This is a genomic window from Rhodococcus sp. MALMAid1271 (assembly GCF_049195265.1).
Taxonomy (GTDB): Bacteria; Actinomycetota; Actinomycetes; order Mycobacteriales; family Mycobacteriaceae; genus Rhodococcoides.
This window is the reverse complement of record NZ_JBMIRQ010000128.1, coordinates 1-53,646: the sequence shown is the minus strand read 5'-3', so window position 1 is coordinate 53,646 and position 53,646 is coordinate 1. Positions and strand designations below refer to the sequence as shown.

Annotated in this window: 65 protein-coding genes (1 of these 65 only partly in view); 36 read left to right on the top strand and 29 right to left on the bottom strand. The window is 63.0% G+C overall.

Going from position 1 to position 53,646, the window contains the following annotated elements:
* The 3 genes in view from ACOQFP_RS25630 to ACOQFP_RS25620 are tightly spaced (each overlapping or abutting the next) and all read left to right on the top strand, a layout consistent with a single transcriptional unit that may run on beyond the window.
* A protein-coding gene (locus ACOQFP_RS25630) for an amino acid adenylation domain-containing protein (protein ID WP_421585891.1) crosses the window boundary here: on the top strand, window positions 1-1,575 show its 3' end. 8,262 nt of this gene lie to the left of the window's left edge; the window shows 1,575 of its 9,837 coding nt (coding positions 8,263-9,837); the start codon falls outside the window, past its left edge; it ends in the stop codon at window positions 1,573-1,575.
* Window positions 1,575-2,450: a cyclopropane mycolic acid synthase family methyltransferase gene (locus ACOQFP_RS25625; RefSeq protein WP_421585890.1), complete on the top strand. Its 876-nt coding sequence runs from the start codon at window positions 1,575-1,577 to the stop codon at window positions 2,448-2,450. Before ACOQFP_RS25630 ends, ACOQFP_RS25625 begins: the two co-directional genes overlap by 1 nt.
* A complete protein-coding gene (locus ACOQFP_RS25620) occupies window positions 2,447-3,121 on the top strand; it encodes a S1 family peptidase (RefSeq protein WP_421585889.1) in 675 nt (224 codons plus the stop codon). The genes ACOQFP_RS25625 and ACOQFP_RS25620 overlap by 4 nt, the downstream gene beginning before the upstream one ends.
* A gap of 112 nt (window positions 3,122-3,233) precedes the next feature.
* Here the strand turns inward: ACOQFP_RS25620 and ACOQFP_RS25615 are convergent, their stop codons facing one another.
* Both ACOQFP_RS25615 and ACOQFP_RS25610 read right to left on the bottom strand, forming a co-directional pair.
* Entirely contained in the window at window positions 3,234-4,256 is a 1,023-nt protein-coding gene (locus tag ACOQFP_RS25615; RefSeq protein ID WP_421585888.1) for a hypothetical protein, read from the bottom strand.
* Window positions 4,257-4,408: 152 nt separating this feature from the next.
* Window positions 4,409-5,290, bottom strand: coding sequence for a sensor domain-containing diguanylate cyclase (locus ACOQFP_RS25610; RefSeq protein ID WP_421585887.1), 882 nt, complete (start codon window positions 5,288-5,290; stop codon window positions 4,409-4,411).
* Between the two features lie 88 nt (window positions 5,291-5,378).
* Here ACOQFP_RS25610 and ACOQFP_RS25605 point away from each other — a divergent pair, with 88 nt between their 5' ends.
* From ACOQFP_RS25605 to ACOQFP_RS25595, 3 genes are all read left to right on the top strand, one after another.
* Window positions 5,379-6,212 (top strand): phosphatase PAP2 family protein, encoded by an 834-nt coding sequence (locus ACOQFP_RS25605; protein ID WP_421585886.1) that lies wholly within the window; start codon window positions 5,379-5,381, stop codon window positions 6,210-6,212.
* Between the two features lie 165 nt (window positions 6,213-6,377).
* The gene (locus tag ACOQFP_RS25600) at window positions 6,378-6,791 is read left to right on the top strand and encodes a hypothetical protein (RefSeq protein WP_341245495.1); all 414 of its coding nucleotides are present in this window, start codon (window positions 6,378-6,380) and stop codon (window positions 6,789-6,791) included.
* 119 nt (window positions 6,792-6,910) lie between these two features.
* Window positions 6,911-7,879 carry an AurF N-oxygenase family protein gene (locus tag ACOQFP_RS25595; RefSeq protein WP_421585885.1) on the top strand — a complete coding sequence of 323 codons (969 nt, stop codon included), beginning with the start codon at window positions 6,911-6,913 and terminating at the stop codon, window positions 7,877-7,879.
* Here the strand turns inward: ACOQFP_RS25595 and ACOQFP_RS25590 are convergent.
* Genes ACOQFP_RS25590 through ACOQFP_RS25580 form a run of 3 tightly spaced genes read right to left on the bottom strand, consistent with a single transcriptional unit; the run spans window position 7,852 to window position 10,209 of the window.
* The gene (locus tag ACOQFP_RS25590; RefSeq protein WP_206492618.1) at window positions 7,852-8,583 is read right to left on the bottom strand and encodes a TetR/AcrR family transcriptional regulator; all 732 of its coding nucleotides are present in this window, start codon (window positions 8,581-8,583) and stop codon (window positions 7,852-7,854) included. The genes ACOQFP_RS25595 and ACOQFP_RS25590 overlap by 28 nt on opposite strands.
* Before the next feature lie 49 nt (window positions 8,584-8,632).
* A complete protein-coding gene (locus tag ACOQFP_RS25585; protein WP_206492617.1) occupies window positions 8,633-8,989 on the bottom strand; it encodes an ArsR/SmtB family transcription factor in 357 nt (118 codons plus the stop codon).
* 14 nt (window positions 8,990-9,003) lie between these two features.
* On the bottom strand, window positions 9,004-10,209 hold the full coding sequence (locus ACOQFP_RS25580) for an MFS transporter (protein WP_421585884.1): 1,206 nt from the start codon (window positions 10,207-10,209) through the stop codon (window positions 9,004-9,006).
* A gap of 127 nt (window positions 10,210-10,336) precedes the next feature.
* Here ACOQFP_RS25580 and ACOQFP_RS25575 point away from each other — a divergent pair, with 127 nt between their 5' ends.
* Window positions 10,337-11,563 carry a diguanylate cyclase domain-containing protein gene (locus tag ACOQFP_RS25575; protein ID WP_421585883.1) on the top strand — a complete coding sequence of 409 codons (1,227 nt, stop codon included), beginning with the start codon at window positions 10,337-10,339 and terminating at the stop codon, window positions 11,561-11,563.
* A 198-nt stretch (window positions 11,564-11,761) separates the two neighbouring features.
* Here ACOQFP_RS25575 and ACOQFP_RS25570 read toward each other — a convergent pair whose 3' ends face one another.
* A complete protein-coding gene (locus tag ACOQFP_RS25570) occupies window positions 11,762-12,013 on the bottom strand; it encodes a hypothetical protein (RefSeq protein ID WP_421585882.1) in 252 nt (83 codons plus the stop codon).
* 169 nt (window positions 12,014-12,182) lie between these two features.
* Between ACOQFP_RS25570 and ACOQFP_RS25565 the strand changes: the two genes are divergently transcribed.
* Window positions 12,183-12,653, top strand: coding sequence for a nuclear transport factor 2 family protein (locus ACOQFP_RS25565; RefSeq protein ID WP_421585881.1), 471 nt, complete (start codon window positions 12,183-12,185; stop codon window positions 12,651-12,653).
* 281 nt (window positions 12,654-12,934) lie between these two features.
* Window positions 12,935-14,533, top strand: a complete 1,599-nt coding sequence (locus tag ACOQFP_RS25560; protein ID WP_421585880.1) for an ABC-F family ATP-binding cassette domain-containing protein — start codon at window positions 12,935-12,937, stop codon at window positions 14,531-14,533.
* Between the two features lie 25 nt (window positions 14,534-14,558).
* Here ACOQFP_RS25560 and ACOQFP_RS25555 read toward each other — a convergent pair whose 3' ends face one another.
* Both ACOQFP_RS25555 and ACOQFP_RS25550 read right to left on the bottom strand, forming a co-directional pair.
* The gene (locus tag ACOQFP_RS25555; protein ID WP_421585879.1) at window positions 14,559-15,053 is read right to left on the bottom strand and encodes a hypothetical protein; all 495 of its coding nucleotides are present in this window, start codon (window positions 15,051-15,053) and stop codon (window positions 14,559-14,561) included.
* Window positions 15,050-15,400 (bottom strand): hypothetical protein, encoded by a 351-nt coding sequence (locus ACOQFP_RS25550; protein ID WP_421585878.1) that lies wholly within the window; start codon window positions 15,398-15,400, stop codon window positions 15,050-15,052. Before ACOQFP_RS25550 ends, ACOQFP_RS25555 begins: the two co-directional genes overlap by 4 nt.
* Window positions 15,401-15,423: 23 nt before the next feature.
* Between ACOQFP_RS25550 and lepB the strand changes: the two genes are divergently transcribed.
* Window positions 15,424-16,161 (top strand): signal peptidase I, encoded by a 738-nt coding sequence (gene lepB / locus ACOQFP_RS25545; RefSeq protein ID WP_421585877.1) that lies wholly within the window; start codon window positions 15,424-15,426, stop codon window positions 16,159-16,161.
* Window positions 16,162-16,182: 21 nt separating this feature from the next.
* Here lepB and ACOQFP_RS25540 read toward each other — a convergent pair whose 3' ends face one another.
* Window positions 16,183-16,560: a PLD nuclease N-terminal domain-containing protein gene (locus tag ACOQFP_RS25540; RefSeq protein ID WP_206492602.1), complete on the bottom strand. Its 378-nt coding sequence runs from the start codon at window positions 16,558-16,560 to the stop codon at window positions 16,183-16,185.
* 125 nt (window positions 16,561-16,685) lie between these two features.
* Between ACOQFP_RS25540 and ACOQFP_RS25535 the strand changes: the two genes are divergently transcribed.
* Window positions 16,686-17,567, top strand: coding sequence for a type IV toxin-antitoxin system AbiEi family antitoxin domain-containing protein (locus ACOQFP_RS25535; RefSeq protein ID WP_421585876.1), 882 nt, complete (start codon window positions 16,686-16,688; stop codon window positions 17,565-17,567).
* 149 nt (window positions 17,568-17,716) lie between these two features.
* Here ACOQFP_RS25535 and ACOQFP_RS25530 read toward each other — a convergent pair whose 3' ends face one another.
* From ACOQFP_RS25530 to ACOQFP_RS25520, 3 genes are all read right to left on the bottom strand, one after another.
* Window positions 17,717-17,863: a hypothetical protein gene (locus tag ACOQFP_RS25530; protein ID WP_421585875.1), complete on the bottom strand. Its 147-nt coding sequence runs from the start codon at window positions 17,861-17,863 to the stop codon at window positions 17,717-17,719.
* Between the two features lie 7 nt (window positions 17,864-17,870).
* Window positions 17,871-19,199 (bottom strand): glycosyltransferase 87 family protein, encoded by a 1,329-nt coding sequence (locus tag ACOQFP_RS25525; protein WP_421585874.1) that lies wholly within the window; start codon window positions 19,197-19,199, stop codon window positions 17,871-17,873.
* 226 nt (window positions 19,200-19,425) lie between these two features.
* Window positions 19,426-20,355, bottom strand: coding sequence for an EamA family transporter (locus ACOQFP_RS25520; RefSeq protein ID WP_421585873.1), 930 nt, complete (start codon window positions 20,353-20,355; stop codon window positions 19,426-19,428).
* Window positions 20,356-20,482: 127 nt separating this feature from the next.
* Between ACOQFP_RS25520 and ACOQFP_RS25515 the strand changes: the two genes are divergently transcribed.
* The 3 genes from ACOQFP_RS25515 (at window position 20,483) to ACOQFP_RS25505 (ending at window position 21,846) form a co-directional block, all read left to right on the top strand.
* Window positions 20,483-20,971 carry a MarR family winged helix-turn-helix transcriptional regulator gene (locus tag ACOQFP_RS25515; protein WP_421585872.1) on the top strand — a complete coding sequence of 163 codons (489 nt, stop codon included), beginning with the start codon at window positions 20,483-20,485 and terminating at the stop codon, window positions 20,969-20,971.
* Between the two features lie 120 nt (window positions 20,972-21,091).
* Complete coding sequence (locus tag ACOQFP_RS25510; protein WP_421585871.1) at window positions 21,092-21,514, top strand: hypothetical protein; 423 nt, start codon at window positions 21,092-21,094, stop codon at window positions 21,512-21,514.
* Entirely contained in the window at window positions 21,511-21,846 is a 336-nt protein-coding gene (locus tag ACOQFP_RS25505; RefSeq protein WP_421585870.1) for a hypothetical protein, read from the top strand. Before ACOQFP_RS25510 ends, ACOQFP_RS25505 begins: the two co-directional genes overlap by 4 nt.
* A 76-nt stretch (window positions 21,847-21,922) precedes the next feature.
* Here ACOQFP_RS25505 and ACOQFP_RS25500 read toward each other — a convergent pair whose 3' ends face one another.
* Complete coding sequence (locus ACOQFP_RS25500; RefSeq protein ID WP_341245518.1) at window positions 21,923-22,429, bottom strand: hypothetical protein; 507 nt, start codon at window positions 22,427-22,429, stop codon at window positions 21,923-21,925.
* 146 nt (window positions 22,430-22,575) lie between these two features.
* On the opposite strand from ACOQFP_RS25500, the gene ACOQFP_RS25495 reads away from it, so the two are divergent.
* Both ACOQFP_RS25495 and ACOQFP_RS25490 read left to right on the top strand, forming a co-directional pair.
* A complete protein-coding gene (locus tag ACOQFP_RS25495; RefSeq protein ID WP_421585869.1) occupies window positions 22,576-23,187 on the top strand; it encodes a putative glycolipid-binding domain-containing protein in 612 nt (203 codons plus the stop codon).
* 90 nt (window positions 23,188-23,277) lie between these two features.
* Window positions 23,278-23,754, top strand: coding sequence for a GNAT family N-acetyltransferase (locus ACOQFP_RS25490; RefSeq protein WP_421585868.1), 477 nt, complete (start codon window positions 23,278-23,280; stop codon window positions 23,752-23,754).
* A gap of 220 nt (window positions 23,755-23,974) precedes the next feature.
* Here ACOQFP_RS25490 and crcB read toward each other — a convergent pair whose 3' ends face one another.
* The 7 genes from crcB to ACOQFP_RS25455 form a co-directional block, all read right to left on the bottom strand.
* Window positions 23,975-24,343, bottom strand: coding sequence for a fluoride efflux transporter CrcB (crcB, locus tag ACOQFP_RS25485; protein ID WP_421585867.1), 369 nt, complete (start codon window positions 24,341-24,343; stop codon window positions 23,975-23,977).
* On the bottom strand, window positions 24,340-24,840 hold the full coding sequence (locus tag ACOQFP_RS25480) for a fluoride efflux transporter FluC (protein ID WP_421585866.1): 501 nt from the start codon (window positions 24,838-24,840) through the stop codon (window positions 24,340-24,342). Before ACOQFP_RS25480 ends, crcB begins: the two co-directional genes overlap by 4 nt.
* Before the next feature lie 250 nt (window positions 24,841-25,090).
* Window positions 25,091-25,729, bottom strand: a complete 639-nt coding sequence (locus ACOQFP_RS25475; protein ID WP_421585865.1) for a TetR/AcrR family transcriptional regulator — start codon at window positions 25,727-25,729, stop codon at window positions 25,091-25,093.
* A 117-nt stretch (window positions 25,730-25,846) separates the two neighbouring features.
* Complete coding sequence (locus ACOQFP_RS25470) at window positions 25,847-26,779, bottom strand: TIGR01777 family oxidoreductase (RefSeq protein WP_421585864.1); 933 nt, start codon at window positions 26,777-26,779, stop codon at window positions 25,847-25,849.
* Window positions 26,776-27,447: a TetR family transcriptional regulator gene (locus tag ACOQFP_RS25465; protein WP_421585863.1), complete on the bottom strand. Its 672-nt coding sequence runs from the start codon at window positions 27,445-27,447 to the stop codon at window positions 26,776-26,778. The genes ACOQFP_RS25470 and ACOQFP_RS25465 overlap by 4 nt, the downstream gene beginning before the upstream one ends.
* A gap of 88 nt (window positions 27,448-27,535) precedes the next feature.
* Window positions 27,536-28,471, bottom strand: a complete 936-nt coding sequence (locus tag ACOQFP_RS25460) for a phosphotransferase family protein (RefSeq protein WP_421585862.1) — start codon at window positions 28,469-28,471, stop codon at window positions 27,536-27,538.
* A 39-nt stretch (window positions 28,472-28,510) separates the two neighbouring features.
* On the bottom strand, window positions 28,511-28,891 hold the full coding sequence (locus ACOQFP_RS25455; protein WP_421585861.1) for a MerR family transcriptional regulator: 381 nt from the start codon (window positions 28,889-28,891) through the stop codon (window positions 28,511-28,513).
* 55 nt (window positions 28,892-28,946) lie between these two features.
* Here ACOQFP_RS25455 and ACOQFP_RS25450 point away from each other — a divergent pair, with 55 nt between their 5' ends.
* The 3 genes from ACOQFP_RS25450 (at window position 28,947) to ACOQFP_RS25440 (ending at window position 31,650) form a co-directional block, all read left to right on the top strand.
* A complete protein-coding gene (locus ACOQFP_RS25450) occupies window positions 28,947-29,804 on the top strand; it encodes an alpha/beta fold hydrolase (protein WP_421585860.1) in 858 nt (285 codons plus the stop codon).
* Between the two features lie 100 nt (window positions 29,805-29,904).
* Window positions 29,905-30,921, top strand: coding sequence for a zinc-binding dehydrogenase (locus ACOQFP_RS25445; protein ID WP_421585859.1), 1,017 nt, complete (start codon window positions 29,905-29,907; stop codon window positions 30,919-30,921).
* A 48-nt stretch (window positions 30,922-30,969) separates the two neighbouring features.
* The gene (locus tag ACOQFP_RS25440) at window positions 30,970-31,650 is read left to right on the top strand and encodes a class I SAM-dependent methyltransferase (protein ID WP_421585858.1); all 681 of its coding nucleotides are present in this window, start codon (window positions 30,970-30,972) and stop codon (window positions 31,648-31,650) included.
* A 507-nt stretch (window positions 31,651-32,157) separates the two neighbouring features.
* Here ACOQFP_RS25440 and ACOQFP_RS25435 read toward each other — a convergent pair.
* Window positions 32,158-32,631: a hypothetical protein gene (locus ACOQFP_RS25435; RefSeq protein ID WP_421585857.1), complete on the bottom strand. Its 474-nt coding sequence runs from the start codon at window positions 32,629-32,631 to the stop codon at window positions 32,158-32,160.
* A gap of 92 nt (window positions 32,632-32,723) precedes the next feature.
* Between ACOQFP_RS25435 and ACOQFP_RS25430 the strand changes: the two genes are divergently transcribed.
* Both ACOQFP_RS25430 and ACOQFP_RS25425 read left to right on the top strand, forming a co-directional pair.
* Window positions 32,724-33,161, top strand: a complete 438-nt coding sequence (locus ACOQFP_RS25430) for a protein-tyrosine phosphatase family protein (RefSeq protein WP_421585856.1) — start codon at window positions 32,724-32,726, stop codon at window positions 33,159-33,161.
* Between the two features lie 45 nt (window positions 33,162-33,206).
* Window positions 33,207-33,509, top strand: a complete 303-nt coding sequence (locus ACOQFP_RS25425) for a helix-turn-helix transcriptional regulator (RefSeq protein WP_341244092.1) — start codon at window positions 33,207-33,209, stop codon at window positions 33,507-33,509.
* Here the strand turns inward: ACOQFP_RS25425 and ACOQFP_RS25420 are convergent.
* Both ACOQFP_RS25420 and ACOQFP_RS25415 read right to left on the bottom strand, forming a co-directional pair.
* Window positions 33,467-34,093 carry a ClpP family protease gene (locus ACOQFP_RS25420; RefSeq protein WP_206492584.1) on the bottom strand — a complete coding sequence of 209 codons (627 nt, stop codon included), beginning with the start codon at window positions 34,091-34,093 and terminating at the stop codon, window positions 33,467-33,469. The genes ACOQFP_RS25425 and ACOQFP_RS25420 overlap by 43 nt on opposite strands.
* Window positions 34,090-34,698 carry a ClpP family protease gene (locus tag ACOQFP_RS25415; RefSeq protein ID WP_421585855.1) on the bottom strand — a complete coding sequence of 203 codons (609 nt, stop codon included), beginning with the start codon at window positions 34,696-34,698 and terminating at the stop codon, window positions 34,090-34,092. Before ACOQFP_RS25415 ends, ACOQFP_RS25420 begins: the two co-directional genes overlap by 4 nt.
* Window positions 34,699-34,797: 99 nt before the next feature.
* Here ACOQFP_RS25415 and ACOQFP_RS25410 point away from each other — a divergent pair, with 99 nt between their 5' ends.
* The 5 genes from ACOQFP_RS25410 to ACOQFP_RS25390 all read left to right on the top strand — a co-directional run bounded on the left by ACOQFP_RS25410 (window position 34,798) and on the right by ACOQFP_RS25390 (window position 38,841).
* Entirely contained in the window at window positions 34,798-35,265 is a 468-nt protein-coding gene (locus ACOQFP_RS25410) for an SRPBCC family protein (RefSeq protein WP_206492582.1), read from the top strand.
* A 405-nt stretch (window positions 35,266-35,670) separates the two neighbouring features.
* Complete coding sequence (locus tag ACOQFP_RS25405) at window positions 35,671-36,159, top strand: histidine kinase (RefSeq protein ID WP_341244090.1); 489 nt, start codon at window positions 35,671-35,673, stop codon at window positions 36,157-36,159.
* A gap of 78 nt (window positions 36,160-36,237) precedes the next feature.
* The gene (locus ACOQFP_RS25400; RefSeq protein ID WP_341244089.1) at window positions 36,238-37,089 is read left to right on the top strand and encodes a DUF4097 family beta strand repeat-containing protein; all 852 of its coding nucleotides are present in this window, start codon (window positions 36,238-36,240) and stop codon (window positions 37,087-37,089) included.
* 16 nt (window positions 37,090-37,105) lie between these two features.
* Window positions 37,106-38,044: an ATP-binding cassette domain-containing protein gene (locus ACOQFP_RS25395; protein ID WP_421585854.1), complete on the top strand. Its 939-nt coding sequence runs from the start codon at window positions 37,106-37,108 to the stop codon at window positions 38,042-38,044.
* Window positions 38,041-38,841: an ABC transporter permease gene (locus tag ACOQFP_RS25390; RefSeq protein ID WP_421585853.1), complete on the top strand. Its 801-nt coding sequence runs from the start codon at window positions 38,041-38,043 to the stop codon at window positions 38,839-38,841. The genes ACOQFP_RS25395 and ACOQFP_RS25390 overlap by 4 nt, the downstream gene beginning before the upstream one ends.
* A 330-nt stretch (window positions 38,842-39,171) precedes the next feature.
* Here the strand turns inward: ACOQFP_RS25390 and ACOQFP_RS25385 are convergent, their stop codons facing one another.
* The gene (locus ACOQFP_RS25385) at window positions 39,172-40,635 is read right to left on the bottom strand and encodes a PLP-dependent aminotransferase family protein (protein WP_421585852.1); all 1,464 of its coding nucleotides are present in this window, start codon (window positions 40,633-40,635) and stop codon (window positions 39,172-39,174) included.
* A 62-nt stretch (window positions 40,636-40,697) separates the two neighbouring features.
* On the opposite strand from ACOQFP_RS25385, the gene ACOQFP_RS25380 reads away from it, so the two are divergent.
* From ACOQFP_RS25380 to ACOQFP_RS25360, 5 genes are all read left to right on the top strand, one after another.
* Window positions 40,698-40,823, top strand: a complete 126-nt coding sequence (locus ACOQFP_RS25380) for a hypothetical protein (RefSeq protein WP_421585851.1) — start codon at window positions 40,698-40,700, stop codon at window positions 40,821-40,823.
* Window positions 40,824-40,947: 124 nt separating this feature from the next.
* The gene (locus ACOQFP_RS25375; RefSeq protein WP_421585850.1) at window positions 40,948-41,892 is read left to right on the top strand and encodes a helix-turn-helix domain-containing protein; all 945 of its coding nucleotides are present in this window, start codon (window positions 40,948-40,950) and stop codon (window positions 41,890-41,892) included.
* A 131-nt stretch (window positions 41,893-42,023) separates the two neighbouring features.
* Complete coding sequence (locus tag ACOQFP_RS25370; RefSeq protein ID WP_421585849.1) at window positions 42,024-43,811, top strand: FAD-dependent oxidoreductase; 1,788 nt, start codon at window positions 42,024-42,026, stop codon at window positions 43,809-43,811.
* On the top strand, window positions 43,808-44,884 hold the full coding sequence (locus ACOQFP_RS25365; RefSeq protein ID WP_421585848.1) for a maleylacetate reductase: 1,077 nt from the start codon (window positions 43,808-43,810) through the stop codon (window positions 44,882-44,884). The genes ACOQFP_RS25370 and ACOQFP_RS25365 overlap by 4 nt, the downstream gene beginning before the upstream one ends.
* An 8-nt stretch (window positions 44,885-44,892) precedes the next feature.
* Window positions 44,893-45,786, top strand: coding sequence for a dioxygenase (locus tag ACOQFP_RS25360; RefSeq protein WP_421585847.1), 894 nt, complete (start codon window positions 44,893-44,895; stop codon window positions 45,784-45,786).
* 75 nt (window positions 45,787-45,861) lie between these two features.
* Here ACOQFP_RS25360 and ACOQFP_RS25355 read toward each other — a convergent pair whose 3' ends face one another.
* The 5 genes from ACOQFP_RS25355 to ACOQFP_RS25335 are packed head-to-tail and all read right to left on the bottom strand — an operon-like array spanning window position 45,862 to window position 49,264.
* Complete coding sequence (locus ACOQFP_RS25355) at window positions 45,862-46,485, bottom strand: TetR family transcriptional regulator (RefSeq protein WP_421585846.1); 624 nt, start codon at window positions 46,483-46,485, stop codon at window positions 45,862-45,864.
* A 10-nt stretch (window positions 46,486-46,495) separates the two neighbouring features.
* Window positions 46,496-47,710, bottom strand: coding sequence for an NAD(P)/FAD-dependent oxidoreductase (locus ACOQFP_RS25350; RefSeq protein WP_421585845.1), 1,215 nt, complete (start codon window positions 47,708-47,710; stop codon window positions 46,496-46,498).
* Entirely contained in the window at window positions 47,707-47,880 is a 174-nt protein-coding gene (locus ACOQFP_RS25345; protein ID WP_206492040.1) for a rubredoxin, read from the bottom strand. The genes ACOQFP_RS25350 and ACOQFP_RS25345 overlap by 4 nt, the downstream gene beginning before the upstream one ends.
* Entirely contained in the window at window positions 47,877-48,041 is a 165-nt protein-coding gene (locus ACOQFP_RS25340; protein WP_206492041.1) for a rubredoxin, read from the bottom strand. The genes ACOQFP_RS25345 and ACOQFP_RS25340 overlap by 4 nt, the downstream gene beginning before the upstream one ends.
* The gene (locus ACOQFP_RS25335; protein ID WP_421585844.1) at window positions 48,041-49,264 is read right to left on the bottom strand and encodes a fatty acid desaturase; all 1,224 of its coding nucleotides are present in this window, start codon (window positions 49,262-49,264) and stop codon (window positions 48,041-48,043) included. The genes ACOQFP_RS25340 and ACOQFP_RS25335 overlap by 1 nt, the downstream gene beginning before the upstream one ends.
* Before the next feature lie 538 nt (window positions 49,265-49,802).
* On the opposite strand from ACOQFP_RS25335, the gene ACOQFP_RS25330 reads away from it, so the two are divergent.
* The 5 genes from ACOQFP_RS25330 to ACOQFP_RS25310 all read left to right on the top strand — a co-directional run bounded on the left by ACOQFP_RS25330 (window position 49,803) and on the right by ACOQFP_RS25310 (window position 53,606).
* Window positions 49,803-50,471 carry an SGNH/GDSL hydrolase family protein gene (locus ACOQFP_RS25330; protein ID WP_421585843.1) on the top strand — a complete coding sequence of 223 codons (669 nt, stop codon included), beginning with the start codon at window positions 49,803-49,805 and terminating at the stop codon, window positions 50,469-50,471.
* A 98-nt stretch (window positions 50,472-50,569) separates the two neighbouring features.
* The gene (locus ACOQFP_RS25325; RefSeq protein ID WP_421585842.1) at window positions 50,570-50,977 is read left to right on the top strand and encodes a hypothetical protein; all 408 of its coding nucleotides are present in this window, start codon (window positions 50,570-50,572) and stop codon (window positions 50,975-50,977) included.
* 154 nt (window positions 50,978-51,131) lie between these two features.
* Entirely contained in the window at window positions 51,132-52,001 is an 870-nt protein-coding gene (locus ACOQFP_RS25320) for a DUF559 domain-containing protein (RefSeq protein ID WP_421585936.1), read from the top strand.
* A gap of 180 nt (window positions 52,002-52,181) precedes the next feature.
* Window positions 52,182-52,400 (top strand): hypothetical protein, encoded by a 219-nt coding sequence (locus tag ACOQFP_RS25315; RefSeq protein WP_206492045.1) that lies wholly within the window; start codon window positions 52,182-52,184, stop codon window positions 52,398-52,400.
* 96 nt (window positions 52,401-52,496) lie between these two features.
* The gene (locus ACOQFP_RS25310) at window positions 52,497-53,606 is read left to right on the top strand and encodes a GGDEF domain-containing protein (protein ID WP_341245230.1); all 1,110 of its coding nucleotides are present in this window, start codon (window positions 52,497-52,499) and stop codon (window positions 53,604-53,606) included.
* Window positions 53,607-53,646 lie beyond the last annotated feature (40 nt).

The window sequence follows — 53,646 nt, the reverse complement described above, 5'->3', positions numbered from 1 at the left end:
CTGTGCGGCTGGGGCCAGAGCGAGGCGTCGGGGCCGGTCACGATCGGCGTACCCACCCTCGGCTACGACGCGGTGGTGCTCGATGCGCGGCTGCGCCCGGTGGGGAACAACGTGGTGGGAGAGCTCTACCTGGGCGGGCTGGGTCTGGCCGAGGGATACGTCGGTCAAACCGGCATGACGGCAGGCAGTTTCGTTGCCAACCCGTTCGGCGACGGTCGGTTGTATCGAACAGGTGACCTGGTGCGCTGGGTGATGCGCGACGGTCGCCGCGAACTCGAATATCTGGGCCGAGTGGACTCGCAGGTCAAGATTCGCGGCCACCGCGTCGAGCTGGCCGAGGTGGAGGCGGCGCTGCTGCGGCACCCGGATGTGCTCCAGGCCGCCGTGATCGGGCACGCGCATTCGTTGGCCGCCTACGTGGTGGGACCGGTCGAGCCGCGGTCGGTCCGCGACTTTCTGGCCGCCGCGGTGCCGGCATTCATGGTGCCCGGTACCGTCACCGTCGTCGATGCACTGCCGATGATGTTGTCCGGCAAGGTCGATGTACGCACATTGCCGACACCGTCGGTGATGTCGAGCGAGCGCCGCGCGCCGGTATCACCGAACGAGCTGCTGGTGCACGCCCAGTTCTCGGAGGTACTGCGCATACCCGCCGAACACATCGGAATCGACGACAACTTCTTCGACCTCGGCGGGCACTCCCTGTCGGTGGTGCAGGTGATGGATGCACTCGGCGACCGCCTCGGCCGCCGAATTCCGGTCGGCATGCTGCTGATGCACCCGACAGTCGCGGCGCTGGCAGGGCAGCTCGATGCGGGAGATATGCCGTCGAGCAACGCATTCGATGTGCTGCTTCCGCTCCGAACCGAGGGCATCGGTGCCCCGCTGTTCTGCGTGCACCCGGCCATCGGAATCGCGTGGAGCTACCTGTCGCTGCTCGCCGAGACCGACCGGCCCGTGTACGGACTACAGGATCCGGGAATCGACGACGGTGACGCCGCACCGTCGTCGATCGAGGAGTTCGCCGCCAGATACGTGCGCGAGATTCGAGCGGTTCAGGCCCACGGGCCCTACCACCTGCTCGGGTGGTCGCTCGGCGGCGTCATCGCGCATGCCGTGGCCACGAAGCTGCAGGCAGACGGCGAGGACGTGGCCCTGCTCGCGCTCGTCGACGCACAGCTCACGCAGCCGGAGGGCACCACCGAGTTCGAGATCGGCGATCTCGCCGCGCAACTCGGGGTCGAGGGCGACTCGTTCGAGGCCATCGTGGATCGATTGCACAGCACGGGAAGCGAATTGGCCTTCCTCACCGCAGAGCATCTGCAGCGCATGTTCCGGCCCGTCGTCTCGGCCCCGAGCTGGGTGGCGTCGTACCAGCCGGCCGTGTTCGAGGGGCCCGTGCACTACCTCGCCGCTCGCGGTTCACACGGCGCGGAGCAGTGGACGGACTTCGCCGACGGCCGTATCTCGATTCACCGGGTCGATGCAGACCACGAAGACATGCTGAGCGAGCGCGGTGCTCGCGTACTGGGCCGAGTCATCGGCACCGAAGCAGTAGGGAAGGGTGTGGCGTGATGAACCAACAACTGGAGCCCTTCGTCGACGACGTTCGAGCGCACTACGATCTCTCGGACGAGTTCTTCGCGCTGTTCCTCGATCCGAGCATGACCTACAGCTGCGCCTACTTCGAGCGTGAGGACATGACGCTCGAGCAGGCACAGACCGCCAAGATCGACCTGGCGCTCGGCAAGCTCGACCTGAAGCCGGGGATGACGTTGCTCGACATCGGCTGCGGGTGGGGAGCCCTCGCCAAACGGGCGGTGGAGAAATACGACGTCAACGTCATCGGCCTGACCCTGAGCCGAAATCAGCACGACCACGCCCGCAGGGTCGTCGCCGATCTGCCGACCGACCGCGTCGTCGACATCCGCTTGCAGGGCTGGGAAGAGTTCGACGAACCCGTCGACCGGATCGTCAGTATCGGTGCCTTCGAGCACTTTCGACGCCAGCGATACTCCGCGTTCTTCGCCAAGTGCCGCTCGGTGCTGCAGCCTGGTGGACGAATGCTGTTGCACACCATCGTCATAACGCCGCCTGACCCGGCCTCCGGCGGCGGTCTCACCCGCGAGGACGCGCACTTCTCACGCTTCATCCTGCGCGATATCTTCCCCGGTGGACAGTTGACACTGGTCAAGGTGGTGAAAGCGAAAGCGGCTGAGGCCGGGTTCGAATTGCTCCGCGAGCACGCACTGGGGCCGCACTACGCCCGGACACTCGACACCTGGGCCGAGAAGCTGATCGCGGCCCGCGAGCAGGCGATCGCGTTGTCCTCGGAAGCGACCTACGACAAATACGTCCAGTACCTCACCGGATGCTCGGAACGATTCAAGAATTCACGCATCAACGTCGTGCAGTTCACGCTCGCGGCAGCAGAGGAGCCGCGATCATGAAGCCCCGACGTAGACCGCTGCTGCGACTGATCGGCGTGCTCGCGGGCCTGGTCCTCGCGGGCACGACGATGTCGGCCGGGACCGCTGCCGCGGCACCTCTGCCCGTCGTCGGGCCCGGAACCGGCTTCGTCACCACCGGAGGCCTCGACGACCTCACCCTCTGCTCCATCGCTGCCGTCGGATACGACGACGCTGGACGGCTCGTTGCCCTCACCGCAGGTCATTGCGTCCTCCGCGCAGGTCTACCCGTCACTCTCGTCGGATCGCCGAGCGCGCCGGTCGGCACCACGGCCGTCGGGCATTGGGGGCCGGATTACGGTGTCATCGTTCTCGATCCGGCCGCCGTCACGCCGGTCTCCAGCCTGGGCGGCATCACCGTGACGGACATCGGCCCCGGCGCGGTGGGTCAACCTGTCTGCAAAACCGGACTCGGCAGCGGATTGACCTGCGGCAGGATCACCGAAACGCGGGGCAGCGATCTGATGTCCGACGCACTCACCGTCTGGGGCGACTCCGGTGGGCCGCTCGTAGTCGGAACCACACTCGTCGGCATCGCCAGTCACGCCTCCGGCGCACCACTGGTGACCCCCACCGCGTATGCATCGGCAGTGGAATCGCTGCGGTTGCTGGGCGTATCCGGAGCGCCTGGAGCAGGATTTCGGCCGGTGTAGCTCGGTTACCGAACCTCGGTGTTCAGGATCGTGGCTCGGCCGCGGGATTCCGCCGATGGTGTTCGATAGTGGACGCTGGGGTCCGGGCGCAGGGCGGATAGGGCACGCCCCGCTACACCGGGTCGGTTCCGGCGCGATGGCTCGGCTCGATGAGGAACAGGCTGCTCCCGTCGAGTCCGTCCCTGCGGTGGATGTTGCCGCGTAATCCGGCTTCGACCAGCCGGACGGCGATCTCGTAGATCTCATCGAGTCGTTCGTCGGTGAGATCGGGACGAATCGCCAGGTGGATCTCATCGCCGATGTGGCGCATCACCGCCTCGAAGGTCGCGCTCACTGCACTGTAGAGAACCTCGCACTGGCCCAGCAGCTCGTCGGACATCACGTAGTCGTCCTCCGCGCCGAGCAACGGCATCACACCGAAATCCTCGAGCAGATTGATCAGCTGCACGCCGCTGCGCCCAGCCGCCGTCGACCGATCGGCCAGCGCACCCGACTCGACTTCTTTCGTGGTGAAGATCAGTGTTGCCTCGATGCCGGGATCGAGCAGACCCAGATCAGCACGCATCGCCTGGAGCAGCAGTGAGTGCATCTTCTTGATGTACGCATGCTCGCTCTGCAGGCGTTCGTGTGCGGGAGCGGGGATCCCGGACTGGGGCGCCAGCGGGGTCAACACTCGACGATCGATACCCGTCGACAGCTCCAAAGCCAACGGGTGGACGCGTCTGCGAGCAACCACGAGTGCCGCGGTGAGCGCCAGATTCAACTGGTCGTAGGCCTTGTTCAGAGACCGCGTCGCCGCACCCAGATCACCCACCGGGGTCGACACCACCGCGGCTGAAATATCTTCGGCCACAACCCGATCCACATTCGACAGGGCGAACAGCAACTCCTGGTACCGTGCGGTGACCTCGTCGCGATTCCACGAGTCGTTCTCGCTCGACTGACGCACCTGACGGTCGACGGCGGTGTGCAACGCCGCCAACTCCCGGGAGATGACATCCTCGTTCGATCCGACGCGGCGCACGCTCAGCGCCGCCCACGCGGCACCGATTGCAGCGACCACCGCGATGATCAAGGTCCACAACGCAATTGCGGACACACCCGACTCCGAAGCAGCCAAGACGCTGGTAGTCATCACTACATCATGCCGGACTTTGGTGTCCAACGTCCTTCTTTCGCCGTACTACCTGCTGCTGGGGAGCGATGCTCGACCCCGCAACCGTGGTGTTTGCATGGGGATGGGGATGCGCCGGAACGTATTCAGTGGCGGCGAACAGATCGCCCGTGTCAGTGAGGCGCGTCGGTGACCATTCGGTTGCGGCCGGCGCGTTTCGCCTGAAACATCAGTGCGTCGGCTCTGTCGAGTGTGTTGCGAAGACCTTCGTTCGGTCGCTGGACTGTGTACCCGGCGGAGAACGTCACCCCTGAACTTGTCGTGGCGGCTGCAAGAGCCTCGAGTGATCGAAGAGCACCACGACGGTCGCAGTTGCGGAGAGTGATCACGAATTCCTCTCCGCCCCATCGTGCCAAGAGTCCATCGTCGCCGATGCAGTGACGGGCAGTCGACGCGAAGTCGCGGAGCAACGCATCGCCGGCTGCGTGGCCGAAATTGTCGTTGAACTGTTTGAAGTGGTCCAGATCGAGAACCGCGATGGCAGTGTCGACCGAATTTTCCTTGACGACGGATACCGCGTAGTCCGACCAGCCGCGACGATTGAGAGCCCCGGTCAGTTGATCCGTTCGGGACGCATGCAGGATGCCGTCCTCGACTTCCTTGCGTTCGGTGATGTCGAGAGCGGCGGCGAGCGTCCACTCGGCATCGGACGGCCCGGTGAAAGGAACCAGAGTCAGTAGAACCCAGCGAATCTCGTCGTTCGGTCGAACGAACCTCACCTCGAGCTTCACGGATTTGTCCGCGGCCGTCCCGGCAGCCATCAGATCCTCGACGCTGCCGTGGAGCGGGAGGTCGTCCGGGTGCGTGTGCACCGTCGCGGATCGACCCAGCAGTTCCGAGGAGGACAAGCCGACGAGTTCGCAGTAGGCGGTGTTCACATCGACGAACAATCCATTGGCGTCGGATAGAGCCTGCGCCACGGGGCTGGAGGCGAATATGCGCCGGTACCAGTGTTCCTCCACGACGCACCGACCCGCTCTCTCCCCTTCCCGCATCGGAAGTCTAGTCGAGGTGGTGTCGAGCCCACCGGCGCACGAGTCCCACCACGGAAGGTTCGCTCTCAGCGGTTCTTCAGGAGCACCTATGCACACTGGTCACGTGCTGCTCTCGTCATCGACATCCGCCGTCCACGCGACGGTCACCGAAGTGTTCACCGAACTCGCCAGTGCCGATGTGGAGGCAGCGGGATTGGCCATCGCCGTCGGCCTCGTTGTGCTCGGGACGGTTCGCCGGATCCGCGGTGACCGAACCGGTGCGACGGTCTTCTCCGCTCTCGGTTACGCCTTTGGATTTGTGGTTCTGGCCCTTGCGGTATCCAGCAACGGCTGGCTGACCGGGTCCGATGCGCCTGTGGCTCAGTGGTTCGTGGACCATCGATCGCCCGTGCTCGGGCAACTGGCCAGTGCGCTCACCGCGGCCGGTGGCCCTGCGGAGACCGCCGCGTTGGGCCTGGTGATTGCCGTGATCATGGTGTGGCGGACGAAGCGGTACGGGCCCGCGCTGGTGATGCTGGTGACCGTCGGCTCGGCCTCGATACTGTGCACGATCGTCAAACTGGCAGTCGGCCGTGAGCGGCCACCGCAATCGATCCAGCTGATGCTCGAGACCGATCCCTCGTTCCCGTCGGGGCACGTCACGGGAACAGCGGCCCTGCTACTGATGCTCGCCCTCATGGCAGGGGCGGGGCGGTCCACCACCGTGCGAACCCTGCTGCTCGTCCTCGCCGTCACGGTCACCGCTGCCGTTGCGTGCACGCGGATGTACCTCGGCGTCCACTGGCTGACCGATGTGTGCGCAGGCACCTTGCTCGCGGCGTGCGCGGTGACCCTCGGTAGCTACGTGCTGCATCGACTCGACGGCCGGAGCGTCGGCGAGTCGGCAACCCAGGGAGTGCCGGCGCACCGAATCACCCTGTGAGATCTCTCGACTGCCCAGTCGAATGCGCGTTCAATGGCAGATTTGTTTGCTGATTCAGCAAATTTGTACGAATGTACGACTTTCCGGAACCGTTTGCGCTCGCGGCCCGTCCAAGAGGTGGGGTAGTCGGTCGACGATGGGGTCTTGATGACGAAGTGGCGAGAAGTGACGAGCATCGAGTGCCAACAGGATTTCGACGACTTGCTCGACGTCTGTATCGACATCGCGGCCGAACGGATCAGCGAGAACTGGGGGCTCCACCCGGTGGCCGTCGTCAACGCCGTCTCCGGTGGGCAGCGGCTGCTCGCGCCACTTCAGACTGCAGGGGACGGGGCATCGAATGCTGCGATGCACGAGCAGCTCGTCCACGATCTGCGTGCCGTCGCTGCGGATCTGCGGTCGTACGCCATCGTCTCCGACGTGACCGGCGAGGAGGCGTCGGGCGCATATCTCGAGGTTCTGCTCGAGCATCGCGAGTACGCGATGCGCGTCCTCGTCCCGTACCTGATGCCAGATGCCACCACCTTCGATCTGGGTCCGACGAAAGCCTCGGTGGGGCAACGGCTCCTGTGGGGCTGAGTAGTTCGTCGTGTCGGACGGAAAATCTCGATCTATCTGCGACGGTCCGTTGCACTAACTCGTTTTATGTGTGACGCTGTGTAGCGTAAAGATTGTTCGGGGCAGGCGGAAGGATCACCATGACTGCAGTCGACGACTCACGAACTCGCTATCGAGACAACTTGCATTCGCTGTCGACGGCATCGGTGCACCAGCATTTCGACGCCTTCCTCGACATTCCGTGGGACGACCCCGAGTACGCGATCGTTCCCGACGATCCACGCTGGGTCCTGCCCGACGAGGATCCGCTCGGCCACACCGACTGGTACAAGGCGCTTCCCCTCGACCAGCAGATCCACGTCGGCATGTATCGCCAGGCCAGCATGGTCAAGGTCGGCCTGCAGTTCGAGCAGATCCTCATCAGCGGATTGATGCACTACGCCCTCACCCTGCCCAACGATTCACCCGAATTTCGGTACTCGACGCACGAGGCCACCGAAGAGTGCCACCACACCCAGATGTTCCAGGAACTCGTCAACCGCATCGGCATCGACGTGCCGGGCGGCCCCGCCTGGTTCCGCAAGGTGGTACCGGTGCTCACGCTGTTCGCCAGCCGATCGGCACCGTTCGGATTCTTCGTCGGCGTCCTGGCCGGGGAGGAACCGATCGACCACATGCAGAAGGGAATTCTGCGCAGCGGAGCCGTCGGCCACCCCCTGGTGATGCGCGTGATGCAGATCCACATCGCCGAGGAAGCGCGGCACATCGGCTTCGCTCATCAGTATCTCGAGCACAAGGCACCCCGACTCGGACGATTCGAGAAGGCATCGATCTCGGTCCTGATGCCCATCGTGATGCGCATTCTGTGCGACATGATCATGAAGCCGAGCAAGCAGATGCGACGCGATCTCGCGATCCCCGACGACGTCGTCGACGCCGTCTGGTGGAACAGCGACACCTCACGAAAGGCGCTGCGCGACACATTCGGTGACGTCCGGATGCTCGCCGACAAACTCGGACTCATGAACCGCGTATCCCGACGGGTATGGCGCGCACTCGGAATCGACGGACGCCCGTCGCGCTATCGCAGTGAGCCGTCGTTCGGCTGACGCTCCACGGGGACGGTTTCGAGCGGAATCTGCGGGATGGCAATCCCGCGGGACGCGCCGAGCCCTTTGACCTGAAGCCAGATGGTGTCGGCCAGGAACGTGGCGAAATGGTCCAGACCCGTGCGTGATTCGGTCTGCCCGCTCCAACTGCGCACCGCCCCCATACAGCCGGAAACCAAGCCCGCCACCCACGGCCGCACCAGCGACCAGTCGTCGGTGGACAGATCGGCATGAACGAGGGCGAGGAACGCGGCGACGCTGACCTCCAGCTGCTCGGCCAGTAGAGCATTGGTCTCCTCGAGCGGCGTCGGCGATTGGGCACTGACATCCTGCTCGACGAAACGCGTCCACGCCGGATGTTCGGCAACCCAGCGCACATAGGTACTCACGACGCGATGCACCACATCACGCGGAGTGCCCGTCAACGCGAACGAGCTGACGAGCGCCGCAGACAATTGCTCGCAGATGGCTCGCTGGATGGCGGTGTCGAGGTCGGTGCGATCCTTGAAATGCCGGTAGAGCCCGGTGCGATGCACGTCGGCCTCTGCCGAGATCTGCGCGGTGGTGAGACGCTCACCAGGGGCGATGTCGCGGGCCAGAACGGTCATCGCGGCCTCGATGATATGGCGTCGACGATCGGTGTTGTGCTGCTCCCAACGCCTCTTGCGGCCATCGGCCTTGGGATGTGACCCACCGTCGTTCATGGCTGCATGTTCTCACGTTTGCCCTCGCGAGGGCCGTCGGTGACTGCGGCTATTCGTGTGGGGGCTCGCCGGTCACCTTGTGGTCGGCGAAGTTGAGCCCTTCCCGCACCAGACGGGCGAGGTGGCCGTCGGCCAGGCGGTAGATGACATTGCGGCCCTCGCGCCGGGTCTCGACGAGCCCGGTGAATCGAAGCTTGGCCAGATGCTGGCTGACCGCGGTGCGCGAGGTACCGGTGGCGGTGGTCAACGCACTGACGTCAGCGGGGCCGCGGTCGAGTAGCCACAGGATGTGCAGCCGGGTGGGATCGGACAGCATCCGAAAGGTGTCGCTCGCCGTCGCAAGGCGGGTGGAGTCCGGTTCGGCGGCATGGTCGAGACTGATGCGCGGTTCCTTCTTCGGTGGCATCGAACGTCGTCTCCCTACGCGGAGACGACCACCGACAGTCGGGAGCGGCTCCACAGGCGTGCTGCGGACAATGCCGCAAGTGTAGCCAAGCCTGTCAGTACCGCCGCTGCGGTGAACTGGCCGAAGTGCGCCCCGACCCATCCCGCTACCGGATAGGTGACGAGAAATGCGGCGTGGGAGAGCGAGAACTGCGCGGTGAAGATCGACGTTCGAGTGCTCTCGTCGGACTCACGTCGCAGAATTCTCGCCGACGGCGTGTTGATCATCGAGGTCCCGACGCCCAGGATCGTCCACGTCGTGGCTAGGGCGACCCAGCCGGCCGATCCTCCGTGCAGAGTTGCCACCAGTGTTGCCGCGGCGGTTCCGGTCACGGCGGTCGCGGCTCCGGCGAGCATGAGGGCGCGATCGTTCGTGGATCCGAGGGCGCGCGGGATGAACAGAGCTGCGATCATCGAGCCGCCGCCGTAGAACCCGAGAGCGATAGCCAGCTGGCTGGACCCGCCGCCGAACAGATCGCGAACGTAGACCACGGAGTTGACCAACACCAGCGCCGTTGCGGCGGCCACCACTGTGTTCAGTGCCAGAAGTCCTTGGAGTTCGCGGTTCTCGAAGAACATCGCGATGCCCTCGGTCGGCCTGTTGTGCTCGGCGACAGCGTGATTGGGCACAGCGGTGCCGATGACCATCGCAGCGGACGCGAGGAACCCCGCGGCGGTGCCGACGAACAGCAGGTGGAAATCGATGACCGTCAACAGGGCTGCGGCGATCAGTGGGCTCAGCAGAGACTCGAGGTCGTAGGCGAGGCGGGAGAGCGTCAGGGCGCGGGTGTATTGGTGGACATCGGGGACCACCGACGGAATGACGGACTGGAAGGCGGGCGTGAACGTTGCCGACGCGGCCTGCAGAACGAAGATCAGGACGTAGATCTGCCACACCTGATCGACGAAGGGCAACGCCATCGCCGTCAGCGCTCTGACGGCGTCGGCAGTGACGAGCACGAACTTGCGGGGCAGCGCACTCGTCACCGAGGACACGATGGGTGCGAAGAAGACGTAGGCGAGCATCTTGATCGCAAGCGCGGTGCCGAGCACGGCACCGGCGGAGTTGCCGGCGATGTCGTAGGCGAGCAACCCCAGAGCCACCGTGAGCAGCCCGGTGCCCACCAACGCGACGACCTGTGCGGTGAACAGGCGACGGAAAGCGTTGTTGGCCCGAAGCATGACATTCACCCTACATATGAGTGCGCACGTGCGCACTCATTGGAACGGGATGATCGCGTGCTCGTGCGATCATGATGCGAGACTGTTCGGGTACCGTTGCGCGATCGGCATCACAAACGAGGTGTTCATGACCATGCAGCGCGCCACATGGGACGAGGTGATGCGTCGAGCAGTCGAGCAGCTGCCGTCGTTGGTCGGGTACTGGGACAGCGCGCAACGCAATGTCTTCGCCAACCGCGTCTACGCGGACTACTTCGGTATCGAGCCATCGGATCTGGTCGGAAAGCACATCGGTGAACTCCTCGGAGAAGACCTCTACCAACTGAACCTGCCCTACATCACCGGCGTCCTGGCCGGCGAGCAACAGCAGTTCGACCGCACACTCATCGACGTCAACGGAGTCGTTCGCGTTACCCAGGCCACCTACGTGCCGGATATCGTCGACGGTGTCGTCATCGGCTTCACCGCTCTGGTCGTCGACGTCAGTGCGCGCGCCGAGATCGAGCGTGAACGCGACCGTGCGATTCGGCTGTTTCAGAACGTGATGGACAACGCCCCGATCGGAAACGCCGTGATGACCCGCGACGGACGCTGGCTCCAGGTGAACAAAGCCCTGTGCGAGCTACTCGGCTACACCGCAGAAGAATTGCGGCAGAAGACTTTCCGCGACATCACCCATCCCGACGATATTCCTCTCGCCGACGAACATCTGAAGGCGTTGGCAGACGGAACACTGACGAACATCGCATCGGAGAAGCGGTACATCCGCAAGGACGGTGCCACCATCTGGGTGCAGCGCAACGCGACCGTGGTACGTGACGGCGACTCCGGCGACGTGATCATCGCGCAGATACAAGACATCACCGCACGCAAGGTTGCCGAAGCGAGACTCGAACGCCAGGCCCTCATCGACGACCTCACCTCACTGGGAAATCGCCGACGACTGATGATCGAATTGGACAAGCTCGCGCAGTTGCCCGGTGATCAGCCGGTCGGAATGCTCTTCGTGGACATCGACGCGTTCAAGACCATCAACGACAGATTCGGCCATGTCGTGGGCGATCGAGTACTCGCGGCGATCGGACGACGCATCCTGGACAACACCCGCACCGAAGACATCTCCTGCCGCATCGGCGGAGACGAGTTCGTCGCCCTGCTGCACAGCGCACGATCGGCCGAAGGCGTCGAACGACTCGCCGACCGAGTTCGAGGCCACCTAGCCGGCCCCTACGACATCGATGGCACCGACATTCCGGTATCGGTGAGCGTCGGATGGAGTTGGGAACCGACCACCGACCCCGAGAAGCTGCTTCGCATTGCGGACGAGCGGATGTACTCCTCGAAGCGGGCCTGAGATTCGCCTGGTTGTCAGCGATGTGCAGGATTCCGGGCTGCGGCCGCAGATGCGCGCGTTTTCAGAAGGGCGCGGATTGGACCGCGAGTTCGGGAGATCGCTCACTGCGCAAAGCCTCGGTCATTGTCGAGTACTCGTATCGCATGTCCGCTCCCTCGTAATCTCGGCAGTCCGATGCACTTGTGCAGAACGGGCGGGTCAGGTTCGACGGCAGTCCACTCGGTATGCGAGGTAGAGGTACAGGATGCCGGTGATCGCGCCGCCGAGGCACCCGACTGCGATGCTCAGGGTCGACGAATCGGAAGGAACCACGAAGTGCGCCAGGGCGAAGCCGACCGCCACTGCGGGCACCAATGCCAGCGCGTTGATGTAGTCACCGCGGGTTGCGCCGCACTGCTTGCTCAAGGGGCCGGTCATCACGTACTCGCGAAACGTTCGTTGGTTCGACACGTCGATCCTTCTGTGGTGCAGTCGGTATGGCCACAATATACCGTTCGGTCGCGTTTGTCCGATTCGCGAGATCGGATGGCGTCGTGTGCGTCGGCAAGGGACCTTCGAGGAATCCGTACCGCGTGGTTGCGCCGTTGCGAGTGGGCTCTGTGCGAGGGACACTGAAAGCATGCAGGGCGGGACTGAACCGGATCGGTGGTCGGATAATCAGCACGTGTTGGCAGTCGTCAACGAGTACTTTCGTAGCCTCGACGATCGTGAGTTCGATACCGAGCATCTGCGCCGCTTGTTCGGTGACGACGGCCGGATCATCCGGCCAGACGACACCACCACCGTCGGTCCTGAAGCAATCGGTCGAACGCACGCGCATAACTTCTCGAGGTTCGAGGCCACTCAGCACCTGGTCACCGGCCACACCGTCACAATCGCGGACGACCGCGCCCGGTTCCGAGCGAACCTGGTGGCGATACACATCTGGAAAGACCGACCGACGGGCAACCTCGACGATCGCGCCTTCACCGCAGGAGGTGTGGTGTCCGCGACCCTCGAACGGACGGTCGACGGCTGGCGGATATCGATGCTGCAGCTCGAAGTTGTCTGGCGCACCGGTCATTTCGGCGATATGAAGCCGTCGAACTGACCGGTACGTGCGCAAAGCCCACCGAACGTTCACCGTGTTGGCCTGAATCCTCGACGCGGTTCGGTAACTTCATCGGCTCGCGTCCGAAAACCGGTGGCGGGCATTCGATGCTGCCTGTTACCGTCGCGTCATGCATTTGATCTTCGAGTGACGGAGTGCTTCGGCTCAGCCGAGCGCCAGGGATGCTGGTGCTGGGCGATGCCGTCGTGTCGGACCATTCTTTGGTTCTTGCCGTCTACTCGTGCGCACTTTTCCTGGTGCGCTATCCCTTTGGAGATCCAATGCCTGAATCAGCAGTTGTACTCGCGCGCTCCGACGCGCAACTCGTCGCGTCCGGCATCGATGTCGTCCGCAGGAGCTCACCAGTTCTGAGTGGTGTCGATATCGCTGTCACCGCCGCCTCCCGATGGGCGATAGTGGGCGAGAATGGACGCGGCAAATCCACCCTCCTGCATGTCATGGCCGGGAGTCTCACGCCGGATTCCGGTACAGTCTCACGCGTCGGGACGATCGGTGTCGCCGAGCAGGAAATGCATACCACCAGCGAACGCACTGTCGGAGAAATACTTCGAGAATCCATCGCCGAATCAGCGGCGGCGCTGACTAGTCTCGACACTGCATCGGCAGATCTCGCCGCAGGCTTGGACGGTGCCGAGCAGAGGTACTCAGGAGCACTCGAGCGCGCCGAGGCCCTCGATGCTTGGAATGCGGAACGGCGAGTCGACATCGCGCTGGACGGGCTCCGTGCCGTGAACGACAGATCTCGTCCATTGTCGGAACTATCAGTTGGACAACGCTATCGAGTGCGACTGGCGTGTCTGCTCGGAGGCGGCCACGATTTTCTTCTCCTCGACGAACCGACCAATCACCTCGATCGAGCAGGCTTGGAATATCTGACCGAACAACTTCGGACGCGAGCCGGCGGCGTCGTCGTGGTCAGTCACGATCGTGCTCTGGTCTCCGATGTAGCGCTGCAGATACTGGATCTCGATCCGACGCCGGACGGCCGTCCGCGCATTTATGGAGACGGGTACGAGAACTATCGAGCTGGTCGTGCCGCAGTCCGGATCAGATGGGAGCAGGAGTACGGACAGCAGCAGACGGAGACGGCCAAGCTGCAGGAGGATTTGAGTAAGGCGCAGAACAGACTTGTCAGCGGCTGGAAGCCGGGTAAAGGTGCGGGCAAGCATCAACGCGCCACGCGCGCCGGGGGTCTCGTACGGAACGTACACCGCAGGAAGGAAGAGCTGGAAGGGCAGCTGCTTCCTGTTCCCGAACCGCCTCAACGACTGTGTTTTCCGGATATCGAGTCCAGGGTGGGCGGATGTTTGTTGGTTGCCGAGGGCGTAGTGGTGGAAGGTCGATTGAGCCAACCCGTCTCGCTGAAACTCGATGCGGGTTCCAAGCACGTCGTGACCGGACCCAACGGATCAGGAAAGTCCACACTCCTGTCGGTTCTGGCACGAGAATTGGCTCCGACGGCTGGAGACGTGCAGGCGCGGGCCGGTGCACGTGTGGCGCTGCTGCGACAGGAATCGGCACTGCCGTTGGAATGTTCAGCAGGGCAATACTTTCGCACCCGAAGCACCGCCACTGTGGCATTGTCCTCGCTGGGTCTCCTGCGATCGAAGGAAATGAACAAGCGCATCGGTGAGCTCTCGATGGGCCAGCAGCGGCGACTCGAGCTCGCTCTGGCACTGGCTCGTCGCCCACATGCCCTACTGTTGGACGAGCCGACGAATCACCTGTCGATCGCGCTTGTGGACGAGTTGACCCAGGCCCTCGATGCCACCGACGCAGCGGTCGTTGTTTCGACACACGACCGACAAATGCTCAGAGACTTGAGTGGCTGGGCAGCCGTGCACCTCGGGGATGCGTGATCGGTGCAGAGCCCGAAACGTCAGCTCACGCGCATGCGTCGGGTCCATCGAAGGCACCCACGAATCCACAAGCGAATGTGCGAGAGACCTTCCACTCGTTGTCCCACCGGATGAAAGGGATCGGCCCCACCGAATAGGGCTCCATGCTTCTCCAGCGCCCTTGTCCACTCGCATGGACAGTGTCCGGGCCAGCAGGCTCGACCGTCGTGAATTCGATCCGTTGTGGATCGGGCTGGGCACCCCACGCGCGTGCGAGTGCAACATTGTTTTCGCTGGGGCCGTCGAACAGGCGGGCCCGATCCTTCTCTCGAACGGAGTAGTCGAGGCTCGCCGCGAAAAGCGTGGTCAGTTGCTCGGCGGTGGGAGCAGCATCGGTGACCGGAGGTGGAGGAGCGGCGAACTGCGTCGAACGAATCGAAGCGGTAGGAATTCCAGGTTCGTCGACTTCGGCAGGCGCACACGCACAGAGCATTGCCGCGAGAGTGATGGTGGCGAGTCCGACCTTGTGCGCCGACGTCATCGATTCGACCTCCGGAAATGTCGATTGTGCTTCCACGTCATGGCAATGACCGGAATCGCTACTGCTGCAATCAGAGTCGTCACGGTGGCGATGAAGGATGGCCAGGGTGTCCGGTGATCCCATGTGGTCACAGCGACGATCCATGTCGCGACGGCAGCGACTGTTTGCGCGCCAACCCGAAGAGCGGTGACCTTGAATGGGGACGCGACCGCGAATCTTCCGATGATCATGGGCAGGTAGTGGCCCTCGTTCACGCGCGAGAGCTGCGCTGTTGCGATGGTCATCATCACCGCACCAACAGTAGCCAACACGACGCCCAGAAACAGCATGCTCAGTACGATACGCACTGCACTGGCTTTAAGCTGTGAAGATGGTGATGGCCGACAACCAGAACATCGACGACGCCCCACGACGCAGGGTCCCGTCCTGGCTGCGGGAGACGGCAATCCTCGTCGTTGTGGCGTTGGTGCTCAGTGTTCTGTTGCAGACGTTCGTCGGACGGGTGTACTACATTCCGTCCGGGTCGATGGAACCAACGCTTCTTGTCGGTGATCGAATTGCAGTGGACAAGATGACCTTTCGCTTCGGTGATCCACAACCGGGTGATGTGGTGGTGTTCCGAGCGCCTACCTCGTCGTGGAACATCGGCTACCGCTCGACACGCTCGGACAACCCGATTGTCAAGGCACTCCAGGACGCGGGTTCGTGGGCAGGGTTGGTGGCACCCGACGAGAACGATCTCGTGAAACGAGTTATCGCCACCGGTGGGCAAACTGTGCAGTGCTGTGACGCGCAGGGGCGAATCGAGGTGGACGGTCGGCCCCTGGACGAGCCGTATGTCGTCAGGGACTTCCCGTTTGTCGACAACCAGCTCACCTGTCAGACCGCGCCGCCGTCCGGCCGCTGCTTCGGACCCGTCGAAGTGCCGGACGGAAGTCTCTGGGTGATGGGCGACAATCGAAGTGGCTCGGCGGACTCGAGAGCTCACGCCGGCGACGAACTGGGCGGAACAGTGCCCGTGGATGACGTCATCGGAAAGGTGCGCCTGATCGTGCTGCCGCCTTCGCGATGGGGAGTCATCGATTCGCCATCGATACAGCAACGCTGAGCTGGACAGTGTTTCTTGCGGTCAGAGCCCGAGATCGCGCTTGCGGCGCTCCCGCTCCAGTTGACGCTGCTCCTCTGCACGCTCACGGCAGCGACGCAGAAATTCATCGTCCGCTTCCCGGTTCTGGGCAGCTTGGCGACCTGGCCGCGTCTCGTACTCCGGGAATGTCGAATTGCCCGCCCGCTGGTAACGGGATCCGCCGCCAGGACCTCCCCAGATGCCGCCGCCTATGGGGCGTCCTGCGAACAGCCACGCCAGCGATCCGGCGAGCGGGAGAAATACCACCAGCAGCAACCAGACGATCTTGGGTAGGTACCGCACTCCACCGTCGTCGGCTGTGATCACGTCGATCAGGCAGAACACCCACAGCAACATCACCAGCAAACCGAAGTATGGCATTGGTAGCCCTCCACCTTAGAGACCATTTGGTCTGATGTACCGAGGATCGTAGCGGGATATGCGCGGATTCGACAGTCAGGGATGAACCGTCCCGCGGATCCGAACCATGGAACCCCTTCGACCGCGTGAACGTCCAAGTCGACATGCTCGATGATTGGTTGGCGCAACACGACGGAGTGATCACCCGCGCGCAAGCAGGCGCATGCGGGGTGAGCGCGGACGCGGTGGACCGATTGCTGCGCGCGGGCACGTGGACGAAGGTGCACCGAGGTGTCTACTTCGTTGCGGACCGCCCATTCAGCACCGATGCGCGCATCCGGGCGGCAGTGTGGGGCGCGGGGACGAGTGCGATTCTCAGTGGGGAAGCTGCGGTCTTTTGGCACCGGGTGACTACGGAGGTGCCCCAGGTCATCGAGGTCACAACACCGCGCAATGGTCGAAGCCGCGCGGAGGGATGCAGAATCCGCCGACGAGATGTGCACGGAAAAGACATCGTCACCCGCAGAGGGCTCGAGGTCACCTCGCTCGAACTCTCGGTGCTGGAATCGGCAATCGGAAAGTCACACATCATGGACCGAGCGCTGCAACGGCATACGAACTTGGAAAAATTGAGGCAGTCCCACGCGCGAAATCCCGGTCGAACAGGTGCTCAGCAGGCCGCACGACTACTGAAGGTCGCCGAAAGTGGTGCCCGCTCCGAAGGCGAACGGCTGCTGCTCAGCGAACTCCGAACCTGTTCGGTCCTCGGCTGGGTAGCCAACTATCGATGGAGCGGATACGAACTCGACATCGTGTTCGTTGCGGAAATGGTAGCGATCGAGATCGACGGTTGGGCCTTCCACACCGACCACGACGTGTTCCAACGTGATCGGACCCGTCAGAATGCCCTCTCGCAGAGCTGGACGGTGCTTCGGTACACCTGGTTGGACCTGACAGAGCGAATGGAACAGGTTATCGCCGAAATCATCGCCACCGTCAACCGAATCCGGTGCAGCCAGCCGCGCTGAGCGCGGCTGGCTGCACACGATTTCCCGAGGCAGGTCAGTGGCCCTCGCAGTAGATGAAGAGCGACGATTCCTGAGCACCCGTTGTCAACATCACGGAGAAAGCGTCTGCAGATCCACCTGCAGGGCGTGAGGTAAACAGCATCTCGGGTTCACACTTCGAGCCCAACGAGGTCCTTCTCCAACTCGTACGACACGTCATCCCCGTCCATGGCCATGGGCTTGGCAGGCTCGAAAGAACCGCACGATGCGGTGAGGAGGATCAGCAACGCAAGTACGGCTCTCCACGAACTGTTCACGTATTCATCAACCGGGCACCGCGCTCGTTGGCCGGAACGAGGAGATCAGAGTTGCGGCGATGACGGCCAGGAACACTGCCGGGTAGGTGAATTGAACGGCGAACTCGAAGGCGGGAGATCCCTCGAACATGAAGATTCCGATGGCCTTGATGCCGCGGTAATCGGTGAAGTACCAGGCGATCATCGGGGCAGTGACGGCGATTGGCACCAACCAGCTCCACCAGGTGCGGCGTCGATTCGCATAGTCGAGGGCGAGAACGGCCAGCGGGATGCACCACACCCAGTGATGCCCCCACGCAAAGGGAGAGACCATCGGCGTTGCGAGTCCGCAGATCGTCAAAGCCAGCAATGTCTTTCCTGCCCGGTGTACGCGGGCAGCTGTCCACAATGCGAGCGCCGCGACAGCCGCAGCAAGAAGAAGCCACACCAGAAAAGGCGGCGTGTTGCCCGGCCACAGACGGGCCAGCGCTCCGTGGATCGATTGGTTCGCCGGTGATGCGAGAGCCCCGATTCGTTCGGAGTCGACCATCGTTGCGGTCCAGAACTTCCAGGAATCGGAGGCAATGACGAGGAATCCGGCGGCAACGGTTGCTGCGAATGCGGCAGTGGCAGTGAGCGCTGCACGCCACTGCTTGATTGCGAGCAGATAGAGGACGAAGAAGGCGGGAGTCAGCTTGAGCCCCGCGGCAATTCCCACACCGACCCCGCGCAGCCGACTGCCTTCGCTTCGGCTGAGATCGAACAGAACCAACACGAGCAGCAGAAGGTTGATCTGGCCGAGCCAGATGGTCATCCGCACCGGTTCGAGCCAGGTGAACGCGACGGCCATACCCGCGCTGACGAGATACACAGCGCCGCTGCGATATCCCAGAGCTCGCCAGCTCAGGACCACCGCTGCATAGACCAGCAGGGCATTGATCGCTTGCACAACCGTGACGGCACTCGTCGCGGTGACAAGCGCGAGTGGAGTGAACAACAAAGCCGCGAACGGTGGGTAGGTGAAGGGTAGTCCGACGTCGAACAGGGCGAATTCGTACAACGGCTGACCGAGCACGACGACCTCGCCGCCGTGTCGGTAGACAATCGTGTCGATTCCGTTGCCGAAGAGCCCGAATGGAACTGTCCATCCGAGGAAGAATGCGTGCGCTGCAATCGCGATGCACGCCGCGAGTATCGACCCTGCCAGCCACCGCGAACCGAAGCGGATCTTCCGCGCTGTGGGTACCGATCCGACCGGAGTACGTGGGGTGTCCGTCACTGCGGCGACCGACCTGTGTCCGGCATGCGTACGCGATCCAGTGTCGGCCCGGAGCGGCATGTAGCTGGACGAGGTCATAAGGGTCACGATAGATCGTTGTTGTTGCGCCCAGGTTTACGACACGGACTACCCGGTCGTTTTTGCCGGCGGGCCCGAACGCAATCGAGAACGTGCCCCTGGATTGAGGTGGCGAAGCGGGATCACTGCCCGATTGTGGATCGAGATGATGGAATGATGTTGGTGTAGTGGCCGATTGGTGCACTCGAGGTCGGCATGCGCTTCCCGCCTGGGTTTTCGTCGATTCCTACCGCGGCGACGGTGTTTTCACGAACTGACCGGCGATCGAGCCGAGGAGTGCGACGCCGAATCCAAGGCACTGCAATCCGGTCATGTTCTGGCCCAGAATGATCCAACCGAGAACGGCCGCGGTCAACGGGCTCAGCACCCCTAGGAGGGCGATGTTGGTGGTCGGAAGATTGCGGGCACCACGAAACCAGAGTGAGTAGGCAACCGCACCACCCATCACTGCCAGCCAGGCGTAGCCGATGACTGCCTGGGCATCGAAGGTCCAGGCACCGTCGTCGACGATGGGAATCAGCGGGCAGATGACGAGGCCGCCGACAAGCAATTGCCACGCAGTGGACGTGAGCGGGTTCGTGTTCGGAGCAACCCCCCAGCGCTTGGTGAGGGTGATGCCCATCGCCATGCTGACGGTTCCGACTGCCGCCGCGGCCAAACCGATCGCATCGAGCCGGACCGTGCCCGACGCAGCCGCCACTGCGACCCCGGCGACCGCAACAACAGCCCATCCGAGTTGCACGGGTCGCGTTCGTCCCCAGCCCAGCGCTGTCGATATCGCGATGATGACGAGCGGCTGCGCAGATCCGACGACGGCCGCGATGCCTCCTGGCAGTCGGTAGGCGGCCGCGAACAACATCGGAAAAAACAATCCGATGTTCAGCACCCCGAGGGTCGCGGTTTTTAGTCTCCAGCCCTTGCCGGGAATGCCTGGGGCAATGAGCAGGAGAAGCAGTCCGGCGGGGATTGCGCGGAGGACGCTGGCGGTCATGGGTCGATCCGGCGGCAGGAGTTCGGTCGTCACCAGGTAGGTCGTTCCCCACATGATGGGGGCGAGCGCGGCAGTAGCGGTGAAAACGAGGGTCGACGGCGTGACACGAGGCGCGAGGAGGCGTCGGGCATCGGTCGGTTGTGCCTGTTCGTGGCGTGTCCTCATGGTGGACTCATCTCCGGGGGACTAAGGTCATGCAACATCTCAACGCTGAACTATCTAGTGATGAACCGTAGGTCGACAAAGTGGCAATGTCAAACAATTCAACGCTGAAATATTAAGGTGATGTTCGATGGCGGACGATGCAGTGGATCGGATCGTGCAGCAGTGGCACACCGAGCGACCAGAGGTCGATGTCAGCCCGATGGCCGTGATCGGACGGATCGGCCGAGCAGCATCCGCACTGGACAAGAGGATTCAGGCCGTGCTGTCCGAATTCGGCTTGCAGTCGGGCGAATTCGACCTCATTGCCACGCTCCGACGCGCCGGAGCTCCTTATCGACTCACCGTCGGGAAGTTGTTGGACAGTGCGATGGTGACCTCGGGCGCGGTCACCCACCGGCTGAACCGACTGACCGACAAGGGCCTGATCGAACGAGAAATCGACCCGAGCAACCGCCGAGTGGTGATCGTGCAATTGACGCCGGCCGGGGTCGCCGCAGTGGATGCCGCGCTACCGGCGCACGTAGCCAACGAGGAAACTCTGCTGAGATCGCTGAATCCGGACGAGCGAAGCCAACTCGCCGACTTGTTGAAGCGACTACTTCTGGATCTCGGGTAAGAGTCGGGCGCTGACTGTCTTCGCGGGTGAGTACATCGCGGTTATCTACGGAAGCGCCACCAACCGCTGCGACGAACCCGCACGGCACGATCCGTTCGACTCCATTTGATACCGTCCGGTATGGGCGATAGCGCGAGAACTGGACTGGCGGGACCCATCGCGTTGCTGTACCTGGGGTTCTTCGCGTCGGTTGCGGTGATCGGGTCGGTCGCTCGAGGACTGTTCGAGCCGCGTATGGATTGGGCCGGTATCGGATTGGGCGGTGCGTTCGTCTTCGCGCTCATAGTCATCGCAGGCATCTCGGCATGTGTATCAGCGGTGAGGATGCTCGCCGACTCCCCGCGATTTCCGGCAAGGGTTGCTCCGCCCAATTCCTCGATCGGCCGAAAAGTCGACTCCTACGGCACGACCGCGATCGCGTTCGCGATTCGAGTGGTGGCGTTCACCGGTCACGTTCCGTGGCTCGGCTTGCTAGCGCCGATCATTGCAGGGTGGGCGTGCGCCAACACGATTCGCATCTACCGGACGGTCGGGGCGTCGTGAACACTGCACTTGCTCTCGGCCTGATCGTGGGCGTCGTCGCGTCCAGTTATGGAGCATCTGTCGGTATTCGAGGAAAGGCGCTCCATTCCGACTATTACGGCGGCGATGTATCGGACCGGGTGAAAACCACGCCGCACCTGCGCGCAGCGGCGAACAGGTGGTTCGCTGTGTGCGGGATTGTCAGCGCTGTTTTGCTTCTCGCTCCGTTGGCGTGGATTTTCCTCGACTTCCAGCGCGACAGAACCACGTGGGAATTGCTTGGGCTCGCAGGATATGTCTTCGTCGTCGTGGTCATCGGCGGCTATCCGTTCGCCAGGATCGAATCCTCGTGAGCGAGAGAAGCGATCACATCGACCGTTGACGTCACATACGCACAACTGGGCACGCGCGTCACGAGACGGGGACGCATCAGTCCGTCTGCGTGGAACCGGAGACCTCCTCTTGCTTTCGAGGCCTCGAGTCTCGGCCGGCAATAGCCTGGCCGATCTCGGCGATGGCGTCTCGGATGCCGGTGCCGTACGAATCGTCCGGCAGGTCCTTCGCCAGTTTCTTCGCTGCCGCGATGTGGTCCTCGGCCGCCTCGAACGACGAAAGACGGCGATAGTCGTCGGCGAGGTTGAGATGGAGCGACGGATAGAAACCGGCGACATACAGCGTCGCGTGATGGTGTCGAACCCGGCTGTCGGTGAGGGCATCTGCCGCATCGAGAGACCGGATGTCCCACGCCAAGGACTGCGCTGGGTCGTCGTAGAGATCCGCCAGATAGTGCGCGAGAGTGCAACGGTGCAGGGCATCGCCGTTACTGCCGATTCTGTTCCAGAGATCGAGCAGCGTGCGACGAGCGTCCACGGGATTTCCGCTGCGGCCTTCGGTCACTGCTGCGATTATGGCGGTCATCGTGGCGTCGTCGGTCATCGCTTCGGCTCCTTCGATCATGTACCGGTGGTCCGCACTGTGCGGCAACCGTCAGCATCGAGGTTCCTGTAACTCGAAGGTCAAGGGGTACGGGCCTGATCTCGATATTCTCGACCTTCATCGGTGCATCGAAACGGAGTCCTGACATGACGATCGACCTTCGTGAACTCCCTGCGTCCGCAGCGTGGCGGCACCGCGGACTCCGAGACGGCTTCGAAGTGGCGCATTTCGCCACGAGCCCCGGAAGCGGTGCCACTCGCATCTGGGGCAACACCGTCGCAACGGAAGGATCGACGAGCTTTGCGGTGACCTACCTGGTTGTCGTCGACGAACACTGGAACACCCGTGAGGCGAGCATCGAAACGCGCACCCGCGACAGGACCTGGCGCACCCACCTCGTTTGCGACGGGCATGGCACCTGGACTGTCGACGGTGTGGTTCGTCCTGAACTGTCGGCCTGTACGGATGTCGACCTCGAAGCGTCCGTCGTCACCAATACGATTCCAGTTCACAGACTCTCGGCAGCATGCGGCACGCACAACGTGTCTGCCGTGTACGTCCGCGCTACGGAACCGGTGGTGGAAGTGCTCGAGCAAACGTATTTCTTTGCCTCTTCCGGCTCGGAATCGTTCACGTGCGCCTACACCGCCCCGCAGTTCGACTACTCCGCCAACCTGTATTACGACGCATCGGGGCTCATCGTCGACTACCCGGATCTCGCCATCCGTACGGATCGTTTCCAGAGCGATGTCCGTTGATCGGTTCTCGCATCACTTCGGTCGGTGGCATAAGCCGCGGTCCGAGAGGCCGTGGTTGGATGTTAGGGACGAGTTCGCAAATGTGACGAGGTGACCGATGTGCGCGAGGTCGGTGTGGCGGTTCGACGAGCACGCATCGGCGATGTGGGCGCGCTTGTGGCTCTTCGTGTCGAGATGTTCCGATCGATGGGAAGCGTCACTGACGGCGAACGCTGGGCTACAAATGCATACGAGTGGTTCGTCGACCGGTTGGATAATGCCGACTACGGGATATTCGTAGTCGAGCAGCATGGTGACGTGGTGGCCTGCGCCATGGGTGCAATTCGTGATGCGGCACCCTCGCCTCTCGCTCCGGATGGGCGTGACGTGTTGATCAGCAATGTGTGCACCGCACCCGGCGCACGGGGTAGCGGATTCGGCGGCCGAGCGTTCGATGCGGTGCTGGAATGGGCTCGTGAAACCGGGATTGCTCGAGCCGAGCTGATGGCCACACCTTCCGGGCAGGGTATCTACCAACGGAACGGTTTCACAGTCAACGCTTTTCCAGCCATGCGTGCACAGTTGTGACGAGATTCGGTTTATTCACCCGGGAGTTGTGAGTACCGGATAGTTGCGGTGGCCGCAGTCGTATCCGCCCACCGGTGCATGCCGGTAGGTATCGGGACCACCGCCCGTACCGTCGATATTCTCTGCTGCGCCGCGTCGGCGGCCTTAGGTTTCGATCATCGTCGTCTCCTCGAATCGTGCACGGCCAGAATGAACGTGAGGCAGCACGAACGCACCGATGTCACATATACGCTGCCACGACCATCGCTACACCTGCCACTGCGGTGGTGGTGAGCGCAGTGCCGACGGCGTTGTATGCCGCGGATCCGTAGCGTCGGCGTTCGAGCAGTCGAACGGTCTCCACGCTTGCGGTGCTGAAAGTGGTGAAACCGCCGCAGAATCCGACACCGACTATCGCTTGCACCTGTTCCGGTGCGGACCTGAACGTCACCAATCCAGCCACCACGCCGAGGATTGCCGATCCGACTACGTTGATCACCACTGTGGCGTAGGGAATTTCAGTCTTCAGCCGTGAGCGGATCACGCCGTCGAGCACGAATCTGCTCACTGCCCCAGCGCTTCCCGCGAGGACGACCCACAACGCGATCATCGCGTCTCCTCCTTGGTGGCACCGAACCGTTGTGCGAGAACGATGCCGGCTCCGGCTGCGAACGTACCGACGATCACGCTGACAGTCATGTACACCCCGGCCGCCACCACACGATGATCTCGTAGCAACTCCACGGTCTCGAGGGCAAACGAACTGTAGGTGGTGTACGAGCCGAGGACCCCGGTACCGATGCACAATCGGATTCGTCGTCGCCAGCCGGCGTCGGGACCGGACAGAACGAGCCGTTCCAGCAGCATTCCCAGAATGAAGGCTCCGGTGAGGTTGATGACGAGGGTGGTGAACGGGAACGAACCGGACCCGGACGAAAACGCCGACTCGGCACCGTACCGAATACCTGTGCCCACCAGGCCACCGAGCGCCACTACTGCAATGGCAACGGGTTGGACATGCAGGGGACGCGATGAATCCACGCCGTCTGGGTCGACCGGGATAGACCTGTCGTCGGTGCCACCGTGTGACTCGTCGAAATTGTTCATCGACCTGCTCCCTATCTGCGGACATACGAGAACCGAGACAGGGACTGTTGTCGGCCCGCAGGCCGAGGTTCGGTTACGGCGAGCCCCACCGCCGCTGCGCACGCAGGCGCACCTCCATGATGGCATACGGCGGTGCGATGGCGTGATCAAGTGCCCTGCGATGCGCCTACGCGTGCCGCTGTCGAAGGCGCTGGACCGTCGTAGCGAGCGATCGGGTTCCCGGCATCTACACAGGCACCCGGCCCAGTACCTACTGACGCGTCGGGAAATCCAGCATCGAAAAGGCAGAGCGCAGTTGCACTCGTGCGGCGTCCAGTTCGTCTGAGTTTCCGGCGAGGTGTTGAAGAAGGGCTCGCTGAAAGATGCCGTCGAGAAGGATGTAAGCGGATGCTCGATCGAGAGCAGGCTCGGTGCCGCGGAGTTCGCAGTAGCGGGAAGCTACTCGCCAGATCATGTCCACGCGCCGCTCCTCGATCTCGAGTACGTCGCTGCGAAACGAGCCGTCGAACAATGCTTGATTTCGGAGGTCGTACCAGAGGCGGTGGATGCCTGCGTCCGCGGTCAGGGTGCCGAAGTACCTCGCCTCGAAGTCCTCTGACAGTCCGGTGGCGTCGACTGCATCGGCCACCACCTCGTCGTAACGAGTGACGCAGATGGCCTCGTACTGGCGCACCGCGTGCGTGATGAGATCGAGTTTGTCGGTGAAGTAGTAGTGCAGCACGCCGTGCGAATATTCGGAATTCTGCGCGATCTCTCTCAGGGAAGTACGGGCGTAACCCAGTTCGGCAAGCGTGTGCAGCGTTGCCTCGGCCAGCTCGGTCCGTTTGGACTCGAACTTGTTGCGAGCGCGCTCCTCGATACTCGCGCGCGGATCGACAGTCTGCGTCATGGTCCGGTGTCCTTTCCGCGCGTGGAGGGCACCTCATTGTATGCCCGACGGTGAAGCTACAGATGTTGGTCAACTCGGCATCGGCGTCGTTGGTGTGGCGATCGGGGTTGATCCCCATCAACCGAGGGTGACGGGGAGCAAACCACGGGGCGTCCTGGACGCGATCTCGGCCAGCGCGACGTCCAGCGTCGGATATCTGAACTCGAAGCCGCTGTCGGTCAGCACAAGTGGGTCCACCCATCGGCTCTTGAGAACCAACTCTGCCTCGGTCCGAATCACGCGTGCACCGAACTGGAGCAACCACGACGGGGTCGGCAACCCGCCCGCGCGGCCCAGATTTGCCCGAACCTGCTGCATCAGAAACTCATTGGTGACCGGGTATGGAGTTGCCACGTTGACCGGTCCGGAGATGCCCCGGTTCTCGTGGAGATGGTCGAGAACTCGTGCGACATCCGCGACATGAACCCAGCTGAACATCTGTTGGCCGTCACCCATCGTGCCGCCCAGTCCGAGCCGTGCGAGGTCGATCATCGGATTGATCGCTCCGCCGCCAGCGCCCAATACGATCGACAATCGCAACGCCACCTTGCGGATGGCGACGTCCGCGTCGAAAAGCTCACGCTCCCAGGCGCGAGCGACCTCGACGGAGAATCCCGACCCCAGTTCGCCGGTGCTCTCGCCCATCGGCCGATCGCGTGAGTCGCGATAGATGGTTCCGGTGCTGGCGTTGACCCACAAAGTGGGCGCGTTCTGCACCTCCGCCAACGCACGTCCGAGCTCGGCCGTCGTCTGTACGCGGGACGACATGATCGCGTCGGCGTTGGTCTTGTTGTAGCGGCAGCTCACCGAGCGGCCCGCGAGGTTGACGACCAGGTCGGAACCGTCGAGAACGTCGACGAGACGGCGACGGTCGTCCCACGTGGCGTCGCTCGATGGTCCGCGTCCGACGGTCCGGACTTGGATTCCGCGCTGCTCGTACGACGCGCGAAGGTATCGTCCGATGTAGCCGGAGGCACCGCACAGGACGACGGTCGACGGTGAATCATTCATCGTTCGAGCCCTTCTGGGGACGTCATTCGTTTCAACAGACCGGCCACATCGGTGACCAACCCCCGCGCCACCGGGAGGCGAGCGAGGCGTACGGCTTTGGCCACCACGGGCACGAGCCCGTCGACCAGTGTGCGAGTGCGCTGCTGGCTGTCCGAGGAGTCGGTCACCCAATGGAGGGTGACACCCATGTAGATCATCCAGAGTAGTTGTGGAAGAACATCATTCAGCGACGCCGGAACCTTCTGTTTCGAAGTCTCCAAGGTGGTTCGCATGAGGTCGATGGCCATGGACCTGGCGTCGGACGATTCCTGCGAGAACGGACTGGAGCTGGACCGGGTGGGCAACGCCAATTGTAGGAAAGACCCGCCGAAGGCATGGTAGGGGGCCATGACGTCGAGGCCGGAATGCAACACGGCAGCAAGGTTTTCCGACAATGATCCGCCGTGGACCAACACCTGGAGTGCGCGCTCGCGGTGATCGCGCTGAATCACCATGTACAACTCGTTGACCAGTTCGTCCTTGCCGGCGAAGTAATAGTAGGCATTACCGAGGGAGACGCCCGCTTCGTCGGCAATGCGACGCATCGTGGTTGCTTGAAACCCCTCCTCGCGAAACAGGCGAAGGGCAACTTCGACAACCCTGCCGCGAGTCTCGGATGTGCGGGCCATCGGTTCGCCTCATTTCTGAACGTGTTCAAAAATGACGTTAGACCCCATTTTGAACATGTTCAAGAGGTATTCCGGAGACATGACCCACTCATCTGGCCTGGGGCGCGTCCATCAACAACCTGACGTAAGCGCACAACCGTTCCTCTACGACGCTCGGCGTCAGGTCCGTTCGACCGGCGTCGCGCCACGGCGACGCCCACAACTGCACTTCGGCGGAACAGGCCAACGCATCACGCACACGCCAGTACTGCCGGGCTCGTGAGTTGTTGGAAAGGGTGCCGCCGGCCTCTTCGTATGCGGAGGCGAACCGTGATCCCCACTGTGGCCCGTGGAGCAGAGCAAGATTGGTCGAGCAATGTGCCACGTCGAGATCCGTCGGCCCCCACGATGCTCCAGCCCAGTCGACGACGCCGGTGATCCGAGGCATGCCCGAGTCCGATATGTCGAACAGAACGTTTCCGGGTTGAAAATCCCGATGCAGGAACCGTCCCTCGTATCGTGGGGTCGGCCCGCGGATCAGGTCGACCGCGGCGGACCACACTGTCGCGTCCGCTCGCGCGGGTAGTACGACAGTGTCGGCAGTGGTCAATACCTGATATTCACGCGGCCGACTGTTGGCATCTATGGCGTGTATCTCGACGAGTTGCCGCGCGAGCATGCGAACCCGCACTTCCACGCATTCATCGATGAGAAGTGTCGACCCCGGCAAGTGGGTCATGAGAAGCGACGGGAACTCGCAATATCCAGCGCGCGGATCGACAGCCACCAACGCGGGAGCGGGCACACACGATCCCGAAAGCGTTGCCAAAGCATTGCTTTCGCGATCCAGCCAGTCCTCGGCATGATGAAGCCTGGCGGAATCGGTATAGCTGCGCAACACCAGGTAACGCTCGGCTCCGCTGACCATACGAACAGTCAACTTCGCCACCTCGGCCGTGATTCCGCCCGTCAGCGCCTCCGCGTCGATGATCCGTTCACCAGCATGCAGATATCGACTCACCCAGGCGCGGGTCGAGGGACGCACGACCGAAAGGGATCCTGGTTGGGTCACCACGTCACCTCATCATGTCGACGCTCTCGACGCAGTCGAATATTCGCTGCAGTGTGGGCATCGAGTGAGCAGGTCGTGCGTGCAGGAGACGACGTGAACGAGAAAACGTTCAGCACCCTCGAGTTGAGCTTGTTGCGCTCGTATTCGAGCAAGCTGCGCTTCGATGATCACCGTCCGCCCGGGTTCGTCTCGGTGAAGGATGAGGCGAATATCTGCCAGGCTGATGCCGACAGCCTGGCATGCACGCACGACCCGCAGTCGATACATGTGTTCCTCGCTGTAATCACGGTGGCCCGACGGTACGCGTGCGGGCACAACGACACCGACGTCGTCCCAATGCCTGAGGACGTGCGTCGGCACGCCGAGTTCCTGCGCGGCATCTCCGATCTTCATCCGCCGATGCTCTCACGTTGACTTCAGGTGGACCTGAAGTTCTAGATTCGTCGTCATGGCGACCGACAGATTCGACCTACCGGAACCCGTCTTCGTCCTGGTGGGCGGCGATCGGGTGGCGACGTACGAGATCACTCCCGACGGCGGCAACTCTGCGTCCGCGGACGTCGTGTTCTGCCATGGAACTCCATGGTCTGCGCAGGTCTGGGCTCAGGCAGCTCGACAGCTGAGCAGCGGGCACCGAGTCTATTTATGGGACATGCCCGGATACGGCCGCTCCGCGCGGGGATCCGATGTGCGGACCGATCTGCACACCCAGATGCGGCGCTTGGCATTGTTGCTCGACCACTGGGAGCTCGAGCGACCCTTCGTCGTTGCACACGATATCGGCGGTGCCGTCGCACTGGGAGCCCATCTGCTGCACGGACATGACTACCGCAGCTTGTTCCTGTGGGACGTGGTGACTCTCGAGCCTTGGGGATCCGAATTCTTCCGGCTGGTGGCGGACAACACAGACGTGTTCGCCGCGTTGCCTTCTGCGCTGCATGCGGCGCTGGTCTCCGAATACATTGCAGGAGCGTCACATCAGCAACTGGACCGAGACACCGTGGCGATGCTGACCGAACCCTGGATATCCGACGAGGGTCAGCCTGCGTTCTACCGACAGATCGCCGAACTGCGAACCGAGCACACGCGATCCATCGTCGATGCCCTACCTCGAGTCCGCTGCAGCACTGCCATCGGATGGGGCGAGCAGGACCCCTGGATTCCCGTCGAACAGGCGTTTCGACTGCAACAATCGCTGCCGGGGGAACCGTCTGTGCTTACTCTCCCTGCCGTGGGGCACCTGAGTCCGCTCGAATCTCCATCGCGCGTCCAACAGGCATTGGATGCATGGGCGGCATCAACGTAAGACGGCCCTCCGGTCACGAGGACCGAAGCTGTCCGCATCTGCTTCTACCGTCGGCAGCGCACCTGGAAAACCGGGTCGCGTACAGATCGAGGGGGCAAATGTGAATTGGACCGAAACCGCAGAAGTGTTGCTTCGCGCGCACCGCACCGATTTGGGGCAGCGGCCGTCCGAGCTGCTGGAAGTCAAAGTCGCGAATCAGCGGCCTATCGGAGATGGAGAGGTGCTCGTAGAAAACATTTTTCAACAGATTGCTGCTGTCAACGCCGACCTGATGTTCGAGAACCCGGGTCTCCCACTGCCGGCCTTCGACGTCGGTGTGCCGCTGTACGGGCCCGCGATCGGGCGAGTCGTGGAATCTCGATCCGATAGACCGGTCGGAACCATCGTGCAGCACAATCAGGGGTGGAGGAACCTGACTGCGATCGCGTCGAACGCGGTATTTCCCGTTCCAGAGGGAGTGTTCCCAGGCCCTGAGTACATGCTCAATCAAGGGGTGACGTCCTTTCATGGCATGGTCGACGTCGCAGGTGTGGGTGCGGGAGACGTGGTTCTGGTCAGTGGGGCGGCAGGTGGAGTGGGTTCGATCGCGGGGCAGATTGCCAGGGCACAGGGTGCCGCGCTGGTGATCGGCATCGCGGGCGGTCCGGGCAAATGCGCTTACCTCACTGAGCAGCTCGGCTTCGATGCGGCGATCGACTACAAGAACGAGGATCTCGACGCTCGCCTGAGGGCACTCGCACCGGAGGGCATCACCGTATTCTTCGACACGATTGGCGGAACGCAGTTCGAGACGGCCGTCCGCCACGCATCGTTCGGCGCGCGATTTGCGTTGTGCGGAGCACTCGCCGGGCAGATCGGCGGCGGTCACGGCGGACATCCGCGTTTGGACATCATGACCGCGATCGTCAAAGAAATTCAAATACGGCCATTCACCACGATGCACACTCCCGACCAGATTCAGGCCTGGATCAGCCACTACATCCCATGGTTCTCGCAGGGTGTGGTTACCTTCCCGCACACAATGTTGGAAGGTCCACTCGATCGGGCGATCACCGCGTTGGACGAACTCCTGGCCGGTGACCATCGTGGAAACCTGATTGTGAAGATCGCCAGTTGACATGCTCCGGCGACCCACCGCGGTTGCGCCTCATGGATACTGGGCGCTGTGGTGCTGAGGCGACTAGGAGAATCCCGGCTGGGACGCGACGGAGCTCGATGGCTACGCGAGCTGAACGAGCGACACGCATGGAGTCACAACGACTACTTTCACAGCTGGATTCTCGCGAATCTGCCCGACGGGTGTGCCAAAGCACTCGATATGGGCTGTGGACGAGGCGCTTTGGCGCGGGTCCTGGCTCCCCACTTCGACCACGTCATCGCCGCCGACGCCGATGCGGACATGCGACGAATCGCAGAGATCACCTCTGCCGGTGTGAACAACGTGTCGATCACGGATCGTCAACTCGACTCCTGGGCAGACGATTCGATCGATCTGGTCACCATGGTCGCGGTTCTGCATCACCTCGATATCGACGACGCGTTGAGCCACATCGAGCGGATTCTCACGCCCAGCGGACGCGTGCTCGTGGTGGGTCTGGCACCCCCGCGAAGCGTCCGAGACCTGATGTGGGATGCCGTGTCCATCGTCACCAATCCATTGATCGGATTCGTTCACCGACCGTGGCCGAGCCCGGTGACCGCACCGCCGCCACCGTTCCCGGTCAAGGACCCGGTGCTGAGCTTCGATGAGATCGGCGGCATTGTCGACAAGCGCCTTCCGGGTGCAAAGATGCGACATCGCATTGGTTTTCGACACACGATCGAGTGGACGAAGCCTGATGGCTAGTCGCGCGCTCGGTGTCGTCACACCCACGGCAATCGGCGTTCCCACCACGGCATCGTTCTGGACTTCACGATCTCGACGGTTGCCTCACGGTACCGACGGTCCAATTCGGTTACCGCGACGCGCAACCGGTGGGCATGTCGTCCATCGCGTCGCATCAATCGTTCCAACCGATCGCGCGGACCGTCACCGCCGAAGTGGCCATCGCATGCAGGACAGTCGGTGAAGCCCGCCAACATAGGCACTCGGTTGTCGAACAGCGATTTCGATTTTCCATTGACACGCTGTTCGGCATATTCGACTCGATGACGCCACTGCGTCAGATAGAGGATGGCCCAACCATCGGTCCGCGATCTACGCGGTCTGTGGGGGTTCACCGGACGAACGAGGCCGTGGCCTTCTCGTGAAGAATTGTCATAGTGTGCGCCATATCGGAGGCGGGCCGGTGAGTAGTTCGCGTTGGTGAAGCGAACGATACCGCAGTATCGATACGTCGGAAAGAGGGTGCAGCTAGCGTCTCTCGTCGAGAGTGCCGAGCGGTGTCGAACTTCCAGTTCGGTCGATCCACACCGCGACGCCGTCGACGAGGCGAGGGCTCATGAAGCCACCGTCGTCACCCCACGGCCACGCTGTGTGAGCTTTGGCCACTTGCAGTTGAACCAAATCTGCCATCGAGACCAGCGCCTCGTCGGCGTCGGCGTCGAACTGCGCGCCATATCCGTTGCCGCCGAGCCCATCCGGATTGCGCCCCTCCACGGTGACGGCACTCTCGAGCCACACCGCCCCGCCGTCCGGGTCGTACATGGCGGCCCAGTCGATACGTTCGATGCGAGAGCCGTACTGACGCACATGCAGGTCATGCCCGAGTCGATCGAGCGCAGCCAACCACGGCACGGGCAATGTGGACGACGTGACCTGGACGCCGTGCTGAGGAGTCCAGCAACCGGTCAACACACGCTCACGGTGCTCGACGAATGGGTGCATCGTCCGAGTATGCCCCATGCTGTTACGTCCTCCCCTCGAGGTCGAGCGATGCAGAATGTAACGAACTTGGGTGCTGCGAGAGGACGAGCTGAGTGTGGGATGAACACGGCCCGGGCGTGCTGGAGTTGCCGTCAGGCAGTTACGTTCGTGGACGCGCCATGCGCGATTCGCTGCCTGACGGACCACGGCCGGATCTCGGGATCTATCTGCAGGGCAAAGATCCCGGCGGGTTCGAATGGGACAGTCGATGGGTTCGTTGGCCGGACTTCTGGCTACCGTCCGATTCGAGACATCTCGAGGTTGTGCTACGAGAAGCATTGCACCGCTCTGCAACCGAGAGGGTCGAGATCGCGTGCACTGGAGGATTAGGGAGAACTGGCACAGCTCTGGCGTGTCTGGTCGCACTCGACGGCGTGCCCGGCGGGGCGGCCGTCGACTACGTCCGTCGACACTACTCGCGTCGGGCCATGGAGACGTCCTGGCAGAAGCGCTTTGCGAAGACGTTCGTGAAACCGGCTTCTCTGCTCTGAGCAGAATCGCCGACCTATCTGGCTATCGAGGCCTAGGCTCCGATCATGGGCGAGGTCATACGAATCGATGAGCGCCGTGCGGCGCGTACCGTGGAACCCTTGTGGCGTGAGGTGGTCGGCCGAAGATTACGCGAGCGCAGGCACGCCCGCGGCGATACGCTCGCCGACACCGCTGCTCGCGCAGGCATTGCGCCACAGTACTTGTCGGAGGTCGAGCGTGGCCGCAAGGACCCGTCGAGCGAAATTCTTGCGGCCGTCGTCGGCGCGCTGGGGACATCGATGGCCGAAATCTCACGCCTCGCGCATCACGACCTCTCGCGCGGCGACGCGACACTGATGGCTGCCTGACGTCCCTCGAGAACCTGGTCGACGACGCCGTACTCGCGGGCAGCGGAAGCCGTCAACACCAGATCCCGATCGGTGTCGTGTCGAAGCTTCGCCGCATCGCGTCCAGTGTGTTTTGCGAGGATCGCCTCCATTTCGGCGCGAACCCGTACGACCTCGTCGGCGGCCAGGATGAGATCTGGAATGGTGCCGCGGCCCTGGGCGGCAGGCTGATGCAGCACCACCCGACTGTGGGTGAGCGCCGATCGACGCCCCGGTGCCCCGGCCGCGAGCAACACAGCACCCGCCGCAACTGCCTGACCCACACATGTTGTGGCAACGGGTGATCCGATGAACTGCATCGTGTCGTAGACGGCGAGCATGGCAGCAGTGTCGCCGCCCTCGCAGTTGATGTACATCGAAATCTCCTGGTCTGGAGAATCGGCCTCCAGGTGCAGCAACTGCGCGATCATCGCATTCGCCACCCCGGCGTCTATCCCGGTACCCAGGTAGACGATGCGCTCACTGAGGAGGTGCGAATAGACGTCGACGACGCGTTCTCCGCGGGAGTCTCGAGTGATTACATTGGGAATCGTGTATGTGCTCATCGGGCCATCTCCATTCCGAAGGACACCCGTCGCGCAGGCATGACCTGGTCGAACGAGTCGACGATCGCGTCGACGAACCCGTACTCGCGAGCAGCGGCCGCGGTGAACCAGCGATCGTGCAGGGAGTCGTCGAATATCTGCTCTCGAGACTGCCCGGTGTCGTCGGCGATGAGACCGAGCACGGTATCTCGGGTATGGCGCAGGTCATTGGCCTGGACCTCTACTTCGACAGCCGACCCACCGATGCCTGCTGAGCCCTGATGCATCAGGATCCGCGAGTGCGGTAGCGCGCAGCGCTTGCCTCGAGTTCCCGCCGACAGAAGGAACTGGCCTGCGCTGCAAGCCAATCCAAGTGCCAATGTCGAGACGTCACACGGCACGAGGCGCATCACGTCACGAATGGCCAGCATCGCGGGAACCGATCCACCGGGGGAATGAATCCACAGAGCGATGTCGGCAGAGGTGTTCTCGGCGGCCAGGGTGAGTAGATGAGTGGTGAGGACGGTGCCGTTGTCATCGTCGAGGGGCCCGTCGAGTACCAGAACTCGGTGGCGGAGGAGTTGATTGCGGAGTTCGGCTGGGAACAATCGTGGCGATTCGGTCATGAATCGAGTGTGAGCCCGAATTGGGTTGCACACCAGCAGTTCTGCTGTAGGCAGCGACTCTGCTCACAGCTTCGTGAGGATCGGAGGCACAATGGGAAGATGACTGCACTCGAGTTCTCCGAATCCATCGTCGTCGCTGCGTCGGTCGACAAGGTGTACGCCGTCGTCTCCGATGTCACCCGAACGGGAGAATGGAGCCCGATCTGCCAGAAATGCTGGTGGAACGAGCCCGATGGTGGCGGCGTCGGGTCCACGTTCACCGGCCGCAACGTCACGGAAGAACGAACGTGGGAGACAGTGTCCACCGTTGCTGCCGCCGAACCCGGCCGCGAGTTCGCGTGGGTGGTGGGCGAGAACTTCGTGCGCTGGGGCTACACCCTCGAGTCGGCGGACGGTGGCACACGCCTGACCGAGAACTGGAACTTCCTCCCCGAAGGAATCGCCCACTTCCATCGCAAATTCGGCGACGATGCGCAGAATCAGATCGACATTCGTAGCCGAGCCGCACTGGACGGAATTCCCCGCACGCTGGCGGCGATCAAGCGAATCGTGGAAGCGGAAGCCTGATCGCAGTCGGCCAGGTGCGCTGACTGTCCACTATTCGACATCGGCGGCGGGAATCCGCCTATCGAGGCAAATAGTGGGCAGTGACGGTGCCATCGATGCCGGGCCTGTTCGCAGGGGGCAAACGCGCGCGCATTTGCTGAACGCGCGCAAAATATGACCCCACCGATGACCAGCCTGCTCGCATCTGGCAAACGCGCGCGCGTTTGCGAGGGCAGGGTGGGCGCTGGGGAGTGCCCGGCGGGAGTTTCTGGCCGCGGCTGGTCCCACCAGTCCTCACCACCACCGGAGCGGCGTATCGCGGGGGGTCGTCCAGTCCCTTCGGCCCTGCCGGGGAAATGGCCCTCGTCGACCGTCATGACACCACTGGGGCTTGACGTGACACCACAGTGGTGTCATTGTTGAACCATGGAACTTGGGCAGTACGTCAACGACCTCCAACGTCGGTTGGTCGAGGCCGCAGCGACAGGAGACGAGAACACTCGTGCCGCTGCTGAACGACTCGTCGACGGCATGGATGCGGCGACGCGTCTGGTGATGCTCGACGTGCTGTCGGCCGCGGTCGGTGACATCAACCGCGACCTTGCCCCCGGTTCGGTAGACATCAGGCTGCGTGGACGAGAGATCGAATTCGTCGTAGCTGCACCTGTCTCGGAATCGGAAGACGACGAACAAACCTCTCCCAGCATCGAACTCGACGACACAAGCACATCCCGCACCACTCTTCGGCTACCGGACGCGCTGAAATCGCGAGTGGACGAGGCCGCCGCGACTGACGGTATGTCGGTGAATACCTGGTTGGTGCGTGCCGTCGCCACCGCTCTTCAACCCAAACAGCGTCGTGCTGCGCAACGAACGGTTCGTACCGGCGACAACTTCGCAGGCTGGGCGCGCTGACCGTCCGAACCACCACAACTTTTCAGTAACTCTGCACCGAGCAGGGTTACACAACCATGCCCATACGGAGGTATCGCTATGCCCGAATTCGCTACCCCGACGCCGATCGACCTGGCCATCGATCTACAGGTCGGCAGCATCGAAGTCGTTGCGACAGAACGCACTGACACCGTCGTGACCGCCACACCCACCAATCCGTCCAAAGCTGTCGACCGCAAAGGGGCCGAGAACACAAGGGTCGAGTTCGACGGAGAACGGCTCACCGTCATCGGTCCAAAGGCGCGCATCAGCTTCTTCGGCCCGACGGAGTCCGTCGACGTGAAAGTCGAACTACCACAGGGATCTCGACTCACTGCGGAGGTTGCAGCAGGGAGTCTCCGCACCGTGGGTGATCTCGGTGCCGTGCGAGTCAAGAGTGCGATGGGAGCGGTGGAGGTGGATTCAGCAGAGGATCTGTGGATTCGAGCCGGGCACGGTAACGCGACAGTCGGTACCGCGCTGGGCAGCATCGACATCACTGCCGACCACGGCCAGATTCGAGTCGGAACGGTCGTCGGCGCTGCGACGCTCAAGGCGTCGCACGGCTCGATCATGGTGCGGCAATCCGGCACTGACCTCGACGCCAAGCTTTCCTACGGCGATCTCGATATCGAGAGGTCACCAGGCGCAGTGAGCGCAAAGACCGCATACGGCAGCATCAATCTCCACGAAGTGTCTTGTGGTGCAATCCAAGTCGAGAGCGGATACGGGCAGATCACCGTCGGTGTGCTGCGGGGTGTGCCGGCATGGCTCGACCTGTCCTCGAAGGACGGGCACGTCCGCAACGAACTCGATCCCGAAGGCCCACCCGACGAGACGGAAGAAAGTGTCACGATTCGTGCTCGAACGCGATACGGCGACATTGCCGTCCGGCATGCGCAGCACAGCTGAGAGGCAAGGACCGGACATGAAGACGCCCGCAATCGAGGCCCGTGGTCTGCACAAGTCATATGGCGACAAACGGGTACTGGACGGTGTCGACCTCACCGTCGATGCCGGCACCGTCACCGCACTGCTCGGGTCCAACGGGGCAGGCAAGACCACGACCGTCCATATTCTGTCCACTCTCGTTCGGCCGGAGGGTGGTTCGGCAACAGTCGCAGGCTGCGACGTCGTCGCCGATCCCGACGGCGTTCGTGCAGCAATCGGTCTCACCGGTCAGTTCTCGGCGGTCGACAACCTCCTGACCGGCGAGGAGAACCTGATGTTGATGGCCAGGCTGCGCCATCTCGGCTCGCGATCCAAACGACGGGTGGCTGAGTTGCTCGAACAGTTCGATCTCGTCGAGTCCGGTCGAAAGCCATTGTCCACGTACTCGGGTGGTATGCGACGCAGGCTCGACCTCGCGATGAGTCTCGTCGCCCCACCCCGCGTGATCTTTCTCGACGAGCCGACCACGGGTCTCGACCCACGAAGCCGACGCACTATGTGGGACATCGTCCGATCCCTCGTATCGGACGGCACCACAGTGCTGCTCACCACCCAATATCTCGACGAGGCAGACGAACTGGCAGATCGTGTCGCGGTACTCGACGGCGGCCGGATCGTCGCCGACGGTAGCCCGGACGAGTTGAAGCGTCGCATACCTGGCGGCCAGATCCGATTGTGCTTCGCCGATGTCGCCGCGCTCGACGAGGCAGCCCGCGCATTCGGCGATGCGGTGCTCGACACTGACGGACTTGCACTGTCGATACCCACCGATGGGAGCGTCCGAACGCTGCAGACGGTGCTGGATCGACTGGGCTCCGCGCGCGTCGAGGCCGACGACCTGAGTATCCATACCCCCGACCTCGATGACGTGTTCATGGCTCTGACCGGCCGGACCGACAGCAAGGATGCATCATGACCACAACGATCACGTATACGGTCGGCGACTCGATCACGATGCTCCGCCGAAATCTCCTGCACATCGTGCGGTATCCGGGTCTGACGATGTTCGTCATCGGGGCGCCCGTGGTGTTCCTGATGTTGTTCGTCTTCGTGTTCGGGGGAACGCTCGGCGCAGGGCTTCCCGGTGTGAATCCCGAAGGTGGACGCACCGCGTATCTGCCGTACGTGATGCCCGGCATCCTCGCCATGACGATCGCAGGCACAGCCGGTGGGACGGCGACCACCGTCGCAATGGACATGACCGAAGGCATCACCGCGCGGTTCCGAACGATGGCGATCTCACGGGCTGCGGTTCTGGCCGGCCACGTGCTCGGCAATACGGTGCAGGCCGTTCTCGGAGTGGTGGTGGTGCTTGCAGTGGGAATCGCTGTGGGATTTCGACCGAATGCAGGTTTGCTGCAATGGATCTCGGTCGGTCTGATGGTGGTGCTCATTGCGTTCGCAATCAGTTGGCTCGCGGTGGCGATGGGAATGGCGTCGAAATCGGTGGAAGCCGCGAGCAACCTGCCGATGCTGTTGCTGCTGTTACCTTTTCTGGGAAGCGGGTTCGTGCCGACCGACACGATGCCGTCGGGACTGCGATGGTTCGCCGAGTACCAACCGTTCACTCCGTTCGTCGAAACTCTGCGCGGACTCTTGACGGGGGAGCCGCTGGGTGCGAATCTGCCACTGGCACTTGGCTGGTGCGCGGGGATGACACTGGCGGGATACGTCTGGGCGATGGCAATCTACGAGAAGAAGTCGGTTCGCTGAGAATTACCGATCAGGTGTCGGTGCGATGGGGTGCCGGATACTCCCGAAGTACCAGTGAAGTACTCACCGGACCGAAGCGGCCGGGACGGGTGAACGAAACTCCGCAAGACCGGACATCCTGATTCGGCCGTCGAGTTGCAACACTCGACTGATCTCGCGAGCAGCGTACGCCTTCGCAAACGCGCGCGCATTCGTCAGAGGCGCGCAGAATAGACACCGGTGGGGTGGCGAATCCGAACGCACCTGGCAAACGCGCGCGCATTTGCGAGGGGCCGGGGGGATCAGACCACCGGCGGATCAGAACACCGGCGGATCAGACCACCGGGCGGATCAGACCACCGCCGCGGGCCTGTTCGACGCGATCGACGGCGTCGGCGTACCCGCCGAACTCAGGCGAGCAAGGATTTCCACGGCTGAGCTGATTTCGTGCAGTGAACGGGTGAAGGGGATGCGTTGATGATCATCGAACGCATATCCCGTTCCGAACCGCAGCCCGGGTGCCAGCAGCAGGCCACGAGAGTGAGCTTCGGCGACCAGCGCACTGGATCGAATGCCGTCGGGCAGCGAACACCATAGGGACAGGCCACCATCTGGAACCCTGAAGTGCCAGTCCGGCAGGTGATCTCGCATCAGCGCCACGGTGTGATCACGTGTGGCTCTCGACAGGTCGGCGCGCACCCGGCGTACCTCGTCGTACTTGCCCATCAACTCGACCGCAGCCAGCTGATCGAGAATGGAGACCGACAGTTGGCGTCGAGCATAGGTTGCGGCGACATGCGCCAACCGACCTGCTTCGGCGCGAACCCAGCCGACTCGCAGTCCGCCCCACACCGTTTTGCTCGTCGACCCGATGGTCACTGTCGCGATGTCCGGAGTGGCCGCGCCGAAGGGTTCGAGGTCGGGTGAGCCGTCGAGGGACAGATCGGCTGCCACCTCGTCGACGATGGTCAAGACCGAGTGGCGATGCATCGTCGCGGACAGCTGCCGGCGAGTGTGCAGAGGCAGCCGCGCACCCGACGGATTGGAGAAATCAGGCATGAAGTACGCCAGCGTCGGGGCGCTCTGCCGTGCGGCTCGGTCTGCGGCCGCGACGAAACCTTCGGTGTCGTCGGGGTCGACAGGCACCGGGATGCATCGACCACCGAGTGAGTGGGTGAGTTCGACGACACCGGGATACGTCGGGTGCTCGACCAGTACGCGAGCCCCCGGTTCGGTGAACGTCGCCAGCACTGCGTGGATGGCGTCAGTGGCACCGGCGGTGACGAGGATGTTCTCGGCGGTGGTCGGCACACCACGACCTCGGTAGTAGGCGGCGATCGCTTCGCGCAGTTCGAGAAGCCCGAGAGGGGCATAACCGCCCGCGTCGAATCGGCCCCGAATTCTCTCGGCTGCGATCGCGTAAGCGTCGGCCAGCAGAGGGGACGCCGACGGTGACGCGTTGACCAATTCCAGCGTTGCAGCGTCACGATCGCCGGCGAGAGATCCCCATGAGGGCAACGAACCCGTTGGGGAAACGTATGTGCCAGAACCGCGTTGGGCGCTGATCCATCCGCTGTCGCGAAGATGCCTATAGGCCGACGCCACCGTCACCCGGCTGACGTCGAGGCTGATCGACAGTGCCCGCTCGGCGGGCAGTCGCGTCTGAGCTGTTACCTCACCGCTTTCGATCAACCTCCGCAACTCGTCGGCGATCCCGAGATAGAGCGGCCCATCGGATCGGTCACGCAGAGTCGACGGGTCGATACGAGCAGCGAGTTCCGGGGCCGAGATCGCGGTGGCATCCAACGAGTCCATGCAGGCCACTGTTGCACACTGGCCTGCACTATTCACGCTGAATGCAGTCCATTGTTGGGTCCATGATCGCAATTGGAGCTGTATTGGCCTTGTCGTTGGTGGGGGCGGGTTGGACTGTGGTCGCACTGCGCGACGGTGGACGAAGTGCTCCCACTGGGCCGCCACGCAGTCGTATCGACGTCGACTGACCTCGCCGCCCACTATTTGTCTCCACCGACGGGATTCCGCCTCCGCCCTCGAATTGTGGGCACTGACATCCCCTCGACCGCGAATCGCAGACGCGACCGGCATACGCGGAGGACAATCGACTCCATGCCTGCCCCCGTCGAGTTCTCCACCCGGGATCTGCCGCCCGAAGAACGCATCGAGCGCTGGGAGGACCACAACGCGGATGTGCTGCTCGGGCTGCGTTGCCGCATGCTGGAGGTGAAGAAGCTCGATGCCACCGGAACGAATGTTCGGATAGGTTCCGTGGACCTGGCGCGGGTGGTCGGAACCGCGCACGTGGTGGAACGAGACGCGGAGTTGATTCGGCAGCAACCGTCGGACTCGGTCATGCTGTATTTCAGCCTCGTCGGCGATGCCTTTTTCTACTCGCAGGACGGCATCCGAGCCGTCGGCCCGGGGCAGGGGCTGTTGCTCGACGCGGACACTCCGTTCATGCGGGGCTTCTCCCACGGCCTCGAGGAGTTGGTGATGAAGATGCCCCGCTCGCTGTTCGGGGACGTGTCGAACGCGGCATCTCTCGTGGGTCCCACAGTGTTCGACTTCTCCTCGACCGGCAACGTGTACGCAGCAGCGCTCGCTCGGCAAATCGGGGGAGCAATAGGTCGAGACGGAGCCCCGCCGGACGAGAGCGCCATCCTCGAACTTGTATCGGTGCTCACCACCGGTGCGCGCACCAACCTGAACGCCGCCCACCGCGCGGCAGCCCGATCGTTCATCGAACCCCGTCTGGCCGACGCGTCGCTGTCAGCAGCGCACATCGCACGCGGGGTCGGAATCAGTGCCCGGCACCTGTCGAGGGCGTTCGCCGACGATGGGATCAGCGTGCCCCAATACATCCTCGAACGCCGACTCGAGCAGGCACACGCAATGCTCATTCGACCACTGGGCGCATCGGCAACTGTTGCCGAGGTAGCACTGGCGTGTGGGTTTTCTTCTGCCAGATACTTTTCGAGCGCATTCGTGGCACGGTTCGGTCAGCGCGCATCCGATGTTCGACGCGACGCGGTGATCGGCCGATCAGCAGGGTGACAGTCATGGAATCGGCCATCGCTCATCATTTGCGCCGTACTCGGAGCCATCCATCGATCTCGACGGCTGTGGTGCAGCACACTCGGTAGGTGGGCCCGAGACGAGCGTCGGGCACGACGAAGGGCGATCCCATGCCAGCGTTCGACGATGGTCACAAGGCCACCGAGTTGCCCGATTCCTCGGTGGTGGAAACCGATGTTCTCATCGTCGGTTCGGGTCCGGCGGGTGGATCGGCGGCTCTTCTGCTGTCCACTCTGGGAATCCCCAACATCATGATCACGAAGTACCGCTGGACGGCCAACACACCTCGCGCGCACATCACCAACCAGCGGACCATGGAGATATTCCGTGACCTCGGCATCGCCGAGCAGGTGTTGGCCGAGGCGACCCCACACGAACTCATCGGCGACACCGTTTTCTGCACGTCGATCGCCGGCGAGGAGATCGGCCGAATCCGAACGTGGGGAACCGGTGCCGACCGTGAGGCGGACTATCGCCTCGCATCGCCGTGCTCGACGGTCGACATCCCGCAGACCTTCCTCGAACCGATCCTGGTGAAGAACGCGACGATGCGGGGAACCCACGCGCAGTTCTCCACCGAATACCTCTCGCACGTGCAGGACGCCGACGGTGTCGATGTTTCGGTGGTCGATCGACTCACCGGGAACCACTACACGATTCGCGCCAAGTACCTGATCGGTGCGGACGGGGCACGGTCTGCAGTTGCCGCGGACATCGACTTGCCGTACCACGGTGCGATGGACGTCGCCGGGTCGATGAACATCACGTTCAAGGCGGACATCGCCGAGTACGTCGGACATCGACCGTCGGTGCTGTACTGGGTGATTCAGCCCGGATCGAATGTCGGCGGCATCGGTGCCGGATTGGTGCGGATGGTGCGGCCGTGGAACGAATGGCTGGTGGTCTGGGGATTCGACATCACAGAGCCGCCGCCAGTGGTGGACGAGGCGGCCGCCGTCGAGATCGTTCGAAGCCTGCTCGGAATGCCCGAACTCCACGTGGAGATCACCGGAACATCGTTGTGGGGCAACAACGAAATGTACGCCACTGAACTGCAGAAAGGACGGGTGTTCTGTGTGGGCGATGCCATCCACCGACATCCGCCGAGCAACGGTTTGGGTTCCAATACCTCGATCCAGGATTCGTACAATCTGGCGTGGAAGCTCGCCGCGGTGCTGAACGGCCATGCAGGGGAGGCCCTGCTCGATACGTACAGCACCGAGAGGGCCCCGGTAGCGCAGCGCATCGTCGAGCGCGCCGGTCGCTCCAGCCGTGAATTCGCCGGCCTCTTCGATGCCCTCGGAGTCACCGACGCGAAGACAGAGGAGGAGATGATCGAACGGATAAACGAGCGTAAGGCGAACACCCCTGCAGGGGCCGCCAAGCGTTCGGCACTCGCTGCCGCGATGGCGACCAAGCACTACGAATTCAACGCGCATGGAGTCGAATTGGGGCAGTTCTACAAGTCCTCGGCCATAGTGTCGGACGGAGAGCTGCCCGATCCCGAGCGAGATCGAGACCTGTACCACCAGGTCTCCACCCTCCCCGGATCTCACCTCCCCCACGCGTGGGTGGGCGACCACAGGCACAAGCGTGCGATGCTCGACCTTGCGCCCTACACCCGCTTCACGCTCGTCACCGGCGTGGCCGGATCGGACTGGGCATCGGCCGCGGACACGATCGGCCACGAACTGGGTGTGCCGATCGAAACCGTCGTCATCGGACCTGGACGCGAGGTGACCGATCTCTACTTCGACTGGGCGCGGCTCCGCGAGGTAACCGAGAGCGGTGCGTTGCTGGTGCGACCGGACAAGCACATCTGTTGGCGTGCAGACGAGCTGGTCTCCGATGCCGAATATGCTCTCCGCCGCGCCCTGACGGCGGTGCTGGCCCGATGACCGGCGAATTCGTGTACGAAGCCAATCCGATGCGGGTGCGATTCGGTGCGGGTTCGTTGTCGGCTCTGGCGGACGAGCTCGACCACCTCGGACTACGTCGGGTGTTGGTTCTGTGTTCCCCGAGCCAGCAGAACACGGCCGAACGAGTGGCGGCGCTCCTCGGTGACCGGTGCGTCGGAACGCGATCCGATGCCGTGATGCACGTCCCCGCAGACCTGGCCGCCCGAGCCAGCGCGGAGGCCGTATCGCTCGGGGCCGACGGCTGCGTGACGGTCGGTGGTGGCTCGGCAATCGGCCTCGGCAAAGCCATCGCACTCGAGCATCACCTACCCGTGGTGGCCGTGCCCACCACGTACGCAGGCTCGGAGATGACGCCGGTATGGGGCATGACGAGAGATGGGCACAAGGAAACCGGTCGCGACACAGCAGTATTGCCACGCAGCGTCATCTACGACCCCGACCTGACGATGGGCCTCCCGGTAGGACTGTCGGTCACCAGCGGCATCAACGCCGTCGCACATGCGGTGGAAGCGCTGTACGCACCGGACATCAGCCCGATCATCGCACTGATGGCGGAGGACGGGGTGCGAGCACTCGCGTCGGCGCTCCCGGCGATCGCCCAGGATCCGTCCGATCCGCAGGGGCGCAGTGACGCCCTGCGCGGAGCCTGGCTGTGCGGAGCGACGCTCGGTGCCACGACGATGTCCTTGCACCACAAGCTCTGTCATGCACTGGGCGGAACCCTGAATTTGCCGCACGCCCCGACTCATACGGTGGTGCTACCGCATGTGCTGGCCTTCAATCAGTCGCACACGCCGGAGGCGGTGGCTGCTCTGTCTCGGGCGCTGCCCGGCACCGCCGATCCGGCCCGGCGGCTGTGGGACCTGTGCCGCGCCCTCGACGCGCCCCGATCCCTGGCCGAACTGGGCATGCAGGAGAGCGAGATAGATCGGATCGCCGAGGAAGCGACGAACCGCTCCTATGGAAACCCCCGCCCCGTCACCCGCGAGGCGGTCACCGCAATTCTTCGAGCAGCATGGTCCGGCGACCGGCCGACCGAGAGCGAACAGTGAGCGAGAGTATGACCGACGAGATCGTCACCGACACCCAAACCGCCGTGGAAGAACAACTGGTGGACAACGTAGTTCGCTCGTTCGACGACTGCACCGACCCCAGGCTGAAGCAGTTGCTGACGTCACTGGTGCACCATCTGCACGGATTCATCCGCGATGTGCGACTGACCGAAGCGGAGTGGAACGCCGCCATCGAATTTCTCACCGAGGTAGGTCACATCACCGACGACCGCCGGCAAGAGTTCATCCTGCTGTCCGACGTCCTCGGCGCGTCGATGCAGACCATCAACGTCGCCAATCCGGCCTGTGAGAACGCGACCGAAGCAACGGTGTTCGGTCCGTTCTTCGTCGACGACGCACCGCGGATCGACCTCGGCGGAGATGCGTCGGGAGGCGCATCAGGACAACCCTGTTGGGTGGAGGGAACCGTCCGTGACACCGGGGGCGATCCGGTTCCCTGGGCACGCATCGAGATATGGGAGGCTGATGAAGACGGGTTCTACGACGTCCAGTACGACGATGCGCGTGTCGGCGGTCGAGCACATCTCTACAGCGACGACGATGGACACTACCGATTCTGGGCGTTGACTCCGACGCCGTATCCGATTCCGCACGACGGGCCGGTCGGACGGATGCTCACTGCGACCGGTCGATCACCGATGCGCGCCTCACACCTGCACTTCATGGTGACGGCAGAGGGGATGCGAACGTTGGTGACGCACATCTTCGTCAGCGGTGACGAACTGCTGGACAGCGACACCGTGTTCGGGGTCAAGGACTCGTTGATCAAGGAGTTCGTCGAACAGCCCGCAGGCACACCGACGCCGGACGGGCGAGACGTCGGAGACAAGTCCTGGGCCAGAACTGTTTTCGATATCGTGCTCGCACCGGCCGACGTCTGAGACGTGAGCGGGCCTGACTGTTCACTATCGACGATGCTGCGCGGTTGTCCGCCGATCGAGTTCGATGGTGAACACTCAGGTCCGGCCGGCGGTGATGGAATCGATGAACGGCGTCAGCAGCAGCGACAGATCATCGGCTGTTGCGGCGATGTCTTCCGGCGGCTCGGGGATATAGCTCAGGGCCAGTCGAACGATCGCCTTGCTGACGACGTCCGCTTGACGCGGGCTTGCGCCCACCCACCCGCGCTGAAATGTCTCGGCCAGACGCTCCCCGGCCCGCTCGATGAGCACCGCACTGTCGGTGGTGATCAGCCGCAGCAGATCCTCAGGAGCATCACCGCTGTGCAGCGACCGCACGAGTGGGTCCAAGCCACTCAACTCGAAGAACGATGAAAAGCCCTGTCGCAGAGCCGCCGGCGCATCGTTCTGGTGTTGGTACAGCGCTGTTTCGCACATCGCGACGAACACGTCGGTCAGTCGGATGGCGTAGCCCTGAGCGACGCCGCGCCGCGATCCGAACTCGTTGTACAGGCTCTGTCTACTCAGGCCGGCAGCCTTCGCGATGTGGCTCATGGTGACGTTGCGCCAGTTGCGCTCGTGCAACAACTCGCGCAGAGCATCGAGCGCGGTATCGCGCGCGAGGGTGGACGCGGCTTCACGGTATCGACCGGGGGTCGACGTCTGTTCGGCTGCGGGCATGAACACGACTCTATCGAACGACCGCATGAGGCTGATCCAGCCAATCCTGTCCGAGTAGATCTCGATCGATATGGTCTCGGTTCGCGATGCGCGATCTGACCTGGCGGATGTCCTTGGGATAACCCACTCCGATTGCTCCGACGAGCGTGTTCTCGCGCACTGCGCAGGCGGTGAATCGGCGCTCCTCGATGGAACCGCGCACCACGACGAACTCGTCGCACGCGCTCGTCCACCCCGCGAACTGCAGGTTGATCCCGTGCTGAGTGGACCACCCCCACGGCACATCGAGCGGGCCGACGTGGAGACCGAGAATGGATCGCGCGGCCCGGGTGGCCTGATCGATGGCTCCGTTCCAGTGCTCGCTCCGGTAGGTCCCGCCGAGGACCGTGTTCGGAACCTCGGCCACGTCGCCCGCGGCATAGATGCCTGCCGCCGAGGTCTGCATCGAGGCATCGACCAGGATCCCGGAGCGGGTGTCGAGCCCGAAGTCTGCGGCGAGTTCGGTATTGGGTACCGAACCGGCCGACACCAGCACCGTGCCCGCGCACCAGGCGCGCCCGTCCCGCGCGGTGGCCCGCAGAGTGCCGTCCGTCTGCTTCTCGATCTCGGTCACGGCGACATCGGTGTGTATCTCGATGCCGTTGTCTGCGTGTAGTTCTCGGTACATCCGTGACACCGATTGCGGTGCGATCCGGTTCAGTGGAGCCGAGGCTGCCTCCACGACCGTCACCTCGGCTCCGAGTGCTCGGGCCGCTGCTGCTGCCTCGCATCCGATCAGACCTCCGCCGATCACCAGGAGTGATCCGGTCCGGAGGATGTCGGCGTGCAGAGGTGCGACATCGTTGGCGCTGCGGAGCGTGAACGCGTGGCCCGAACCCGGCAGGTCCAGCTGCCGAGCCCGAGAACCCGTTGCCAGCAGCAGGGTGTCGAAGGGGACCGAGTCGCCGTCGTCGAGCTGCACGGCCGAGTCGGTGATGGCAGTCGCTGTGACGCCTGCGCGGACCAGAACGCCGTCGATGTCCGGGCCGAGCACCACTTGATCGATCGACTTGGTACCCAGCAACAGCTCCTTGGATACCGCCGGACGACGGTAGGTGGCCCCGCGCTCGTTGCCGATCAGCGTGATGTCGCCAGTGAAGCCCTCGGCTCGCAGTACTTTGGCGGCGGTGTACCCGGTGGCACCGGTGCCGAGGATGACGACGTTGCCGGGTTGGCGAGCATTCACCCGCGTGCTACCTCGACCATCTCGAAGTCTGCTTTCGCGGCACCGCAGTCGGGGCACGACCAGTCGTCGGGAATATCGTCCCACTTCGTGCCGGGCTCGATGCCGTCCTCGGGCCAACCCAGTTCCTCGTCGTACTCGAATCCGCATTGCACGCAACGGTATAGCTTCATTTCTTGCTCCTGAAGTCGATTTTTTCGCGGACACCACAGTCCGGACACGGCCAGTCGTCGGGAACCTCGGACCACGGCGTCCCGGCCGGAAAACCCTCACGGGGAGCGCCATGGGCTTCGTCGTAGACGAACTCGCACACCGGGCATTCGAAGGCGGCCATCACTTCGCTCCGTATGCGGCGAGGATCTTCTCCCGCTTCGACGGCGCGATGTTGACGCGGGTGATGTCTCCGTCGTAGTGATCGAGAACGCGGTGGTCCATCACCCTGCGCCACACCGGCGGGAAGTAGGCGAGCGAGATCATGCTCGCGTAGCCGCTCGGCAGGTTGGGGGCACCGTCCATGCTGCGAAGCGTCTGATAGCGGCGGGTGGGGTTGGCGTGGTGATCACTGTGTCGCTGAAGGTGATACAGGAAGATGTTGGTCACGATGTGATCGGAGTTCCAGCTGTGCTCGGGAGTGCACCGCTCGTAGCGGCCGTTGTCCTTCTTCTGACGCTGCAGCCCGTAGTGCTCGAGGTAGTTGACCGTCTCCAGCAATGAGAAACCGTAGATAGCCTGAATGACCAAGAACGGCAGCACGATCGGACCGAATACTGCGACGAGGACGGCGTAGAGGACGACGGACATCAGCCATGCGTTGAGCACATCGTTGTGAATGCTCCACGTGCTCTTGCCGAGCCGCTGCATGCGAGTCTTTTCGAGTTCCCAGGACGATCGCAGGCTGCCCCATACGCTGCGGGGGAGGAAGGCCCAGAAGCTCTCACCGAACTTCGAGCTCGCCGGGTCCTCGGGGGTGGCGACGCGAACATGGTGGCCGCGATTGTGCTCGATGTAGAAGTGACCGTAGAACGTTTGTGCCAGAGTGATTTTGGACAGCCAGCGTTCGAGCTCGTCTTTCTTGTGGCCGAGTTCGTGTGCGGTGTTGATGCCCACGCCGCCCATGACGCCGATGCTGATGGCCAGGCCGATCTTCGAGATCAGTCCGAGCCCACCATCGATGCCGAGCCACGAGAGGTTGTCGGCCGACCAGAGGTAGCAGGCGAACACCAGGCTCGCCAGCTGGAACGGAATGTAGGCGTACGTGCAGTAGCGGTAGTACTTGTCTTCTTCGAGTGCCTTCATCACCTCGTCGGGCGGGTTGTCGCCGTCGGGACCGAAGAACCGGTCGAGTATCGGGAGCAATCCGTAGACGAGCAGTGCGCCGATCCACCACCAGACCGGGGCAACTGCGTTCCAGCCGATCTGGTTGAAGGCCCACACCAGGCCGGCTGCCATGAACACCGCGGTGGGCGGAATCAAGCCCATCAGCCACAGATATCGCTTTCGGTCGCGCCACTGCTCTACCGGCGCCTGTGCCTGGCCGTCGAGATTCGATGTGGTCATCGTCGCTCCTCGTGTAAGTCCGATCACTATGAAATGGACAATACACGGAATTTGTCATCTGGTTGGACAAATTTGCAAATTTGTCCAAACGGGACCGTCATGATCGTTCCCTCAGCTTCACCGCTCGGACAGATGCAGCTACTAGCCTTCCGAGGCGTTGTTTCCGATCACGAACGGCAACGACGGTCGCGGTTCCATCCGTATCCCGTGGGGGGTACTTCAGAACAGGAGTAGTCATGGACGCATTCATCGCCAAGATCATTGCCGAGGTCATCATCCAGTTGATCAGCAGCGGAAGCGCCGACAGCGGTGCCACTGCAGTGAGCGCCATCCTCGGGTCCTGACCCACCGCGGTCTGCGTCGACACCCTCGGCGCAGACCGCGTCGGATTGCAACAACGGGCCGGACCGACACGGTGCACTCGCCTGAGGGCAACCCCTCCATCGACAACAGAGTTCGGCCACGACAGATCCCCGATTCGGTTCGTTTCCCGACAGCTCTCGATCCGCGCCGAGGGGCCGTAGGGCAGAATCTCGGCGTGCGCGGAACTCGACTGTGGATCGCCGGGGCGCTGGGACTGGCGCTGACCGCTGCGCTCGTGGCAGGGCCGCTGAAGAAGCCGGCCCTCACCGTTCTCAATGCGCGGTGTTTCGGATGGTGTGTCAACAACACCGGCCCGCGATTGGTGGCGCTGGGGGACTCGATGGCCCAGGGCAATTCGCGCGTCGACTGGGGGATTCACGGAAACACCGCGTGGTACTCCTACCTCGTGTGCGGCGACGGTGCACCCGCGTCCGACGGTGCCAACCTCGGAATCAACGGCGCGACGACGACCGAGATCCTTGCCCGCGTCGACGAAGCGTTGGCGGCGAGGCCGGACGTCCTCGTCATCAACGGCGGAACCAACGATCTGGCGAGGTCGGTGCCGCTCGACCGGATCGTCGCCAACCTGCGCACCATCGTCGAACGGGCACACGGCGTCGACACCGTCGTCATTGCCACGGTGCCGTCGTCGCGCAGGGTCGGTGCCGACGACCTGAACGACGAAATCCGAGCACTCGCCGCAGAGCACGGACTTCCGGTGGCAGAATTCGCACCGCTGCTCGGCAGGCCCGGAGCCACCTTCGACGGCGTGCACCCCACCGCAGCGACTGCTGCCGAAATGGCTGCCGAGGTGGCGGCAGCGATGGGCGCACCGACTCCCTAGTCCATCGCCGCGCCGATTCCGGGATGAACTGTTAGATTCGCCCGATATGCACCGAATGTCGGGGAGGTATTCGGTGGAATTCAGGGAGACAGAAGCACATGACCACATGTCGTCAAGACGCGTGCCTCGATGTGTCGTCGACGATGACTGTTCAGGAACTCGCCCGAACGGTTGTCGATACCGCCGACGGCAATTTCGGTCGATGGGGCATCGAATATCTGGGGCCCGACGGCACCCGCCTCTGGTTCGGGGTGCACCGTCGCAGGTTGGGGAGAAAGCGCGAGACGGTGATGCGATTTATTGTCACGGTCGACGCTGATTCTGCTGTCGCGCAAGCACGTTCGCAGATCGAACAGTTCGTCCGCGATCCCACCTCGGGGTCGATCGTGCCTATCGGTCCGCGACAGCTGCGCGGGTGTGCGGCCTACCGTCTTTATCTGAGCGCACTGCGGACGGCTGTGCTGGAAGCAGATCCGGCCGCGCAGGTGACGATGAACATCGACTGAAGAGCCTCGGTGTTCACGATCGCAACCGGTTCGCGGTATTCCGCCGATCGGATTCGATAGTGAACAACCAGGTCCGCGGAGCCTGTGGATAACGGCGAACTATCCACAGGTTTCGAGAATGGCACTGGCGCAGCAGTTGTCGGTCGTTCACCGTATGTGCGTGGGGGTAACTACAGCGGTCGACCTGATGGCTCGGGGGATGAGCCGCAGCACCATCACTCGTCGAACTGCATCCGGGCACCTGATTCGAGTACTTCCCGGGATCTATGCGACCGAGAAGCCGGACTATCTGGACTTGTGCACAGCGGTGACGCTGTGGAAGCCGAACGCAGTTCTCAGCCATCTGACTGCGGCATGGATATGGGGATTGCTCGCGGTCGAACCGGCTCGCGTCGCTGCGACGGTGACGCCGTCGACCCAGCGCAGTGCCCCGGACTGGGTGAAGATCCATCGACGACGCCTCCCCGCGTCGGATATGTGCCAGGGGCTTGCGGTGGTGACGTTGGCCCAGGCGTTCGTCGACGTCGCGGCGACTCTGACGGGTGAGGAGCTGGAGCAGTTCTTCGATACGGCGATCGCCCGGCCCGAGTTGCGGCGTCGCATCGCGTCGAGCTGTGAGAAGTCCCGCGGGATGGCCGGCATGAAAGCAGTGCGCAGGCAATTGCGTCTGTGCTGCCTCGGGACCCGGTCCGAAGCCGAGCGAGTGGTGGCGAGGGCGATGTCTGCCAGGAACTTCTTCATGGAGATCAACGCGCGGGTGGGGCCCTACTTCGGAGATTTCGTGGATTATCGAGCGCGGGTGATCGTGGAGATAGACGGACGAGAGTTCCACATCTCCGGTCAGGCTTTCGACAACGATCGCCGACGCCAGAACAGGCTGGTCTTGGCGGGGTGGTTGGTGCTGCGCTACTCCGCAGTCCAGGCGATGGGTGATACGCGACGCGTGGTCGACGAGATCATCGAGGTCGTCAGGCATCGTCGACGTTCGATCGATGCATCCGGCCGGGCGCTGCCGAGGACGTGAGTGTTCACGATCGCGTCCGGGCCGCGGTATTGCGCCGATCGGATTCGATAGTGAACAACCAGATGCGGCACCCGCACATATGTTCGACTCGAGGTAAGGTTGCGGTCGGCGGAGCCGGGAGGGAAGCCTGGCTCCGCCGTCCGATCCCTGTACGGCCGAGGAAGTGGAACCGGTGATCCGATGGACGACGTGCTGCGCAGAGTCGAAGAACTCGAGACCTTGATCGTAGAACTCGAAGAGCTCGATCGCCGACGCGTCGAATTGGGGGATCGGCTCGTCGATCTCGAACATTTCTTCCGGCGATCCGGATGCCCCGAACTGTCTCAGCAAGCTCTCGACGCGTTCGTGGTGACGTACGCCGGCCGAGTGCTGGAGCTCGCGGACGGCATGCGTTCGTAGCTGCCTCCAGCAGTTTGCCACTTTTCGGACCGGGCGGTTTTGCGTGTGGTTCACTGGTTCTTCCGAGTCGAGACACTAGGAAAGCTGCTCGAAACAGTGAACGGTCTTCGCCAGTGGTGGGCACTTCCAGTCGACTACGGATGGAACGTTGCGTACGCGCGATACCAGCGAGCCCTCGACATCACCAGAGTTCTCATCGGAGTCTGCTGCTGGCTGTACGGAATCGCCGCGGCGATCGCTCTGACGATTCCGGGTATCGGAGACAGCAACCTCGGACGCTGGACACTGTGGTTCACACTGGGTACGACAGTGCCGGTGGGTGTGGCCTGGTTCATCGGCGGTTGGCCGAGCTGGCGCATGTCGCTTGCCTTCGTGGTGTACGCCGACGTAGCGCTCGCCGCGGTAGTGCTCACTGTCGACAGCCCGTCCGCAGTTCTGCCCATGGCTGCCCTGTTCACCGTCGTAGGCAGCTACGTCGTGGGATTTCATGGCCCTAAACTCGTCACCGCACACCATGTGTTCGCGCTGGTCACCACGATTGCGCTGTACGTCTCGGCTATGGTGAGCGATCCCGCGCAGGGTCCACGGACCAACCTCTACCTCGTGATGCTGATCCTGGTGATGCTCGCGGCTCCGCTGATCTGTCATTTCTTTCTCATGCTGCTTCGTCGTGACGCCACCGGTGCCTTCTACGATCCCCTCACCGGAATGCGAAATCGCCGGGGATTCGACGCGGCCATCGGTGCCCTCGAGTCCCGGCCGGGCTCCGAGCTGGCGGTGGTCGCTGTGGTGATCGACATCGACAACTTCAAATCGGTGAACGACAGGTACGGCCATGAGCACGGAGACGCGGCCATTCGTCTGACGGCGAGCCGCATTCTCGAAGTCTTTCCGGCACCGGCGATCTCCGTTCGTCTCGGTGGCGAGGAGTTCGCGGTGATCTGCGCTGATGGCCTCGAAACGGTGATGCGACGATCCGAACTGCTGCGCACTCGCCTGTGCGCCAGATCCGACACGGCACCACTGACCGCGTCCTTGGGTGTGGCCGAGGCGGTTGTGGTGACGCGCGAGATCCATACCGGCGTCGACGAGGTGCTTGCCTACGCCGACCAGGCGATGTATCAGGCGAAAGGGCTCGGCGGCGATCGCGTCGCACATTACGTGGACGATTCGCGGTCCGGCCGGGACGGCGACGAACAACAGTAACGGCGTGGAAGGGGGGCGGGGGGGGAGGGGGGGGGGGGGG

Excerpts from the sequence above, each read along its gene's own strand:
- ACOQFP_RS25625 (WP_421585890.1), top strand. The coding sequence starts at position 1,575 with ATGAACCAACAACTGGAGCCCTTCGTCGACGACGTTCGAGCGCACTAC.
- ACOQFP_RS25620 (WP_421585889.1), top strand. The coding sequence starts at position 2,447 with ATGAAGCCCCGACGTAGACCGCTGCTGCGACTGATCGGCGTGCTCGCG.
- ACOQFP_RS25615 (WP_421585888.1), bottom strand. The coding sequence starts at position 4,256 with ATGACTACCAGCGTCTTGGCTGCTTCGGAGTCGGGTGTGTCCGCAATT.
- ACOQFP_RS25610 (WP_421585887.1), bottom strand. The coding sequence starts at position 5,290 with ATGCGGGAAGGGGAGAGAGCGGGTCGGTGCGTCGTGGAGGAACACTGG.
- ACOQFP_RS25605 (WP_421585886.1), top strand. The coding sequence starts at position 5,379 with ATGCACACTGGTCACGTGCTGCTCTCGTCATCGACATCCGCCGTCCAC.
- ACOQFP_RS25595 (WP_421585885.1), top strand. The coding sequence starts at position 6,911 with ATGACTGCAGTCGACGACTCACGAACTCGCTATCGAGACAACTTGCAT.
- ACOQFP_RS25590 (WP_206492618.1), bottom strand. The coding sequence starts at position 8,583 with ATGAACGACGGTGGGTCACATCCCAAGGCCGATGGCCGCAAGAGGCGT.
- ACOQFP_RS25585 (WP_206492617.1), bottom strand. The coding sequence starts at position 8,989 with ATGCCACCGAAGAAGGAACCGCGCATCAGTCTCGACCATGCCGCCGAA.
- ACOQFP_RS25580 (WP_421585884.1), bottom strand. The coding sequence starts at position 10,209 with ATGCTTCGGGCCAACAACGCTTTCCGTCGCCTGTTCACCGCACAGGTC.
- ACOQFP_RS25575 (WP_421585883.1), top strand. The coding sequence starts at position 10,337 with ATGACCATGCAGCGCGCCACATGGGACGAGGTGATGCGTCGAGCAGTC.
- ACOQFP_RS25565 (WP_421585881.1), top strand. The coding sequence starts at position 12,183 with ATGCAGGGCGGGACTGAACCGGATCGGTGGTCGGATAATCAGCACGTG.
- ACOQFP_RS25560 (WP_421585880.1), top strand. The coding sequence starts at position 12,935 with ATGCCTGAATCAGCAGTTGTACTCGCGCGCTCCGACGCGCAACTCGTC.
- ACOQFP_RS25555 (WP_421585879.1), bottom strand. The coding sequence starts at position 15,053 with ATGACGTCGGCGCACAAGGTCGGACTCGCCACCATCACTCTCGCGGCA.
- lepB (WP_421585877.1), top strand. The coding sequence starts at position 15,424 with ATGGTGATGGCCGACAACCAGAACATCGACGACGCCCCACGACGCAGG.
- ACOQFP_RS25540 (WP_206492602.1), bottom strand. The coding sequence starts at position 16,560 with ATGCCATACTTCGGTTTGCTGGTGATGTTGCTGTGGGTGTTCTGCCTG.
- ACOQFP_RS25525 (WP_421585874.1), bottom strand. The coding sequence starts at position 19,199 with ATGACCTCGTCCAGCTACATGCCGCTCCGGGCCGACACTGGATCGCGT.
- ACOQFP_RS25520 (WP_421585873.1), bottom strand. The coding sequence starts at position 20,355 with ATGAGGACACGCCACGAACAGGCACAACCGACCGATGCCCGACGCCTC.
- ACOQFP_RS25515 (WP_421585872.1), top strand. The coding sequence starts at position 20,483 with ATGGCGGACGATGCAGTGGATCGGATCGTGCAGCAGTGGCACACCGAG.
- ACOQFP_RS25510 (WP_421585871.1), top strand. The coding sequence starts at position 21,092 with ATGGGCGATAGCGCGAGAACTGGACTGGCGGGACCCATCGCGTTGCTG.
- ACOQFP_RS25500 (WP_341245518.1), bottom strand. The coding sequence starts at position 22,429 with ATGACCGACGACGCCACGATGACCGCCATAATCGCAGCAGTGACCGAA.
- ACOQFP_RS25495 (WP_421585869.1), top strand. The coding sequence starts at position 22,576 with ATGACGATCGACCTTCGTGAACTCCCTGCGTCCGCAGCGTGGCGGCAC.
- crcB (WP_421585867.1), bottom strand. The coding sequence starts at position 24,343 with ATGATCGCGTTGTGGGTCGTCCTCGCGGGAAGCGCTGGGGCAGTGAGC.
- ACOQFP_RS25480 (WP_421585866.1), bottom strand. The coding sequence starts at position 24,840 with ATGAACAATTTCGACGAGTCACACGGTGGCACCGACGACAGGTCTATC.
- ACOQFP_RS25475 (WP_421585865.1), bottom strand. The coding sequence starts at position 25,729 with ATGACGCAGACTGTCGATCCGCGCGCGAGTATCGAGGAGCGCGCTCGC.
- ACOQFP_RS25470 (WP_421585864.1), bottom strand. The coding sequence starts at position 26,779 with ATGAATGATTCACCGTCGACCGTCGTCCTGTGCGGTGCCTCCGGCTAC.
- ACOQFP_RS25465 (WP_421585863.1), bottom strand. The coding sequence starts at position 27,447 with ATGGCCCGCACATCCGAGACTCGCGGCAGGGTTGTCGAAGTTGCCCTT.
- ACOQFP_RS25455 (WP_421585861.1), bottom strand. The coding sequence starts at position 28,891 with ATGAAGATCGGAGATGCCGCGCAGGAACTCGGCGTGCCGACGCACGTC.
- ACOQFP_RS25450 (WP_421585860.1), top strand. The coding sequence starts at position 28,947 with ATGGCGACCGACAGATTCGACCTACCGGAACCCGTCTTCGTCCTGGTG.
- ACOQFP_RS25435 (WP_421585857.1), bottom strand. The coding sequence starts at position 32,631 with ATGCACCCATTCGTCGAGCACCGTGAGCGTGTGTTGACCGGTTGCTGG.
- ACOQFP_RS25425 (WP_341244092.1), top strand. The coding sequence starts at position 33,207 with ATGGGCGAGGTCATACGAATCGATGAGCGCCGTGCGGCGCGTACCGTG.
- ACOQFP_RS25420 (WP_206492584.1), bottom strand. The coding sequence starts at position 34,093 with ATGAGCACATACACGATTCCCAATGTAATCACTCGAGACTCCCGCGGA.
- ACOQFP_RS25415 (WP_421585855.1), bottom strand. The coding sequence starts at position 34,698 with ATGACCGAATCGCCACGATTGTTCCCAGCCGAACTCCGCAATCAACTC.
- ACOQFP_RS25410 (WP_206492582.1), top strand. The coding sequence starts at position 34,798 with ATGACTGCACTCGAGTTCTCCGAATCCATCGTCGTCGCTGCGTCGGTC.
- ACOQFP_RS25405 (WP_341244090.1), top strand. The coding sequence starts at position 35,671 with ATGGAACTTGGGCAGTACGTCAACGACCTCCAACGTCGGTTGGTCGAG.
- ACOQFP_RS25400 (WP_341244089.1), top strand. The coding sequence starts at position 36,238 with ATGCCCGAATTCGCTACCCCGACGCCGATCGACCTGGCCATCGATCTA.
- ACOQFP_RS25395 (WP_421585854.1), top strand. The coding sequence starts at position 37,106 with ATGAAGACGCCCGCAATCGAGGCCCGTGGTCTGCACAAGTCATATGGC.
- ACOQFP_RS25390 (WP_421585853.1), top strand. The coding sequence starts at position 38,041 with ATGACCACAACGATCACGTATACGGTCGGCGACTCGATCACGATGCTC.
- ACOQFP_RS25385 (WP_421585852.1), bottom strand. The coding sequence starts at position 40,635 with ATGGACTCGTTGGATGCCACCGCGATCTCGGCCCCGGAACTCGCTGCT.
- ACOQFP_RS25380 (WP_421585851.1), top strand. The coding sequence starts at position 40,698 with ATGATCGCAATTGGAGCTGTATTGGCCTTGTCGTTGGTGGGGGCGGGT.
- ACOQFP_RS25375 (WP_421585850.1), top strand. The coding sequence starts at position 40,948 with ATGCCTGCCCCCGTCGAGTTCTCCACCCGGGATCTGCCGCCCGAAGAA.
- ACOQFP_RS25370 (WP_421585849.1), top strand. The coding sequence starts at position 42,024 with ATGCCAGCGTTCGACGATGGTCACAAGGCCACCGAGTTGCCCGATTCC.
- ACOQFP_RS25365 (WP_421585848.1), top strand. The coding sequence starts at position 43,808 with ATGACCGGCGAATTCGTGTACGAAGCCAATCCGATGCGGGTGCGATTC.
- ACOQFP_RS25360 (WP_421585847.1), top strand. The coding sequence starts at position 44,893 with ATGACCGACGAGATCGTCACCGACACCCAAACCGCCGTGGAAGAACAA.
- ACOQFP_RS25355 (WP_421585846.1), bottom strand. The coding sequence starts at position 46,485 with ATGCCCGCAGCCGAACAGACGTCGACCCCCGGTCGATACCGTGAAGCC.
- ACOQFP_RS25345 (WP_206492040.1), bottom strand. The coding sequence starts at position 47,880 with ATGAAGCTATACCGTTGCGTGCAATGCGGATTCGAGTACGACGAGGAA.
- ACOQFP_RS25340 (WP_206492041.1), bottom strand. The coding sequence starts at position 48,041 with ATGGCCGCCTTCGAATGCCCGGTGTGCGAGTTCGTCTACGACGAAGCC.
- ACOQFP_RS25335 (WP_421585844.1), bottom strand. The coding sequence starts at position 49,264 with ATGACCACATCGAATCTCGACGGCCAGGCACAGGCGCCGGTAGAGCAG.
- ACOQFP_RS25325 (WP_421585842.1), top strand. The coding sequence starts at position 50,570 with ATGACCACATGTCGTCAAGACGCGTGCCTCGATGTGTCGTCGACGATG.
- ACOQFP_RS25320 (WP_421585936.1), top strand. The coding sequence starts at position 51,132 with ATGTGCGTGGGGGTAACTACAGCGGTCGACCTGATGGCTCGGGGGATG.
- ACOQFP_RS25315 (WP_206492045.1), top strand. The coding sequence starts at position 52,182 with ATGGACGACGTGCTGCGCAGAGTCGAAGAACTCGAGACCTTGATCGTA.